General features: G+C 67.3%; 53 protein-coding genes (2 of these 53 running past the window's edge). 32 read left to right on the forward strand and 21 right to left on the reverse strand.

Going from position 1 to position 55,942, the window contains the following annotated elements; genetic code table 11:
- Positions 1-982, forward strand: the 3' portion of a protein-coding gene (locus EV672_RS04860; RefSeq protein WP_133606842.1) for a YgiQ family radical SAM protein. 1,577 nt of this gene lie to the left of the window's left edge; only the last 982 of its 2,559 coding nucleotides appear in the window; its start codon lies off the left edge, out of view; it ends in the stop codon at positions 980-982.
- Between the two features lie 23 nt (positions 983-1,005).
- Here EV672_RS04860 and EV672_RS04865 read toward each other — a convergent pair whose 3' ends face one another.
- Together EV672_RS04865 and EV672_RS04870 are read right to left on the reverse strand one after the other, a co-directional pair.
- On the reverse strand, positions 1,006-2,889 hold the full coding sequence (locus tag EV672_RS04865) for an ATP-binding protein (protein ID WP_166643454.1): 1,884 nt from the start codon (positions 2,887-2,889) through the stop codon (positions 1,006-1,008).
- A 168-nt stretch (positions 2,890-3,057) separates the two neighbouring features.
- Positions 3,058-4,299, reverse strand: a complete 1,242-nt coding sequence (locus tag EV672_RS04870) for an MgtC/SapB family protein (protein ID WP_133606845.1) — start codon at positions 4,297-4,299, stop codon at positions 3,058-3,060.
- 167 nt (positions 4,300-4,466) lie between these two features.
- On the opposite strand from EV672_RS04870, the gene minC reads away from it, so the two are divergent.
- The 6 genes from minC to EV672_RS04900 all read left to right on the forward strand — a co-directional run bounded on the left by minC (position 4,467) and on the right by EV672_RS04900 (position 10,353).
- Positions 4,467-5,222 carry a septum site-determining protein MinC gene (gene minC / locus EV672_RS04875; RefSeq protein ID WP_133606847.1) on the forward strand — a complete coding sequence of 252 codons (756 nt, stop codon included), beginning with the start codon at positions 4,467-4,469 and terminating at the stop codon, positions 5,220-5,222.
- A 42-nt stretch (positions 5,223-5,264) separates the two neighbouring features.
- Complete coding sequence (gene minD, locus EV672_RS04880) at positions 5,265-6,080, forward strand: septum site-determining protein MinD (RefSeq protein WP_133606848.1); 816 nt, start codon at positions 5,265-5,267, stop codon at positions 6,078-6,080.
- Between the two features lie 5 nt (positions 6,081-6,085).
- Positions 6,086-6,355, forward strand: coding sequence for a cell division topological specificity factor MinE (gene minE, locus EV672_RS04885; protein WP_133606850.1), 270 nt, complete (start codon positions 6,086-6,088; stop codon positions 6,353-6,355).
- Positions 6,356-6,425: 70 nt separating this feature from the next.
- Positions 6,426-7,190, forward strand: a complete 765-nt coding sequence (locus tag EV672_RS04890; RefSeq protein ID WP_133606852.1) for a ParA family protein — start codon at positions 6,426-6,428, stop codon at positions 7,188-7,190.
- 242 nt (positions 7,191-7,432) lie between these two features.
- Complete coding sequence (locus EV672_RS04895; RefSeq protein ID WP_133606853.1) at positions 7,433-8,179, forward strand: N-acyl amino acid synthase FeeM domain-containing protein; 747 nt, start codon at positions 7,433-7,435, stop codon at positions 8,177-8,179.
- A 290-nt stretch (positions 8,180-8,469) separates the two neighbouring features.
- Positions 8,470-10,353 carry an ATP-binding protein gene (locus tag EV672_RS04900; RefSeq protein WP_166643455.1) on the forward strand — a complete coding sequence of 628 codons (1,884 nt, stop codon included), beginning with the start codon at positions 8,470-8,472 and terminating at the stop codon, positions 10,351-10,353.
- Positions 10,354-10,370: 17 nt separating this feature from the next.
- Here EV672_RS04900 and EV672_RS04905 read toward each other — a convergent pair whose 3' ends face one another.
- Positions 10,371-11,318 carry a DUF808 domain-containing protein gene (locus tag EV672_RS04905; protein WP_133606857.1) on the reverse strand — a complete coding sequence of 316 codons (948 nt, stop codon included), beginning with the start codon at positions 11,316-11,318 and terminating at the stop codon, positions 10,371-10,373.
- Between the two features lie 67 nt (positions 11,319-11,385).
- Positions 11,386-12,267, reverse strand: coding sequence for an HDOD domain-containing protein (locus EV672_RS04910; protein ID WP_133606859.1), 882 nt, complete (start codon positions 12,265-12,267; stop codon positions 11,386-11,388).
- A 157-nt stretch (positions 12,268-12,424) separates the two neighbouring features.
- On the opposite strand from EV672_RS04910, the gene EV672_RS04915 reads away from it, so the two are divergent.
- Together EV672_RS04915 and ylqF are read left to right on the forward strand one after the other, a co-directional pair.
- The gene (locus EV672_RS04915) at positions 12,425-13,456 is read left to right on the forward strand and encodes a tRNA dihydrouridine synthase (RefSeq protein WP_133606861.1); all 1,032 of its coding nucleotides are present in this window, start codon (positions 12,425-12,427) and stop codon (positions 13,454-13,456) included.
- Between the two features lie 35 nt (positions 13,457-13,491).
- Positions 13,492-14,481, forward strand: coding sequence for a ribosome biogenesis GTPase YlqF (ylqF, locus tag EV672_RS04920; RefSeq protein ID WP_133606863.1), 990 nt, complete (start codon positions 13,492-13,494; stop codon positions 14,479-14,481).
- 2 nt (positions 14,482-14,483) lie between these two features.
- Here the strand turns inward: ylqF and EV672_RS04925 are convergent, their stop codons facing one another.
- Positions 14,484-15,059, reverse strand: a complete 576-nt coding sequence (locus EV672_RS04925; protein WP_133606865.1) for a TMEM175 family protein — start codon at positions 15,057-15,059, stop codon at positions 14,484-14,486.
- Positions 15,060-15,184: 125 nt separating this feature from the next.
- Between EV672_RS04925 and EV672_RS04930 the strand changes: the two genes are divergently transcribed.
- On the forward strand, positions 15,185-16,669 hold the full coding sequence (locus EV672_RS04930) for an NYN domain-containing protein (RefSeq protein WP_166643456.1): 1,485 nt from the start codon (positions 15,185-15,187) through the stop codon (positions 16,667-16,669).
- 11 nt (positions 16,670-16,680) lie between these two features.
- Here the strand turns inward: EV672_RS04930 and EV672_RS04935 are convergent, their stop codons facing one another.
- The 3 genes from EV672_RS04935 to EV672_RS04945 are packed head-to-tail and all read right to left on the reverse strand — an operon-like array spanning position 16,681 to position 20,474.
- The gene (locus tag EV672_RS04935) at positions 16,681-17,745 is read right to left on the reverse strand and encodes an XdhC family protein (protein ID WP_133606866.1); all 1,065 of its coding nucleotides are present in this window, start codon (positions 17,743-17,745) and stop codon (positions 16,681-16,683) included.
- A gap of 3 nt (positions 17,746-17,748) precedes the next feature.
- Complete coding sequence (locus tag EV672_RS04940) at positions 17,749-19,974, reverse strand: xanthine dehydrogenase family protein molybdopterin-binding subunit (protein WP_133607358.1); 2,226 nt, start codon at positions 19,972-19,974, stop codon at positions 17,749-17,751.
- A 32-nt stretch (positions 19,975-20,006) separates the two neighbouring features.
- The gene (locus tag EV672_RS04945) at positions 20,007-20,474 is read right to left on the reverse strand and encodes a (2Fe-2S)-binding protein (RefSeq protein WP_133606868.1); all 468 of its coding nucleotides are present in this window, start codon (positions 20,472-20,474) and stop codon (positions 20,007-20,009) included.
- Between the two features lie 100 nt (positions 20,475-20,574).
- On the opposite strand from EV672_RS04945, the gene EV672_RS04950 reads away from it, so the two are divergent.
- The 3 genes from EV672_RS04950 to EV672_RS04960 all read left to right on the forward strand — a co-directional run bounded on the left by EV672_RS04950 (position 20,575) and on the right by EV672_RS04960 (position 24,467).
- A complete protein-coding gene (locus EV672_RS04950) occupies positions 20,575-20,967 on the forward strand; it encodes a DUF2946 domain-containing protein (protein ID WP_133606869.1) in 393 nt (130 codons plus the stop codon).
- 135 nt (positions 20,968-21,102) lie between these two features.
- Positions 21,103-23,457, forward strand: coding sequence for a TonB-dependent receptor (locus EV672_RS04955; RefSeq protein ID WP_133606871.1), 2,355 nt, complete (start codon positions 21,103-21,105; stop codon positions 23,455-23,457).
- A 23-nt stretch (positions 23,458-23,480) separates the two neighbouring features.
- Positions 23,481-24,467 carry a copper chaperone PCu(A)C domain-containing protein gene (locus EV672_RS04960; protein ID WP_243738528.1) on the forward strand — a complete coding sequence of 329 codons (987 nt, stop codon included), beginning with the start codon at positions 23,481-23,483 and terminating at the stop codon, positions 24,465-24,467.
- Between the two features lie 7 nt (positions 24,468-24,474).
- Here EV672_RS04960 and EV672_RS04965 read toward each other — a convergent pair whose 3' ends face one another.
- Complete coding sequence (locus EV672_RS04965; RefSeq protein WP_133606872.1) at positions 24,475-25,269, reverse strand: alpha/beta fold hydrolase; 795 nt, start codon at positions 25,267-25,269, stop codon at positions 24,475-24,477.
- Positions 25,270-25,352: 83 nt separating this feature from the next.
- Between EV672_RS04965 and EV672_RS04970 the strand changes: the two genes are divergently transcribed.
- Both EV672_RS04970 and EV672_RS04975 read left to right on the forward strand, forming a co-directional pair.
- Entirely contained in the window at positions 25,353-25,877 is a 525-nt protein-coding gene (locus EV672_RS04970) for a winged helix-turn-helix transcriptional regulator (protein WP_133606874.1), read from the forward strand.
- A gap of 48 nt (positions 25,878-25,925) precedes the next feature.
- Positions 25,926-27,005, forward strand: coding sequence for a metallophosphoesterase (locus EV672_RS04975; protein ID WP_133606875.1), 1,080 nt, complete (start codon positions 25,926-25,928; stop codon positions 27,003-27,005).
- A gap of 2 nt (positions 27,006-27,007) precedes the next feature.
- Here the strand turns inward: EV672_RS04975 and EV672_RS04980 are convergent, their stop codons facing one another.
- Both EV672_RS04980 and EV672_RS04985 read right to left on the reverse strand, forming a co-directional pair.
- Positions 27,008-27,664, reverse strand: coding sequence for a DUF1294 domain-containing protein (locus EV672_RS04980; RefSeq protein ID WP_133606877.1), 657 nt, complete (start codon positions 27,662-27,664; stop codon positions 27,008-27,010).
- Positions 27,665-27,705: 41 nt separating this feature from the next.
- Complete coding sequence (locus EV672_RS04985) at positions 27,706-29,523, reverse strand: glutamine--tRNA ligase/YqeY domain fusion protein (RefSeq protein WP_133606879.1); 1,818 nt, start codon at positions 29,521-29,523, stop codon at positions 27,706-27,708.
- Between the two features lie 101 nt (positions 29,524-29,624).
- On the opposite strand from EV672_RS04985, the gene ppk2 reads away from it, so the two are divergent.
- Together ppk2 and EV672_RS04995 are read left to right on the forward strand one after the other, a co-directional pair.
- Positions 29,625-30,506, forward strand: coding sequence for a polyphosphate kinase 2 (gene ppk2 / locus EV672_RS04990; RefSeq protein WP_133606881.1), 882 nt, complete (start codon positions 29,625-29,627; stop codon positions 30,504-30,506).
- A gap of 144 nt (positions 30,507-30,650) precedes the next feature.
- Positions 30,651-31,421, forward strand: a complete 771-nt coding sequence (locus EV672_RS04995) for a hypothetical protein (RefSeq protein WP_133606883.1) — start codon at positions 30,651-30,653, stop codon at positions 31,419-31,421.
- On the opposite strand, the gene EV672_RS05000 is transcribed toward EV672_RS04995, so the two are convergent.
- Together EV672_RS05000 and EV672_RS05005 are read right to left on the reverse strand one after the other, a co-directional pair.
- Positions 31,403-31,891, reverse strand: a complete 489-nt coding sequence (locus EV672_RS05000) for a DUF3717 domain-containing protein (RefSeq protein ID WP_133607363.1) — start codon at positions 31,889-31,891, stop codon at positions 31,403-31,405. The two genes, EV672_RS04995 and EV672_RS05000, sit on opposite strands and share 19 nt — an antisense overlap.
- A gap of 50 nt (positions 31,892-31,941) precedes the next feature.
- The gene (locus tag EV672_RS05005) at positions 31,942-33,285 is read right to left on the reverse strand and encodes a tryptophan--tRNA ligase (RefSeq protein ID WP_133606885.1); all 1,344 of its coding nucleotides are present in this window, start codon (positions 33,283-33,285) and stop codon (positions 31,942-31,944) included.
- 74 nt (positions 33,286-33,359) lie between these two features.
- Here EV672_RS05005 and purN point away from each other — a divergent pair, with 74 nt between their 5' ends.
- The 3 genes from purN to EV672_RS05020 all read left to right on the forward strand — a co-directional run bounded on the left by purN (position 33,360) and on the right by EV672_RS05020 (position 35,835).
- On the forward strand, positions 33,360-33,992 hold the full coding sequence (purN, locus tag EV672_RS05010; protein ID WP_133606887.1) for a phosphoribosylglycinamide formyltransferase: 633 nt from the start codon (positions 33,360-33,362) through the stop codon (positions 33,990-33,992).
- 88 nt (positions 33,993-34,080) lie between these two features.
- Complete coding sequence (locus EV672_RS05015; protein WP_133606889.1) at positions 34,081-35,097, forward strand: DUF2167 domain-containing protein; 1,017 nt, start codon at positions 34,081-34,083, stop codon at positions 35,095-35,097.
- Between the two features lie 6 nt (positions 35,098-35,103).
- Positions 35,104-35,835, forward strand: coding sequence for a site-2 protease family protein (locus EV672_RS05020; protein ID WP_133606891.1), 732 nt, complete (start codon positions 35,104-35,106; stop codon positions 35,833-35,835).
- Between the two features lie 11 nt (positions 35,836-35,846).
- On the opposite strand, the gene EV672_RS05025 is transcribed toward EV672_RS05020, so the two are convergent.
- The 3 genes from EV672_RS05025 to EV672_RS05035 all read right to left on the reverse strand — a co-directional run bounded on the left by EV672_RS05025 (position 35,847) and on the right by EV672_RS05035 (position 41,496).
- Entirely contained in the window at positions 35,847-37,202 is a 1,356-nt protein-coding gene (locus EV672_RS05025; RefSeq protein WP_133606893.1) for a sensor histidine kinase, read from the reverse strand.
- Positions 37,203-37,331: 129 nt separating this feature from the next.
- Positions 37,332-38,033, reverse strand: coding sequence for a response regulator transcription factor (locus EV672_RS05030; protein ID WP_243738529.1), 702 nt, complete (start codon positions 38,031-38,033; stop codon positions 37,332-37,334).
- Positions 38,017-41,496 carry a hybrid sensor histidine kinase/response regulator gene (locus EV672_RS05035; RefSeq protein ID WP_243738530.1) on the reverse strand — a complete coding sequence of 1,160 codons (3,480 nt, stop codon included), beginning with the start codon at positions 41,494-41,496 and terminating at the stop codon, positions 38,017-38,019. Before EV672_RS05035 ends, EV672_RS05030 begins: the two co-directional genes overlap by 17 nt.
- Before the next feature lie 244 nt (positions 41,497-41,740).
- Here EV672_RS05035 and urtA point away from each other — a divergent pair, with 244 nt between their 5' ends.
- The 7 genes from urtA (at position 41,741) to EV672_RS05070 (ending at position 48,459) form a co-directional block, all read left to right on the forward strand.
- Complete coding sequence (urtA, locus tag EV672_RS05040) at positions 41,741-43,021, forward strand: urea ABC transporter substrate-binding protein (RefSeq protein WP_133606897.1); 1,281 nt, start codon at positions 41,741-41,743, stop codon at positions 43,019-43,021.
- 193 nt (positions 43,022-43,214) lie between these two features.
- Positions 43,215-44,129: an urea ABC transporter permease subunit UrtB gene (urtB, locus tag EV672_RS05045; protein ID WP_133606899.1), complete on the forward strand. Its 915-nt coding sequence runs from the start codon at positions 43,215-43,217 to the stop codon at positions 44,127-44,129.
- 29 nt (positions 44,130-44,158) lie between these two features.
- Positions 44,159-45,358: an urea ABC transporter permease subunit UrtC gene (urtC, locus tag EV672_RS05050; protein WP_133606901.1), complete on the forward strand. Its 1,200-nt coding sequence runs from the start codon at positions 44,159-44,161 to the stop codon at positions 45,356-45,358.
- A 12-nt stretch (positions 45,359-45,370) separates the two neighbouring features.
- Positions 45,371-46,126 (forward strand): urea ABC transporter ATP-binding protein UrtD, encoded by a 756-nt coding sequence (gene urtD, locus EV672_RS05055; protein WP_133606902.1) that lies wholly within the window; start codon positions 45,371-45,373, stop codon positions 46,124-46,126.
- Positions 46,127-46,152: 26 nt separating this feature from the next.
- The gene (urtE, locus tag EV672_RS05060) at positions 46,153-46,842 is read left to right on the forward strand and encodes an urea ABC transporter ATP-binding subunit UrtE (protein ID WP_133606904.1); all 690 of its coding nucleotides are present in this window, start codon (positions 46,153-46,155) and stop codon (positions 46,840-46,842) included.
- A 12-nt stretch (positions 46,843-46,854) separates the two neighbouring features.
- Positions 46,855-48,084, forward strand: a complete 1,230-nt coding sequence (gene fmdA, locus EV672_RS05065; RefSeq protein WP_133606905.1) for a formamidase — start codon at positions 46,855-46,857, stop codon at positions 48,082-48,084.
- 21 nt (positions 48,085-48,105) lie between these two features.
- A complete protein-coding gene (locus EV672_RS05070) occupies positions 48,106-48,459 on the forward strand; it encodes an FmdB family zinc ribbon protein (RefSeq protein WP_133606907.1) in 354 nt (117 codons plus the stop codon).
- An 8-nt stretch (positions 48,460-48,467) separates the two neighbouring features.
- On the opposite strand, the gene EV672_RS05075 is transcribed toward EV672_RS05070, so the two are convergent.
- Positions 48,468-48,935 carry a M15 family metallopeptidase gene (locus EV672_RS05075; protein ID WP_133606908.1) on the reverse strand — a complete coding sequence of 156 codons (468 nt, stop codon included), beginning with the start codon at positions 48,933-48,935 and terminating at the stop codon, positions 48,468-48,470.
- Positions 48,936-49,050: 115 nt separating this feature from the next.
- Positions 49,051-49,710 (reverse strand): TetR/AcrR family transcriptional regulator, encoded by a 660-nt coding sequence (locus EV672_RS05080; protein ID WP_133606910.1) that lies wholly within the window; start codon positions 49,708-49,710, stop codon positions 49,051-49,053.
- Between the two features lie 87 nt (positions 49,711-49,797).
- Here EV672_RS05080 and EV672_RS05085 point away from each other — a divergent pair, with 87 nt between their 5' ends.
- From EV672_RS05085 to EV672_RS05100, 4 genes are read left to right on the forward strand one after another with little or no spacing between them, the layout of a single operon-like run.
- Positions 49,798-51,255, forward strand: coding sequence for a flavin-containing monooxygenase (locus EV672_RS05085; protein ID WP_133606911.1), 1,458 nt, complete (start codon positions 49,798-49,800; stop codon positions 51,253-51,255).
- Positions 51,256-51,266: 11 nt separating this feature from the next.
- Positions 51,267-52,121 (forward strand): SDR family NAD(P)-dependent oxidoreductase, encoded by an 855-nt coding sequence (locus EV672_RS05090; RefSeq protein WP_133606913.1) that lies wholly within the window; start codon positions 51,267-51,269, stop codon positions 52,119-52,121.
- A gap of 6 nt (positions 52,122-52,127) precedes the next feature.
- Entirely contained in the window at positions 52,128-53,093 is a 966-nt protein-coding gene (locus EV672_RS05095) for an alpha/beta fold hydrolase (RefSeq protein ID WP_133606914.1), read from the forward strand.
- On the forward strand, positions 53,090-53,884 hold the full coding sequence (locus EV672_RS05100) for an SDR family oxidoreductase (protein ID WP_133606916.1): 795 nt from the start codon (positions 53,090-53,092) through the stop codon (positions 53,882-53,884). Before EV672_RS05095 ends, EV672_RS05100 begins: the two co-directional genes overlap by 4 nt.
- On the opposite strand, the gene EV672_RS05105 is transcribed toward EV672_RS05100, so the two are convergent.
- Positions 53,878-54,276, reverse strand: coding sequence for an MAPEG family protein (locus EV672_RS05105; RefSeq protein WP_133606917.1), 399 nt, complete (start codon positions 54,274-54,276; stop codon positions 53,878-53,880). The genes EV672_RS05100 and EV672_RS05105 overlap by 7 nt on opposite strands.
- Before the next feature lie 234 nt (positions 54,277-54,510).
- Between EV672_RS05105 and EV672_RS05110 the strand changes: the two genes are divergently transcribed.
- A complete protein-coding gene (locus EV672_RS05110) occupies positions 54,511-55,119 on the forward strand; it encodes a hypothetical protein (RefSeq protein WP_133606919.1) in 609 nt (202 codons plus the stop codon).
- 24 nt (positions 55,120-55,143) lie between these two features.
- Here the strand turns inward: EV672_RS05110 and EV672_RS05115 are convergent, their stop codons facing one another.
- Positions 55,144-55,740: an HD domain-containing protein gene (locus EV672_RS05115; protein ID WP_133606921.1), complete on the reverse strand. Its 597-nt coding sequence runs from the start codon at positions 55,738-55,740 to the stop codon at positions 55,144-55,146.
- A gap of 57 nt (positions 55,741-55,797) precedes the next feature.
- A protein-coding gene (locus EV672_RS05120) for a YidB family protein (protein ID WP_133606923.1) crosses the window boundary here: on the reverse strand, positions 55,798-55,942 show its 3' end. It continues 311 nt past the right edge of the window; only the last 145 of its 456 coding nucleotides appear in the window; its start codon lies off the right edge, out of view; its stop codon occupies positions 55,798-55,800.

The raw sequence follows: 55,942 nt of genomic DNA on the forward strand, positions 1-55,942 counted from the left end.
CGAGGCCGCCTGCCGCAAGCCCTCGTGCGTGTACCCCGACATCTGCCCCAACCTCAACACCGACCACGCCCCCCTGATCCGCATGTACCGGCGCGCCCGCGCCCTGCCCGGCATCAAGAAGATCCTGATCGGCTCGGGGCTGCGCTACGACCTGGCCGTGCGCTCGCCCGAGTACATCAAGGAGCTGGTGACCCACCACGTCGGCGGCTACCTGAAGATCGCGCCTGAGCACACGGAAACCGGGCCGCTGTCGAAGATGATGAAGCCCGGCATGGGCGCCTACGACCGCTTCAAGGAGCTGTTCGAGAAGTACAGCGCCGAAGCCGGCAAGAAGCAGTACCTCATCCCCTACTTCATCGCGGCCCACCCGGGCACGACCGACGAAGACATGATGAACCTGGCGATCTGGCTCAAACGCAACGGCTTCAAGGCCGACCAGGTGCAAACGTTTTACCCCAGCCCCATGGCCACGGCCACGGCCATGTACCACTCCGGCATGAACACGCTCAAGGGCATCAGCCGCGATGCCCGCAAAGGTGAGCGCGTGGACATCGTCAAGGGCGAGAAGCGCCGTCGCTTGCACAAGGCCTTCCTGCGCTACCACGACCCCAACAACTGGCCGCTGCTGCGCGAAGCGCTCATGGCCATGGGCCGCCGTGACCTGATCGGCAACGGCCCGAACCACCTGATCCCGACCTACCAGCCCGTCACCGACGGCACCTACGAGAGCGCGCGTCGCAAGAATTCGACCCAGGCCGGCACGAAGACGTCGGTGGTGACCGTGGGGCGGGTGCAGCGCAACGAGGGGTCCGAGGCAAGCCCAACGCGCCGTGGCGGCAAAGCCACCGAACACGACCCGCGGGACCTGCCGAAGGTCAGCGCGCGCCGCCCCAAGCCAGGGCAGATGCTGACCCAGCACACGGGGCTGCCACCGCGCGCCGGCGCGGGCTCGAAGCCGCGCAGCGCCAAGAAACCCCGCTGAGTCCCATCAACGAGGCACGCGCATCAGGCCACGGCGGATGCCGGCGTTGGTGACCTCGCCGCGGGATCTCGACGCCCCACCCGCACGCCCAGGTGTCGGCGCAGCACGCGGTTCATGTCGCTCGGCACGAAGGGCTTGCGGATGTGGTCGTTCATGCCCACCTCGAGGCAGTGCCGGTGGTCGTCGATGGGGTCGCCAGCGCTCATGGCCACGATCGGCACGGGTGCCCAGCCCTGCTGCAACTCCAGCTCGCGGATCCGGCGCGTGGCCTCGATGCCGCCCATCAGCGGCATGTGGAAGTCCATCAGCACGAGGTCGGGCTCATGCGCGCGCAGCCACTCCAGCGCACGCCGCCCGTTGTCTGCGACGACGACCTCCAGCCCCAACCGTTCGAGCGTGGCTTGCGCCACCAGCACGTTGACGGGGTTGTCCTCCACGACCAGCACACGCCCGGCGAGGCGCAAGGTGGCGGGCTCGTCACCGAAGGCGTCCTGACGCAACCCCGCCTCGGCGGCATCGGAGGGTGGGCGATTCGTTCGAGGCCAGCTCAAGGTGAACGAGAAGGTCGTGCCGATGCCCACGCGGCTTTCACAGCGCAGCTGACCGCCCATGGCCACGCAAATCTGCTGTGAAATGCTCAGGCCCAGCCCCGTGCCACCGACCAGGTCGCCATCGCGCGCATCGACCTGGTGGAAGGCATCGAAGACCTTGTCGAGGTGCGCCTCGGGGATGCCCCGGCCCGTGTCCTGCACCTCGAAGGTGACGCGGCAATCGCCCTCGGCACCGGCGATGGCCTCGGCGGGCTCCAGCCCCATTCGGACGATGACGTGCCCCTGCGTGGTGAACTTGACGGCGTTGCCCACCAGGTTCGTGAGGACCTGGCGCAAGCGGTCCGGGTCGAGGATGAGCCACAGGTCATCGGGCAGGCTGGAGCGCAACATCACCACCAGCCCCTTGTCCTGCGCCGTGACCTGGGAGAGCTCGCACACGTGGCGCGCCAGCTCGTTGATCAGCACCGGCCTGGGGTTCAGCCGCAAACCATGGTCCTTGAGCCGCGAGAAGTCCAGCACGTCGTTGATGACGCCCAGCAGGTGCTCGCCCGCGTTGTGAAGCAGGCCGATCTGGGACAGATCCTCAGGCCGGTGCATGCGGGACAGCAACATGCGCGACAGCCCGAGGATGCCGTGCAGCGGCGTGCGCATCTCATGGCTCATGGTGGCCAGGAAACGCCCCTTGGCGGCGCTCAGGGACTCGGCCTCGTGCAGGGCCTGGGCACGGGCCTGCGCCAGCGCCTCGCTCTCGAAACGCAGACGCAGCATCTCGCCGATGCGGTGGTGGGCCCGGTCGGCTTCCAGCCAGAGGATCACCAGGAACCCCATGATGCTGATGAAGCCAAACCACCCGAGCGGCCCGCCGGTGTTCGCGCAATACAGGGCGGAAGACACCAGGATGGGCACGGTCCAGGCGCGCACGTTGGCCCGGTCGCTGCTGATCTGCGCGGCGCCCGTGGCCGCCATGCCGATCATCACGCCGATGATCGCGGTCGCCAGTTGCTGGTCGTTGCGCACGGGCAGTGCCCATGGCAGGGCGCTCCAGCACAGGCCGAACACCAGGGTCAGCCAGTAATAGCTGTGCTGCCAGAACGGCGCGAGGCGATCGGCCGCGCGGAAATATGACTGGGCATGCAAGGCACGCGTGACGGCCAGCACCAGCGCGACCAGCAGCCAGGCCTGCGTGGGCCAGGTGGATGGTGTGGGCAGCGTGAAGTGGATCAGGCCACCGATCACGATGGTGAAGCCGCACAGCGTCCATGCGGTGACCGGCATGTGGCCGTACAGCATCCTTGTACGCGCATGGCTGACGCGTGCCGCCAGGACGTCGGCCAGCACACCATCGGCCTGGGCCATTCGTGCCATTCGTGCCGCTGGGGCGCTGAGGTGAAGGTCGTCCATTGGGTGGCGAAAAACTGTGGGGTGACGCGAACTGGCCATCCTTTATCGGACGCCGTTCAGCAGGACTTGAATGCGAGCGCGCCTCCAAGCCCTCCCGCCACACCCTGACATCACGCTGTCCAGTCACCCCCAATGCCACGCCCAGACCAGGGCCACGTTCACCCCCAAGGCGGCGGCCACCACCAGGCCATAGACGCGACCGCCCGAGACCCAGGCGGCCACGCTGCGGGTCGCGCTGTTGACGGTGATGGCCAGCAAAACACCGGACATCGCCGCGTCGTGCCCGATCAGCCCCGTGCCGCTCATCGACATCAAGGCCACCATCGGGGCATGGGCGTCGGCCAGGGCCGCGATGCCAGTGCCCAGCATCAAGCCGAGGTCACCGCGCTGGTGGGCCAGGTTGACCACCACCGCACCAGCGATCAGCAAGGCCCCCACGGTCGCGGCCTCCCGCAGGCGCAAGACCCGTCGCCCCGGCGGCAGCCCCCCAGGGGCGGTGGCTGACGCCCTGCGCCACAGGAGCACACCGATCACCAAAGGCGCAGCCACACCCACCAGCACCATCGGCAGCCACTCCAGCAAGCCCCCGGGCACCACCACCGAGGCCATCAGCGCCACCTGCATCCAGGTGGCAGCAGAAGACAGCACTGCCGCGCTGCAGGCCAGCTGAAGAGGTGTCTGGCCGCTGCGCACACGCCCGCCCATCGCCGTGATGGTGGCGGTGCTGGAGACGAAACCACCGAGCAGGCCCGACACCGGCAAACCGAGTCGGCTGCCCAGCAAGCGCTGCGCGACATGGCTGAGCGCCTGCATGGCCAGGATGACCACCAGCAGGGTCAGCATCCGGCGGGGCGACAGACCACCCAGCCACGTCAGCGACTGCGCGGGCAGGAGCGGCAACAAGATCAGCAAGAGCGCCGCCAGCAGCAGGCCGTCGTGCAACTCGTCTTCGCTCAACCAGTGCGTGGCGAAGTGGTGCAAGCGCTCGCGGGCGGCCAGCAAGCTGGCCAGCAGCACCGCCGCAGCCGCGGCCAGTTCGGGTTGCGGCACAGCCAACATGCCGATGAGGGCGGTGGTGACCAAGGCCAGTTCGGTGGTCAGGCCGGGGTCGTCGGAGCGGGAGCGCAGGTAGGACAGCGCCGCCAGGACGGTCACGCCCAACAGCGCCACCGCGGCCAGCGCGACCGACACGATCTGCGCACACACGCCCAGCAGCGCCGCCACCATGAAGGTGCGCAGGCCCGCCGATTGGCGCTGCGGCCCTTCGCCCTTGCGGCGCTCGCGCTCCAGGCCGATCAGCATGCCCGCGCCCAAGGCCACCACCACGCCCACCTGCTCGGCCGACAAGGCCCCGATCTGCAACATCTCGACTCTGCCCCTTCTTGCCTGCACAACTCGCCGTGCGAGCCAGTATCGCGCCGATCAGGCACAGGCCCGCACGCGCCCGAGCACCAGCGAAACGAAACTCCCCGCGTGGCCTGCATGCCCCTTGCGCTGCCTTAAACTTCACGCTTTACCAGCACCGCATCTCCATGCCTGCACCCACCGCCGCACCGGCCTTGTTCGATGTCAAAAGCGCCTCACTGACGCTGGAAGCCTTCGTGCTCAAGACAGGCAACCTGACGGCCCTGGCCCAGGCGCTGGACGAGCGCTTCGGCGCCACGCCCGACCTCTTCAACGGCGAGCCCGTCGTCATCGACCTGACCCACCTGGCCAGCCTGGACGTCGCCGTCGATTTCCCTGCACTCATCGGCCTGCTGCAGAAATACAAGCTCAAGCCCGTGGCCGTGCGCGGCACGACGCGCAAACAAAGCGATGCCGCACAGGCGGCGGGCCTGGTCGAAGCGCCTGACAGCCACGCGGCACCGGCCCGCGTCGAAACCGTCGAGGTCGTGCGCGAGGTGGTGCGTGAAGTCGTCCGCGAAGTGCCGGTCGAGGTGGAAGTGCCCGTGGCCGCCACCACCCTGATCATCGACAAGCCCTTGCGCTCTGGTCAGCAGGTCTATGCCAAGGGCGGCGACCTCATCGTCACGGCGGTGGTCAACCACGGCGCCGAAGTCATCGCCGACGGCAGCATCCACGTCTATGCACCGCTGCGCGGCAAGGCGATTGCCGGCGCCAAGGGCAACACCCAGGCGCGCATCTTTGCCACCGTCATGGAGCCCGAGTTGCTGTCGATCGCCGGCACCTACCGCACCACCGACAACCCGCTGCCCGACAGCGTGCGCGGCAAGCCAGCGCAGATCCGCCTCGACGGCGAGCGCCTGGTGTTCGAACCGATTTCCTGAACCTCTCTCTTTGCACAGATCCACTGAAAGGACCGCCCTCCCATGGCCAAGATCATCGTCGTGACTTCCGGCAAAGGCGGCGTCGGCAAGACGACCACCAGCGCCTCCTTCGCATCGGGCCTGGCCCTGCGCGGCCACAAGACGGCCGTCATCGACTTCGACGTCGGCCTGCGCAACCTCGACCTGATCATGGGTTGCGAGCGCCGCGTGGTCTATGACCTCATCAACGTGATCCACGGCGAGGCCAACCTCAACCAGGCCCTCATCAAGGACAAGCAGTGCGACAACCTCTACGTGCTGGCCGCCTCGCAAACGCGTGACAAGGATGCGCTGACGCAAGACGGTGTCGAGAAGGTGCTCAAGGACCTCGGCGAGATGGGCTTCGAGTACGTCGTGTGCGACTCGCCCGCCGGCATCGAGACCGGTGCGCTCATGGCCATGCACTTTGCCGACGAAGCCATCGTGGTGACCAACCCCGAAGTCTCGTCCGTGCGCGACTCCGACCGCATCCTGGGCATGCTGCAGAGCAAGACCCAACGCGCCCAGAACGGCGGCGAGCCCATCAAAGAGCACCTGCTGATCACGCGCTACAACCCCAACCGCGTTGAAGGCGGCCAGATGCTCTCGCTGGAAGACATCCACGAGATCCTGCGCGTCAAGCTGATCGGCGTCATCCCCGAATCGGAGACGGTGCTGAACGCCTCCAACCAGGGCATCCCGGCCATCCACATGACCGGCACCGACGTCTCCGAGGCCTACAAGGACGTCATCGCGCGTTTCCTGGGCGAAGACAAACCCATGCGCTTCATCGACGCCGAAAAGCCCGGCTTCTTCAAGCGCCTGTTCGGAGGCAAGTGAACGCCATGGGATTCCTCTCCTTCTTCCTCGGTGAAAAGAAGCAGACCGCCACGGTCGCCAAGGAGCGCCTGCAGCTCATCCTGGCGCACGAGCGCAATGGCCGCAGCCACAGCCCCAACTACCTGCCCGACCTGCAGCGCGAGCTGGTGGCGGTGATTTCGAAGTACGTCTCCATCAACCCGGACGACATCAAGGTGTCCATGGAGCGCCAGGGCGACCTCGAAGTGCTGGAAGTCAAGATCGAACTGCCAGAGACGGGCGCCGGCGCGCGCTGAGCCGTCATCAGCGGCTCCCGTGTTGCGGTGCACAATGCGTGCATTCAGCCTCACGGGAGCCCGCTGCACCATGCGATACGTCGTCTTCAATCAAAAAGGTGGGGTCGGCAAATCCACCATCACCTGCAACCTCGCCGCCATCAGCGCCGCGCAAGGTCTCAAAACCCTCGTGGTCGATCTGGACCCGCAGGGCAACTCCACGCAATACCTGCTGGGCGAGCCTCCGGAAGACGCCAAGCAGCACGCCGCGGCATTCTTCGAGCAAACCCTGAGGTTCAGCGCCCGCCCGCAGGACATCGCCGATCACATCGTCGAAACCCCCTGGGAGAACCTGCACCTGATGCCCTCGCACCCTAGCCTGGACGAATTGCACGCCAAACTGGAATCGCGCTACAAAATCTACAAGCTCAGGGATGCCCTGGAGGAAATCGGCCAAACGTACGACCGAATTTACGTCGACACGCCCCCGGCCTTGAATTTCTACACCCGCTCGGCATTGATTGCCGCCCAGGGTTGCCTGATTCCCTTTGACTGCGACGATTTCTCGCGCCGCGCGCTCTATACCCTGCTGGACAACGTGCAGGAAATACGCGCGGACCACAACGAGGATCTGGCCGTGAGCGGCATCATCGTCAACCAGTTCCAACCCCGAGCCACTTTGCCGCAAAAGCTGGTGCAGGAACTGATTGACGAGGGCTTGCCCGTGTTGCAGCCCTACCTGAGCAGTTCGGTGAAGATCAAGGAATCTCACCAATTGGCGCGCCCCATGGTTCACCTGGACCCGCGCCACAAACTCACCCAGGAGTTCGTGGCCCTGCACGACATCCTGCGTTGAACGCGAACAGAGCGACCGAACACCCTTTCACGTCTTTACAACAAGCAGATTCGGGATAACCGCACACTTTGCAGATATTTGTCATGAACGGCCGGCATGCTGTAAGAATGTGTCAAGCAAGTAAGCACCTTCATCGGTGACGGCGGCCTGCGGTCGGCCACCCACTTGCTTTTTCCGTGCGGTCGCCTGCCCTGGCGCAGGTGACCGATCGTTTTTCATCACGGATCACCAAAGGTGTGTTCATGTCCAGACCGACTGTGAGACTTGGCCGTCCTTACACGCGGCCCGCCCTGGAAACTCAGCCCTTGCCGTTCCGCATGCGGATCGCCAAAAGCCCCGAGGACATCCAGCGGGTTTGCCGGCACCGGGGCGAGGCTTATGCCCGCCACCAACCCGACCTGGTCCAACGCCTGTCCCTGTACGAGCCCGAAGCCGACGACCTGCGCGACGATGTGGTGCTGGTGATGGCCGAATCGCACGAAGATGGCAGCATCCTGGGTTCGCTGCGCCTGAGCACCAACATCAACACGCCGCTGCGTTTCGAGAAGGAATTCGAACTGCCGCAGCGGTTCCACCAACGGGCGCTCGCAGAAGCTGGCCGCATGGTGACCCAAAATGGTCCTGGGGGACGCATGGTGGTGCCTGCGCTGGTCAAGGTGGCCTACGAGGCTTGCTTTCGCTCCGGCATCGATGCCCTGCTGCTCATCGCCCGACAGCCCATCGACCGCATGTACAAGGCCATGCAATTTGAAGACATTTTTGGCGAGAGGGTCATCACCTCAGCGCAACCTGGCGTGCCCGTCACGTTGTTCTTCATGGACACCCTGAGATTCGAGCACCGCCTGCGTGACGCCAACTGCCAGATATACCCTTTCCTGGTGGAAACCGATCACCCCGATATCGACATCGATCCCGATTTTGTGCGCGAGCGATTCAACGTTCCGCAAACGCTGCGCCGGGAGCGCTGCTCCGACATGCACCCTGCCTGAGGCGGGCTTCGCCTTCTCGCTGCGTCAAGGGGAGATGCGCCGACAGCATGCTTCGATAAGCGACCCAGCTCGGTATCAGTCAGGAAATTCAAGGGCTTCGTGCTGATGAATAATCCGTGAACAGATCATCTTCCTTTCACCCGTTGAAAAAAGGGAGAAATCTGAGAAACTGCACATCGCGCCCCGCGCCCTGGAACATGGTTTCAGAGGCGAGTGCAGTTTGCCCATGAGCGACAGAATAGGCTGCGCTCATCACGCACGGAGGCGACATGAGGTCTGACAAGGCAGCCATGCATCAATTTTTTCGCACCTTCGGCAACCGAGGCTTTGCCAACCATGCGTTGGAAACAGAGTTCAGGGCCGCCTACAACTCGCACGGTGCGAAATTCATCTTCATTTGTGCCATCGTGTCGGCACTGTATTTCCTGGTGTTCTGGGCCTCAGACCTGTTTTTCCGGGGTCTTTCGGTCTCGGATCCGGCCCAAATCAGCCGCGCAGCCCTTGTCTCCGGGCTGCTGGTTTGCGCGGTGATCAACCGCCAATACCGCCATTTCTTCGTTCAGCACTATCCCGCCTGTTTCATCACGATGGTGGTGGCGGCGTGTGCGATGAGCAACATCACCATCGTCTCGCGTCACGCACACGATTCGTCCGTCAGCCTGCTGTGGGGCCTCACGTCGGCCGCGGTGTTCGCCACCTTCGTCGTGTTCGGTTTCGCACGCCTGCGGGCAGGCACCACCACCCTGCTGTCGGTGACCGTGAGTTGCATGGCCATCTACAGTGCCCTGCGCCAACCCCAACTGGACACCACCGCCTTCCAACGCATGGCCGTGCACCTGACGGCGGCCAACCTGCTGGGCTACAGCTTCTACCGCTTCTCGCTGCTGCGCGAGCGCAAGCTCTTCCTGCAGTCCAAGCGCAAGAACCGCATCGCCGAGTTGCGCCGCATGAAGGAAATGGCAGAAACCGCCAACCGCGCCAAAACCGCTTTCCTGGCCAACATGAGCCACGAAATCAGAACGCCCATGAACGGGGTCATCGGTGCGCTCAGCATGCTCAGCGACCAGAACATGACCGAGCGCGACCGGCTGTTCGTGCGCTCGGCACGCGACTCGGCGCGCAACCTGCTGCACATCCTCAACGAGATCCTGGACTTCGCCAAGCTCGACGCCCAGAAGATCCGCTTGACGCCCGCGCCGTTCGACCCGCGCGACCTGATCTTCAGCGTGTGCCAGGCTTTCCAGGCCACGGCCGAGCAGAAAAGCATCCGCATCCGCCACGACTGCAAGCAGGTGCCACCCCAGGTGCGCAGCCTCATCGCCGACGAGGGCAAGCTGCGCCAGGTGCTGCTCAACCTCGTGAGCAATGCCGTGAAGTTCACGCAATCGGGTGAGGTGGTGGTCAGCCTGTCGGTGCACTGTCAGAGCACCGAGATGGCGCAGGTCAAGCTCGATGTGTCCGACACCGGCGTGGGCATCCCGCACGAGTCCCTGGACCAGCTCTTCCAGCCCTTTTTCCAGGTGGAGACGGGCGCCAACCGCAGCTACGGCGGCACGGGCCTGGGCCTGGCCATCTGCAAGCAGATCATCGACGAGATGGGCGGGCTGATCGGGGTGCGCAGCGTGTTGGGCATCGGCACCACCTTCGAAGTGGTGCTGGAGTTGCCCTACAGCATCATGACGGCCACCACGCAGGGCAAGCTGGCCACCGACGACGGCTTCCCCGACACCCTGCCGCCCGAGCACGCCGACCTGAACCTGCAAGGCGAGGTGCTGCTGGTGGAGGACAACGAGGTCAATGCCTTCATCGCCACGATGACGCTGGAGAGCCTGGGCATCGTCAGTCGCCACGCCAAGAACGGCGAGGTGGCCGTGGCCATGTTCCAGGAGCAGGCCTTCGACGTCATCCTGATGGACTGCGAGATGCCCGTGATGGACGGCTACGAGGCCGCGCGCCGCATCCGCGCACTGGAAGGCGCCGACACGGCGCGTGAGCGCACGCCCATCATCGCGCTGACGGCGCATGCGCTCAGCGGTGACCGCGAGGTCTGCTTGGCGCAGGGCATGGACGACTACCTCACCAAGCCCTTCGACCGCCAGGCGCTGGCCAGCCTGCTGTCGCGCTGGCTGCCACTGTCAACGCCGCTGTCCACATCCTCTGGCGCTGGCGCCTGAACGGCACAACCCGCCGCTCAGCGCTTGAACAAGCCGCGCACCCGCTGCACCACAGTCACAGCGGCCAGGGCCAGCACCCCACCCACGACGCCGGTCAAGGCGTCGAGCAGCAAGGGCACGACCGCCCCCACCACGCTGGCACCCGGCACCAGCGCCTCGGCGTGGGTCACGACCTCGTGCACCAGGTCATGGGCACCCGGCAGGCCGTGCAGCAAGATGCCGCCACCGACCAGGAACATCGCGGCCGTGCCAGCCACGGACAGCACCCGCATCAACAGGGGCGCAGCGTGCAGCAGGCCACGCCCGAGCGCCTGGACCAGCGCACCGCGGCGCTGGCTGAGGTAGAGGCCTGCATCGTCCATCTTGACGATGGCGCCCACCAGACCGTACACGCCCACGGTGATGGCCAGCGCCACCCCGCTGAGCACCGCCACCTGCTGCATCAAGGGCGCATCGGCCACGGTGCCCAGGGTGATGGCGACGATTTCTGCTGACAGGATGAAATCGGTGCGCACAGCGCCTTGCACCTTGTCGCGCTCGAAGGCGACCATGTCCACGTGGGTGTCGGCCAGGGCCTCGCGCAAGGCCTGGTGCTCGGCAGCGGCCTCGGCCTCATCGGCATCGCCGTGGTGCAGGAAGGGGTGGGCCAGCTTCTCGACGCCCTCGAAGCAGAGATAGGCGCCGCCCACCATCAGCAAAGGCGTCACCGCCCAGGGCGCCAGCGCGCTGATGGCCAGCGCGGCGGGCACCAGGATGACCTTGTTGCGCAACGAGCCTTTCGCCACGGCCCAGACGACCGGCAACTCGCGCTCGGCGCGGATGCCCGACACCTGCTGCGCGTTGAGCGCCAGGTCGTCGCCGAGCACGCCGGCGGTTTTCTTGGCCGCGACCTTGGACATCGCCGCGACATCGTCCAGCACCGTGGCGATGTCGTCGATCAGCACCAACAGGCTGGATGCCGCCATCTGAAACTCTCCCTTGGATGATCACGTCGGCGCCGATCTTACGCGGCGCGCGTGTCACCTCGGCGGTTCAGAGCGCGTCCAGGGACTCGCGCAATTCGTCGTGCCAGGTGCCCAGGTCGGCGTCCGAGACGTGCAACCAGGCCATCGCGGCCTCGCCATGCCCGTGCCAGTCCACGTCGGGCTCCAGGCCTTCGTGGCGGCGCATGAGGTGCTCGGCCAGCAGGCCCATGGCGACCAGGGTGTGCACGTCCGGGTCCACGCTGCGCTCGCCGATGGCATCGAGGTCGTGGTGCAGGCGCACAGCGGCCGTCACGGCAGGGGCCAGGCGCCACAAACGGGACACCAGCGCGCCCACGACGGCGTGGTCGGTGCGGTGGTTGGCGTTTTCGGTGGCCACGAAAGAGCGGTCGATGCGCGCCTGCGCCTCGACCAAGGTGCTCAGGTAGCCCTTCACGCTTTGCGCCATCACCGGCAAGCCCACGTGGCAAAACAGGCCGTAGGTGTAGGCCACGTCGGCCGAGACACCAGGCAGGCGCTCGGCCATGAAGGACATGGCCTGGGCGCGCTTGGCGGCACGTTCCCAGAAGCGCTTGAGCTGTGGCGAATTGACGCGCATGGCGCCGCGTGCCAAAAATGCGGTCATCACCTGCGCCGTTTGCGCCAGGCCCAGGCGGTTCATGGCCTGACCCAAGGTCTGGACGGGTTGCCCAGCGCCGTACAAGGGGCTGTTGGCGGCGCGCAGCAGCGTGGCCGACATGGCGACGTCGCTGGTGGCGATGCGTGCCACCTCGTTGAGGTCGGGCTCCGCCTGTGCCATCGCCTGCTGCAAGCGCGTGAGCAGCTCGGGGCACGGCGGGATGACGATGTGCTGCAAGGGGCCGCGCTTGCGGGCCTGGTCCAACTCGCTGAGGACGTCGTCAACGCTGGTGGACTCGGTGGCTGTGGTCATGGATGCAGGGTGGTTTTCTTTCCGGTTCGTTGTCTTCGACCACCGGCCCCAGAACTTGAGGGCTTCTGCGATGGAAATGCATCCATGCGTCACGGCTTCAGGCAAGGCCAGGGTGCGTACACTGGCAGCCCCCGAAACCCGCTGCGCCCACCGCCCGATGACCCTGCTGCTGGCCCCCATGGAAGGGCTGCTCGACGCCCCCCTGCGCGATGTGCTGACCCGCACAGGCGGCATCGACCGCTGCGTGTCGGAATTCATCCGCGTCACCGGCACGCTTTTGCCCGAACGCGCCTTTCGCCGGGTCATGCCCGAGCTCAACAACGGCGGGCGCACCTGGGTCGGCGTGCCCGTGCGCGGGCAGCTGCTGGGCTCGGACCCCGCCTGCCTGGCCGACAACGCCGCGCGCCTGGTCGAGTTGGGCTCGCCCGGGGTGGACCTGAACTTCGGCTGCCCGGCGCGTGTGGTCAACCGCCACGGCGGCGGCGCGGCCCTGCTCCAAGACCCGGACCTGCTGCACCGCATCGTCAGCACCGTGCGCCAGGCCGTGCCCGCCCATGTGCCGGTGACGGCCAAAATGCGGCTGGGCTTCCACGACGATGCCGATGCCGAGACCTGCGCCCAGGCCCTGGAGGCCGGCGGCGCCAGCGAGCTCGTGGTGCACGGCCGCACCAAGGCCCACGGCTACCGCCCGCCCGCCTACTGGGATCGCATCGCCGACGTGCGCCAGGCCGTGCGCATCCCGGTGGTGGCCAATGGCGAGATCTGGAACGTGGCCGACGCGCGGCGCTGCGTCGAAGAAAGCGGCTGTGACGCCCTGATGCTGGGGCGCGGCATGGTGGCCGACCCGGGCCTGGCGCTGGCCGTGCGCACCGAGCTGGCCTGGGATGGCGCGGGCGCATCTGGCGTGCCGTGGGCCACGCTGGAGCCGCTGCTGCACGTCTACTGGGCGCTGATCGCCCCGCGCGTGGTGCCCCGCCACCGCCCGGGCCGCCTCAAGCAATGGTTGAACTTCCTGCGCCGCCGTCACCCCGAGGCCGAAGTCGCCTACCAGGCCGTGCGCACGCTCAACGACCCGCGCCAGATCGACGCCTGGCTGCACGCCCACGTGCCCGCGCCGGCCGATCAGGGCCCAGCCGACCACACCAGCCCAGGCACTTGCGGCGACAATGCGGCCGTCACCGCCTGCTGACGCCCTCCCCTCCTGTCCACGAAAGACCTTGCCCGATGGCGATCCAGTGGTTCCCCGGTCACATGAACGTGACCAAGAAAGCCATCCTTGAGCGCATCAAGGACATCGACGTGGTCATCGAACTGCTCGACGCCCGCCTGCCCGGCTCCAGCGCCAACCCCATGCTGGCCGAGATGACCGGCACGCGCCGCAAGCTCAAGGTGCTCAACAAGCAGGACCTGGCCGACCCCGAACGCACCGAGGCCTGGCTGGCCTGGTACAGCGCGCAAAGCGACACCGCGGCCATCGCCCTCGACGCTGGCGACACCGCCCCGGCCCAGCGCCTCATCAAGGCCTGCCGCGAACTTGCCCCGAACCGCGGCGGCATGGACAAGCCCCTGCGCGTGCTGATCTGCGGCATCCCCAACGTGGGCAAGTCCACGCTGCTCAACACCCTGGTCGGCAAGAAGGCCGCCAAAACGGGCGACGAGGCCGGCGTGACGCGCATCGAGCAGCGCATCAACCTGGCCAGCGACTTCTACCTCTTCGACACGCCCGGCATGCTGTGGCCCAAGATCCTCGTCGAGCAAAGCGGCTACCACCTGGCCGGCAGCGGCGCCGTGGGCCGCAACGCTTATGACGAAGAGGAAGTGGCGCTGGAACTGCTGCACCGCCTCAAGGGCCCGTACGCGCAGTTGCTGGCCGCGCGCTACAAGCTCACCTTCCCGCTGGCCGACATCCCGGGCGCGCACGACGACGCCCTGCTGGAAGAAATCGGCCGACGGCGCGGTGCCGTGATGGCCGGAGGCCGCGTCAACCTGCAAAAGGCCGCCGAGATCGTCATCAACGACTTCCGCAGCGCCATCCTGGGCCGCATCACCCTGGAGACCCCGCCCGAGTTCGAGGCCTGGGTGGCCGAGGCGCAAGTGCGCGAAGAAAAGCTGCAGGCCGAGCGTGCCGCGCGCAACCAGAAGCGCAAGAGCGACCGCAGCCCGCGCGTCCTGGGCGCCGCGCCTGCGGACGACAGCGACGACCTGGAAGACTGAGCTCAGGCCTGCAGCACCTGCTCGATGCGGCGGTCCGGCACCAGCCAGACCAGGGCCACCGCGACATAGACCAGCTGGGCGGCCAGCGGGTGCACAAAGGCCAGGCCCACGCCAACGGCGTACAGCCCCATCGACCAACGCCCCTTGCGATCACGGCCCACCGCCTTCGCCAAGGCCCCATCGCGCCCCTCCAGCGCGATCAGCGTGCGCTGCAGGATCACATAGGCCACCGCGGCCATGAGCAGCACCACGCCATACGCGGCGCTCGGCACGGCCTCGAAGTGGTTCTCGCCCATCCAGGCGGTGGCGAAGGGGAACAGCGACAGCCAGAACAGCAGGTGCAGGTTGGCCCACAGCACCGGGCCATTGACGTGGTGCACGGCGTGCAGCATGTGGTGGTGGTTGTTCCAGTAAATGCCCACGTAGATGAAGCTCAGCACGTAGCTCAGGAACACCGGCGCCAGGTCGCGCAAGGCGTCCAGGCCACCGCCGTGCGGCGCCTTCATCTCCAGCACCATGATGGTGATGGCGATGGCCAGCACGCCATCGCTGAAGGCTTCGAGTCGGTTCTTGGTCACGTGGGGCTCCCGGGAGGTCGAGGGGCTTGCCCTGGCGGGCCAGCGGGTGCAGCATAGCGCCACCGCACGCCCGAAGCAGTCCGTTCCCGTGGGATGATGCCGACCTTCACAGAACCGGATTTTCCATGGCCCAAGACAACATCAGCATGGCGCTGTTTTGCGACTTCGAGAACGTTGCCCTCGGCGTGCGCGATGCCAACTACGACAAGTTCGACATCAAGCGCGTGCTGGAGCGGCTGCTGCTCAAGGGCAGCATCGTGGTCAAGAAAGCCTACTGCGACTGGGAGCGCTACAAGGGCTTCAAGGCCGCCATGCACGAGGCCAACTTCGAACTCATCGAGATCCCGCACGTGCGCCAGTCGGGCAAGAACTCGGCCGACATCCGCCTGGTGGTTGACGCGCTCGACCTCTGCTACACCAAGGCCCACGTCAACACCTTCGTCATCATCTCGGGCGACTCGGACTTCTCGCCCTTGGTGTCCAAGCTGCGCGAAAACGCCAAGCACGTCATCGGCGTGGGTGTGAAGCAGTCCACCTCCGACCTGCTGATCGCCAACTGCGACGAATTCATCTTCTACGACGACCTGGTGCGCGAAAGCCAGCGCCAGGCCGCGCGCCGCAGCAGCGCACCAGGCAACGGGCGCGACGCCGCACCGCAGCCGCGCCGCAGCCCCGAAGAAGAACGCCGCCGCCGCGAAGAAATGGACGCGCGCCGCCTCAAGGCCGTGGAGATGGCCGCCGAGACCTACGAAGCGCTGGTCACCGACCGCGACGACGGTGGCCGCATCTGGGCCTCGGTGCTCAAGGAAGCCATCAAGCGCCGCAACCCCGGCTTCAGCGAGTCTTATTACGGCTTTCGCACCTTCGGCAACCTGCTGGAAGAAGCGCAAGGCCGCGGCCTGCTGGACTTCGGCCGCGACGAGAAGTCGGGCACCTGGGTGGCGCGTGGCACGGGCGTGCCAAGTGCGGGCGCCCTGGTGCGTGGCGATGGCGGCACCGCGATGGCCGACGCAGGCCACAAGGACGACGATCTGCGCCAGGACGTGCGCCAGGACATGCGTGACGAGCCAGCGGACGAAGTGGACGTCAACGGCGCGGTGTTCACGAGCGTGACCGTCATGCCGGCGCCAGGCGCCGAGGCCGTGGAAGACGATGCCGACGCCCCGGCGCAGCCCGGACAAGCGCACGACGAGGGCGGTGCCCGGCGACGCAGCCGTGGCGGCCGCGGTCGCACGCGGGCGGGCCGCGAGGGTGGACGCGAAAGTGTGCGCGAAAGTGGCCGCGAGGCGGGTCAAGGTGAGCGCAGTCAGGCGGGACGCCAGCGCCCCACCCAGACGGGGTCGGAACGCGCGGCGGCCGAGCCGGTCCGCGTGGCCGAGCCTGCGCCCGCCGCAGCACCGGCACCGGCACCTGCCTCGGTGGACGCGCCCTCGGCCCCGGCCCGCAAGCGGGCCCCGCGCAAGGCAAGCAACGCAGCCGGCAACGCCGCCCCTGCGGACAAGCCCACTGCGGCCGCGCCCGCGGCAGCCAAGGACGCCAAGCCGGCGGCCAAGAAGGCGACTGCGCGCTCCCGCGCCAAGCCCAAGGCCGCCGCGAAGAACGAAGGCTGAAGCTTCAGCCCTCAGCCACCGACCGCGCAGCCCGGCGAGCGCCGCGTGGCACCACCAGCACCGCCAGCCTCGTCGGACGAATCGGCCACGTCTGACGAGGCTGACGCGTCTGACGCAGGGCGCGGCCGCGACGCGTCCACGCCGTTCTTCACCGCCGTGACCTCGGCCAGGATGGACAGCGCGATCTCCGGCGGGGTGTGGCTGCCGATGTGCAGGCCCGCAGGCCCGTGCAAACGCGCCACCTCCTCGTCCGAGAGGTCGAAGTGCCGGCGCAAGCGCTCGCGCCGCGCCGCGTTGTTCACGCGGGAGCCCAGCGCTCCCACGTAAAACGCGGGCGATTTGAGCGCCTCCAGCAAGGCCATGTCGTCGAGCTTGGGGTCGTGCGTGAGCGCCACGATGGCCGTGTGCGGATCGGGCTGGAACGCCACCACCACGTCATCGGGCATGCCGGGCAACAGGGGCGCACCGGCCACATCCCACTCGGTGGCGTATGCCTCGCGCGGGTCGCACACGCTCACGGCATGGTCCAGCGCGATGGCCATGGGCGCGAGGTAACGCGCGATCTGACCCGCCCCGATGATGAGCAGGCGCCAGCGCGGCCCGTGCACCGTGGACAGGCGCTGCCCATCCCACTGCAAGGCGTCGCCGCGGCAGGCATCGTTCAGGCTGACCGCGCCCGTGGTCACGTCCACCGTGCGGCGCACCAGGCGCCCTTCGTGCAAACGCTCTGACAACGCACACAAGCTGGCCGCATTGGGCGAGGGCTCGATCAGCAGTTCCAGCGTGCCGCCACAGGGCAGGCCGAAACGCGCGGCCTCGTCCTGCGTCACGCCATAGCGTTGCAGCACCGGTGTGCCGGTGAACTCGCCGGCACACATGCGCGCCACGAGGTCGTCCTCGATGCAGCCGCCCGAGACCGAGCCCTGCACGAGCCCGTCGTCGCGCAACGCCATCCAGGCACCGGGCGGGCGTGGCGCCGAACCCCAGGTCCGCACCACCGTGACCAGCGCCGCACCATGGCCCTCGGCCGCCCAGCGCTGCAAGGCGTCGAGCACCTGCCCGTCCTGGCTGTGCATGGCTCAGGCCTTGAACTGCGCGGTTTGCAGCGGCAGGCGCCAGGCACGCTTGCCGGTGGCCGCGGCCAGGGCATTGGCCACGGCCGGTGCCACGGGCGGCACGGCCGGCTCGCCGATGCCCGAAGGCTTGTTCGCCGAAGGCACGATGTGCACCTCCACCTTGGGCATCTCCTGGATGCGGATGGGCGCGTAGTCGCCGAAGTTGGACTGCTCGACCACGCCGTCCTTGAGCGTGATCTCGCCGTGCAGGGCCGCCGACAGCGCGAAGCCCACCGAGCCCTCGACCTGGGCGCGGACGTTGTCCGGGTTGATGGCCACGCCGCAGTCCACCGCGGTCACGACGCGGTCCACGTGGAAGCTGCCGTCGCGCGACACGGTGACCTCGGCCACCTGGGCCACCACCGTGCCGAAGGACTCGTGCAGGGCCACGCCACGGCCACGGCGCTCGCCCTTTTTGCCCTTCGCCAGCGGCTTGCCCCAAGCGGCCTTGTCGGCCACCAGGGCCAGCACGGCGGCGTGGCGCGGGTGCTTGTCCAGCATCTTCAGGCGCCAGGCCACCGGGTCCTGCTGGGCCTCGGTGGCCAGCGCGTCCAGGAAGGTTTCCGTGGCGTAGGCGGTGTGGGTCGAACCCACCGAGCGCCACCACAGCACGGGCACGCCGATGTCCTGGGGCGTGTGCAACTCGACCTGCAGGTTCGGGATGGCGTAAGGCAGCGTGGACGCGCCCTCCACCGACAAGGCATCGACGCCGTTCTTGACCATCACCGACTCGAAAGGCGAGCCCGCCGCGATGGACTGCCCCACCAGGCGGTGACGCCACGCCGAGATCTCACCCTGCGGCGACAAGGTGGCCTCGAGGCGGTGGTGGAACATGGGGCGGTACTGGCCGCCCTTCATGTCGTCCTCGCGCAGCCACACCATCTTCACAGGCGCCTTGGTGCCCGAAGCCTGGACGATGCTGGCGACCTCACGGACGTAGTCGGCGTCCTTGCTGGCGCGGCGACCGAAGCTGCCGCCCGCGTACAGGGTGTGGATGGTGACCTGCTCGGGCGCGATGCCGAAGAGCTTGGCCAGGGCGAACTGGTCGCCCGTGTGCATCTGCTCGCCGTTCCAGACGGTGCAACCGGCCTCGGTGCGCTGCACCACGCAGTTGATGGGCTCCATCGCGGCGTGCGCCAGGTAGGGGAAGTCCAGGCTGGCGCTGATGACGCGACCTGCGCCTGCCTTCGGGGCCTGGGCCAGCGCGGCATCGGCCTGGCCATCCTGGCGGGCGATCAGGCCGGGGGTGGCGGCGAGCTCGCGGTAGCGCCGGCGCTGGGTGTCGCTGCTCAGCTGGAAGGCGGCGCTGTCGTCCCACGTGACCACCAGGGCATCGCGGCCCTTCTTGGCACTCCAGGTGTCGCGGGCCAGCACGGCCACGCCGCTCGGGATGGCCACGACATCGACCACGCCCTTGACGGCCTTGGCCTGGCTCGCATCGAAGGCTCTGACTTTGCCGCCGAAGCGCGGCGGGTGCGCCACCACGGCCAGCAGCATGCCGGGCAGGTGCAGGTCTTGCGTGAACTGGGCGCGGCCATTGACCTTGTCGGCGGCGTCCTTGCGCGGCGCGGTCTTGCCGATGAGGCGGAAGTCCTTCGGGTCCTTCAGCACCACGGACGCGGGCACGGCCTCGGCACCCGCGGCTTCGGCCAGCTCACCGAAGGTGGCCTGGCGCTTGGAGTCGGCGTGCAGCACCACGCCCTCGCGCACCGTGATGTCGGCAACCGGCACCGACCAGCGGCGTGCCGCGGCCGACACCAGCATGGCGCGGGCCGAAGCGCCAGCCTGGCGCATCTGTTCCCAGGAGTTGGCCATGGCGGTGCTGCCGCCCGTGCCCTGTGCCGGGCCCCACAGCAGGTTGTTGTAGCGGCGGGCGTCGGCCGGCGCGCTTTCCACGCGCACCTGCGCCCAGGCGGCATCGAGCTCTTCGGCGGCCAGCGTGGCCAGGCCGGTGTAGGTGCCCTGCCCCATCTCCAGGTGCTTGGAGATGACGGTGACGGTGTTGTCTGTGCCGATGCGCAGGAAGGCGTTGGGCTCAAAAACGGGAGCGGGGGCGGCGGTTGCGGCGGTGGCTTGGGGCGATGCGGCTTGCGCCTCACCCAGGCTGAATCCCAAGGTCAGGCCCAGGGTCAGGCCGGCCGAGCTGCCCAGGAACTGGCGCCGGCTGAGGTTGTCGATGGCGGTGGTCATGGCGATCGTCATGGCGTTTTTTCCTGCGGCGCTCAGGCCAAGGCCTTGGCGGCTTCGTGGATGGCCGCGCGGATGCGGACGTAGGTGGCGCAGCGGCAGATGTTGCCGCCCATGGCCGCGTCGATGTCGGCGTCCGTGGGCTTGCGGTTGCGGCTCAGCAAGGTCACCGCGCTCATGATCTGGCCGGACTGGCAGTAGCCGCATTGGGCGACGTCCAGCTTCACCCAGGCGGCTTGCACGGCCTGGCCGACGCGGGCGGACTGCCCCTGGTCCACCGCCTCGATGGTGGTGACCTTGCGCGCACCCACCGCCGACACCGGCGTCAGGCACGAGCGCGTGGCCTGGCCGTCGATGTGGACGGTGCAGGCGCCACACAGGCCGGCGCCACAGCCGTACTTGGTGCCGGTCAGTTGCAGTTCGTCGCGCAGCACCCACAGCAACGGGGTGTCGGGGTCGGCATCGACCTGGCGCTGAACGCCGTTGATGGAGATCTGGGTCATGGGGAGCTTCCTCGTGAACGGGCCGACCGCATCATGTCAGACCAGCGCCGACTTTGCACAAGGCGCGCCGATGCCCGACCGGCGTGATTAGAATGAGGCGATGTTGCTGCCCCGTGTCCGCCTCCAGCGTGCCGCCTGGATCGCCTTGCTGGCGATGTGGATGGCCGCCTTGGCACCCGCGTTGTCGCAACTGCTGCAGCGCGGCAGCAGCACCGCCTGGGTGGAGATCTGCCGGGCCGGTGGCGGCACCGCCTGGGTGGCGGTGGGCGACCTGCAAACCACGCAGACGCCGTCCAAGGGCCAGCCCCACCTGCTGGACCACTGCCCGTACTGCAGCCTGCAAGCACACGCGCTGCCCTCCGTGCCGGCCCTGCCCACGGTGGCCGCGGCGCCCCTGCCCGATTTCCGCGAACCCGCCGCCTTCCTGCATGCGCCGCACACCGCGCACGCCTGGCGGCCTGCGCAATCACGCGCACCACCGAGCTGGGCCTGACAACGCCGTCCTGCCACGCCTGATGCCAGGCGCTGGCCACCGTTGACACGGTCCGTCGGGCTTGCCCCTCGGACCCGCGCATGCCGCTCTCCGTCCTTGACGGCTCTCGGCAGCGCTCACCAGCCCCATCTCGTCATGCACCACCGACACCTCGCGGCCGCCATCGCGCTGGCCTGGCCTTTCGCCGCGCACACGCAAACTGCGCCAAGCGCCCCGCCCCCAGACACCGACACCCTGTCCACCAAAGAGCTGGGCATGGTGAGCGTCTCGGGCGCTCGCCCCACCTCCCTGCCCACACAGATCCCGACCACGATGCACAGCATCACGCGGGACGACATCGCCACCACCATCAACGCCACCGACAGCGAAGACGCGCTGAAGTACTTCCCCAGCCTGCTGGTGCGCAAGCGCTACATCGGTGACCACAACCACGCCATCCTCTCCAGCCGGGCCTCGGGCACGGGCAACAGCGCGCGCTCGGCCGTCTATGCCGACGGCATCCTGCTGTCCAACTACCTGGGCAATGGCGTGGGCGGCCTGTCCTTCCCGCCACGCTGGGGCCTGGTCACGCCCGAAGAAATCGACCGTGTCGATGTGATGTACGGGCCCTTCTCGGCCATCTACCCGGGCAACTCGGTGGGCGCGGTGGTGGACTATGTCACCCGCATGCCCAAGAAACTCGAAGCGCACGTCAAGGTGGGATACGTTTCGCAGCCCTTTGACCTGTACGGCACGCACAGCACCTACCGCGCCTGGCAGAGCAGCGCATCGCTGGGCAGCCGCGAAGGGGGCTGGTCGTGGTGGCTCAACGTCAACCACACCGACAGCCAGGGCCAGCCCCTGACCTTCCCGACACGCCTGCTCAGCAACGGCGTGGCCAGCAACAGCGGCACGACCGTGACCGGCGCAGCCCTGGACGCCAACAACGCCAACCAGCCCTGGTATGTCCTGGGTTCGGCCACGCAGTACAACACGAAGCAGGACCACTTGAAAGTCAAGCTGGCCTACGACGTCAACGCCACGCTGCGTGCCAGCTATGTGCTGGGGCTGTGGCAGAACGAGTCGGAAGGCAACTCGGCGTCTTACCTGCGCAATGCAGCAGGGCAACCGGTGACCAGCGGTGCCATCAACATCAACGGGCGGTCATTCACAGGCAACCAGGCGCTCACCGGCGGAGACTTCCCCGTCACCCGCGAAAAGCTGCTGCACGCCATGCACGGCTTCTCGCTGAAGCAGAACACGCGCGGCAGCTTCGACTGGGAAGTGGCCGCCAGCCTCTACGACTACGTGCGCGACGACAAACGCCAGAACGCCAGCAGCAACACGCAGCCCAACGCCCTCACGGGCGGTGCAGGCACCCTGGCCGATGGCAGTGGCACCGGCTGGCACAACCTGGCGCTCAAGGGCACCTGGCGGCCCGACCCCTTGCTCAACACACACGTCGTTGATTTCGGCTACCAACTTGACGACCACAAGCTGCGCTACCAGACCACCACCTTGACGCGCAATTACCTGCAAGACCAGGGCGGCACCCTGGCCAGCAACGTGAGCGGCAACACCCGCATGCACAGCCTCTACGCGCAGGACACCTGGAAACTCGCGCCCCGCTGGAAGACCGTGCTGGGCCTGCGCGCCGAGCAATGGGAGGCCAGCGATGGCCGCACCGATTTTTCGGCCAGCAGCGTCATCCACCACCCGACGCGGCGCGGCGTCTGGTACTCACCGAAGGGCGCACTGTCCTGGCAATGGCTCGATGACACCGTGCTCAAGGCCTCGGTGGGCCGTGCGGTGCGCATGCCCACGGTCAATGAGCTCTACGGTGCCACATCGACCACCAACTCGCAGTTCATCAACGACCCGAACCTGCGCCCGGAGCGCTCGCGCACCACAGAGCTGTCGGCCGAGAAAGACATGGGCCAGGTGCGCACCCGCCTGACCTGGTTCACCGAGCAGACCCGCGACGCGCTGTACTCACAGACCGTCTATGACGCCACCGCGAACCGCAACATCGGCCGCGTGCAAAACATCGACCACATCGCCACCTCGGGCCTGGAGATGGCAGCCTCCAGCGAAGACGCGCTGCTCAAGGGCTTGCAACTGCAGGGCAGCGTGACCTGCACCGACTCCAAGATCAAGTCCAACCGCGGCTTTGTCAACGCGCCGACCGACACCGACGGCCGCTGGCAGCCCAACATCCCGCGCTGGCGCGCCACGGTGGTGGGCACCTACCGCGTCAACGACCGCTGGAGCGGCACCCTGGGCGTGCGCTACAGCGGCCGGCAATACCGCACCTTGAACAACACCGATGCGAACGGCTCGACCTACATGGGTGTCAGCCAGTTCGTCTCCGCCGATGTGCGCATCCGCCATCGCTTCGACCAGCAATGGAGCGCGGCCATCGGCATCGACAACCTCAACAACAAGAAGTACTGGAACTTCCACCCCTACCCGCAACGCAGCTACACGGCCGAGCTGTCGTTCGACCTGTGATTTCGACACCGAAGGACATCCCCATGACACGTTTCTCCTCCCGCTCGCTGACCGCCCTGATGCCAGTCTTGATGGGCACCCTGGGCCTGCTGCCTGCCTTGGCACACGCCCACATCACCCTGCCACCCGGCGGCGCCCGCGTGGGCACCGCCTACACGGCCGCCTTCCGCGTGGGCCACGCTTGTGCCGGCGCGCAAGCCACCACGGGCATCACCCTGAGGGCACCTGCGGGCTTTCGCATCACCGATGTGCCCCCACGCCAGGGCTGGACGGTGCAACGCCAGGACCAGCAGGTGCGCTGGACGCCCAACACGCCCGCCAACGCCTTGCCCGCGGGTGAACGCACCACCTTCACCGTCACGGGGCGCCTGCCAGACCAGCCGGGCACGCTGTGGTTCAAAGTGCTGCAGCAATGCGGTGAAACTGCCGCCGACTGGGCCACCGTGCCGGGCGTGGATGGCGCCCCCGCCAAACCGGACTTCCCCGCTGCGCGCCTCGATGTGCTGGCCGCAGGCGTGGCCGCGGTCGAGGCCAAACAGCCCTGGATGCGTCCCGCCGTGGCGGGGCAAGGTGCCACGGGCATGTTCGTGACGCTGTCGGCCCCCGCAGGCGCCCGCCTGGTCGGTGGCAGCACGCCGGCAGCCGAATCGGTCGAGGTGCACACCATGCGCATGGACAACAACATCATGCGGATGCGCGCATTGCCCGACGGCCTGGCATTGCCCGCCGGCCAGGCCGTGTCACTGGCACCTGGCGGTCATCACCTGATGCTGATGCGCCCGCGTCAGGCCCTGCCTGCAGGCAGCACCGTGCCCATGACGCTGACCTTCCGCGACCCGGACGGCCAGACCTCGCGCATGACGCTGCAAGTGCCTGTGCAGGTCACCGCACCGGAAGCACCCGCGCCACTGCACGGCAAACCGGCTGCGGCCAGCACACCGGCTGAGGCCATGCCCGGCATGTCACATGGCAAAGGGCAAGACCACGGCATGGGCCACGCGGGACACTGAGCAGCGCTCAAGCGGCCGAGGCCTGCCCAGCCACCACCCGTGCCCAATGCGCTTGCAACGTGGGCAGCACCGCATCCGGCGCACCGACCACGGCCATGTGGCCCTGGCCCTTGAGCTCGGTGACGTCGGCATGCGGGTTGACGGTGGCCAGGCGACGCACCATCTCGGCGGCCGGCGGCTGGGTGTGCTCGCCATACACCAGCGTGGTGGGCACGCTCAGGCGGTAATGCGCGAAGGGCTCGGGCTCTTGCGAGACCATGCGCACCTCGTGGTACATCTTCCAGCCCACGGCGCGCGCCATCAGCTTGGCCTTGTCGGGCATCGACGCCCACATGCCGGGGAAGTTCCAGTAGTCCACGAAGCGCTCCAGCCAGGCGTCGTTGCCGCCGGTCTCTTCGTTGAGCAGGAACTCGCGGTCGGTGAACAAGGCGCGCACCTGCTCGGCCACCTCACCTTGCAGCGTGTCGGCCTCGGCGTTGAGCGAGCCGAACAGCACGGGCTCGTACAACCACAGGGAACGCACCGGCACGGCCGGGTCCATGGCCAGGCTCAAGGCCACCAGGCCGCCGTAAGAATGGCCGCCGAGGTGGACGCCCGTCGTGCCTTCGGGGATCTGTGCCTTGAGATGCGCCACCTCGTCCTGCAAGGAAAACGGCGTGCCGCGCGCCAGCAGGTCGCTGGGGCTGTAGCCGCGGTTGGTCGGCGTCAGCGGGGCGATGCCCTCCGGCAAGCCGACCAGCAGCTTGTTCCACATGAAAGGCCCCACGCCGGTGGAGTGAACGAAGAGGGCAACATCGGCCATGGCAAAACCTCATCTACTTGCATGAAAGAAGTATCTCAAGCCTACTCGCTTTACTTTCATGATGCAAGTATCATGGCCTGACCATGCGCCGCACCTCCTTCTCTGACATGAACTGCTCCATCGCCCGCACGCTGGAGCAGGTCGGCGATTGGTGGACGCTGTTGATCGTGCGCGAAGCCTTCTGGGGCACGCGGCGGTTCGGCGAGTTCCAGGCCAACCTGGGCATCGCGCCCAATGTGCTCACGCAGCGCCTGCACGATCTGGTGGCGCACTGCATCCTGGAAATCACGGCCACCAGCGACAACGGCCGCGCCCTGGACTACCGCTTGAGCGACAAGGGCCGCGACCTGCTGCCCGTCATCGTGGCCCTGGCGCAATGGGGCGACCGCCATGCGCCTGCCCCCGATGGCCCGCCCGTGCGCATCGTGGAACGCCGCAACGGGCGCGAGGTGGCGCCCCTGGTGTTGCGTTCATCGACCACCGGGCGTGCACTGAGCTCGAAAGATGTGACCGTGACCGAAGGCCCCGGTGCAGGGCTTGCCGAGCAGGCGCGCTTCGACGCCATCCGGGCCAAGCTCGGACACAAGGCTGGCACACAAGCCCGATAGCGTGGTGGGTTTGCGGGCAGGTGGTCTGCCCCTCACCCAGGAGTTGCCATGCATCCCGTGATCCGTCAATTGACCCTCGTGGCCCTCGTGGGCCTGGCCCTGCCCGCCTGCGCCGACCGCGGTGACACCGCCACCGAACGCCATGAGCGCGGCCAGGAAGCCAGCCATGCACACGCCATGCCCCAGCAGGGCTCCTTCGCCCTGATCGGCGACGTGCCTTACGGCGTTACCACCGAACCGCAGTTCGACCGCGTCATCGACGCCATCAATGCCCACCCTCACGTGCGCTTCGTGCTGCACACCGGCGACATCAAGGCCGGCAGCGAGCGCTGTGACGACGACCTGATCCTGCGCCGCTTCCAGCAACTGCAGCGCTTCGACATGCCGCTGGTGTACACGCCCGGCGACAACGAGTGGACCGACTGCCACCGCAGCAACAACGGCAACTACCTGCCCACCGAGCGCCTGTCGCACCTGCGCCAGGTCTTCTTCCCCGAGCCCGGCGTGACCACCGGCGGCCGCAAGGCCCGCGTGACGACGCAAGCCCGCGATGCCGGCTTCGAGACCTACGTCGAGAACACCCTGTGGCGCTTCGGTGGCGCCGTGATGGGCACCGTGCACGTGGTGGGCAGCAACAACAACCTGGCGCCCTGGAACCAGATCGACCCCAGCGACACCGCCACCACGCCGCGCGCCGACCGCATGGCCGAAGTGAACGCCCGTGAAGCGGCCGCCCTGGCCTGGATCGACCGCATCTTCGACGAGGCCGTGCGCACCGATGCCGCCGGCGTGCTGCTGGCCATGCAGGCCAACCCGGCCTTCGAGCTGGCCGCGACCAGCGCCGAGCGCAAGGGCTTCAACGCCATCATCGCCAAGATCACGCAGCGCGCCATCGCCTTCGCCAAGCCCGTGGTCATCGCCCATGGCGACAGCCACTACTTCCGCGCGGACAAACCTCTCAGCGCCGCGACCGCCAGCAATGGCGTGCAGATGCTGGAGAACGTGACCCGCATCGAGAACTTCGGTGCCCAGTACGTACACTGGGTGGAAGTGACCGTGAACGCCAAGGACGAGAACGTCTTCGGCTTCAAGCAGCACCTCGTCAAGGCGAACCAGTTCGCACGCTGACCTCAGATCAGCACGACCCAGGCCATGACCGCCGCCACGTGCACGGTGGCGGTCAACCAGTAAGCACGCTGGAAACTGGCTTTGATGGACTTGTGCCGCAGCACCTGCTGCGCGATGCGGGCCATGGGCCAGCCGCCCAGCAAGCTCCACAGGTGCAGGGTGTTTTCCGGTGTGCGCCAGTGGCCGCGCTGCGCCGCCCATTTGTCGCGCCAATAGACGGCGAAGGTCCACAGGTTCAGGGCCAGCCACGCGGGCAGCACCCACTTCGGCAGGTGCCCTGACGCCATGGCCCAGCCCAGGCCCATTGCCCAGACCACCGCCACCCACAGCACTGGCCGCAACCAGGGGTCGCGTGGTGCAACCGCCTTGGGCCGCGTGCTGGCAGGGCGCCCGCCGCGCTGAGCGGGCGCCAAGGTTCGAGGGGCCACGTCCGGCTGTGCGTGCTTGCGCGCAGGCTCACACGCCGACACGGCCATCGCCCTCGGCCCCTTGCCGCCCACGTGGATTTCCTCGTAGCGCACGGCCATGCCCGGCTGCGGCGTGCCCGGCCCCCGGAAGTCACGGACGTGGAAGAACACGTCCGCATCGGTTTGCGGGCTGCGGATGAAACCGAAGCCCCGGTCCGCCTCCCAGCGCACCACGGTCCCTGTTTTTTGCATGGGGTGTCCTGAGGGGCGGGCCTCGCCCACCCCGGTTCAACTCACTTCCAGTTGCCGTCCTTCAGCCCCGTGATCTTGTTGAACACGGGCTTGCCCGGCGCGTGGTCGAGGCGGTCGGCCACGAAGTAGCCAAAGCGCTCGAACTGGAACTTCTGGTCGGGCAACGCGGCTGCCAGCGAGGGCTCCACATACGCCGTCACCACCTGCTTGCTGTCGGGGTTCAAGCAGGCCTTGAAGTCCTTGCCGCCGGCATCGGGTTGCGGGTCGGTGAAGAGCCGGTCGAAGAGGCGCACTTCGGCGGCCACGCCGTCGGCGGCGCCCACCCAGGTGATGGCGGCCTTGACCTTGACGCTGTCGGCGCCCGGGGTGCCGCTCTTGGTGTCGGGCACGACGGTGGCGAGCACTTCGCTCAGGCGGCCATCGGCGTCTTTGGTGCAACCGGTGCACTCGATGACGTAGCCGCCCTTCAGGCGCACCTTGTTACCCGGGAAGAGGCGCTTGTAGCCCTTGGGCGGCACCTCTTCGAAGTCCTCGCGCTCGATCCAGACCTCGCGGCCCAGCGTGAGGTGGCGCACGGGCGACTCGGTGCCCTCCGGGGGATGCGGCAAGGCCGGCAGCGCGCAAGGCTCCAGGTGGCTGGCGCCGCCCTGATCGGCGAACACCTCGGCCCAGTTGCTCAGCACCAGCTTGACCGGGTCGAGCACGGCCATGCCACGGTGGGCCTTGCCCTCCAGGTCCTCGCGCAGGCAGCCATCCAGCGTGCTGTAGTCGATCCAGCTGTCGGACTTGGTCACGCCGATGCGCTCGCAGAACAGCTGGAGGGCCTCGGGTGTGTAGCCGCGCCGGCGCAGGCCGACGATGGTGGGCATGCGCGGGTCGTCCCAGCCCTCGACCACGCCCTCATCGACCAGGGCCTTGAGCTTGCGCTTGGAGGTGATGACGTAGGTCAGATTCAGGCGGGCGAACTCGTACTGCTTGGGCGTGGGTTGGGCCAGCAGGCCGAGTTCGGCCAGGCGGTCGAGCAACCAGTCGTAAAAAGGGCGCTGGTCTTCGAATTCGAGCGTGCAGATGGAGTGGGTGATCTGCTCCAGCGCGTCTTCGATGGGGTGGGCGAAGGTGTACATCGGGTAGATGCACCAGGTGTCGCCCGTGTTGTGGTGGGTGGCGCGGCGGATGCGGTAAATGGCCGGGTCCCGCAGGTTGATGTTCGGGCTGGCCATGTCGATCTTGGCGCGCAGCACCATCGCACCGTCCGGGTGCTGGCCGTCGCGCATCTCGCGAAAACGGGCGAGGTTCTCGTCAGGGGTGCGGCTGCGGAACGGGCTGTCGGTGCCGGGCGTGGTGAAGTCGCCGCGCCTGGCGCGCATTTCTTCGGGCGTTTGCTCATCGACATAGGCCAGGCCCGCCGTGACCAGCGCCTCGGCCGCGCGGTACATGAAATCGAAGTAGTTGCTGGCGTAGTACAGGTGGCTCTCGGGCACGCCGTTGAAGTTCGACTCCCAGCCGAAGCCCAGCCATTGCACCGCGTCCAGGATGGCGTCAACGTACTCCTGCTCTTCCTTCTCGGGGTTGGTGTCGTCGAAGCGCATGTGGCAGACGCCGCCGTGATCGCGCGCCAGGCCGAAGTTCAGGCAGATGCTTTTGGCATGGCCCACGTGCAGGTAGCCGTTGGGCTCGGGCGGGAAGCGGGTGCGGATCTTGGCCGGGTCGGGCTCACCGGCGGCATGGTGGGCGGCGTCGCCGGGCGAGCCGGCCCAGCGGCGGCTGGCGTAGGTGCCTTGCGCCAGGTCGCGGTCGATGATGCCGCGCAGGAAGTTGGAGGGCTTGGCGGGGGAGTTCGGATCGGTGGCGTCGGTCATGTGCCGATTCTATCGAGGCCCTTGGCCCGGTTCACCCGTTTTGGCGCCTGTGTTCGCGGTAAGGTGGCATCCACGTTGAAGGTTTTTCGATGGAGGCCGGCATGGGCAAGCAAGACAGCAAGATCAGCAGCAAAAACGGCGGCAAGGCCAAGGGCAACCAGGGCGCCCCCCGCCTGGGCCGCAAGGATTACGAGGCCGCGCTGGCGCCCATGCTGCTGGAGTTGATGCAGGTCTCGCGCTGGCTGGCGCACACGAACAAGCGCCTGCTGGTGATCTTCGAAGGCCGCGACACGGCGGGCAAGAGCGGCGTCATCCACGCCATTGCCAGCGCGCTGGACCCGCGCCGCTGCGAGGTCGTGGCGCTGTCCAAGCCTTCGGACACCGAGATGACGCAGTGGTACTTCCAGCGCTACGTGCCCCACCTGCCGGCGGGCGGCCACGTCGCCTTGTTCGACCGCAGCTGGTACAACCGCGCCGGGGTCGAGAAGGTCATGGGCTTTTGCTCGGACGAGGAACACGAGCGCTTCCTGCGCGAGGCCCCACTGTTCGAGCTGTCCCTGGTCAACGACGGGATGCTGATCTTCAAATACTGGCTGACGGTGGACCAGGCCGAGCAGGAAGCCCGCTTCGCCGAGCGCCTGGCCGACCCGCTCAAGCGCTGGAAGCTCTCCCCGGTGGACGTGGTGGCCCGCACCAAATACGCCGAGTACGGCAAGGCGCGCAACGCCATGCTCAAGGCCACGCACACGGCCCACGCCCCCTGGACGCTGGTGGACTTCAACGACCAGCGCCTGGGCCGCCTGACCCTGATCCGCCACCTGCTGGACCACCTGCCCGACCAGGCCGTGCCCGAGCAGCGCTTCGAGATGCCGCCGCTCAAAGGCAAGCCGGCGCGCGAGTCCTTCAGCGACGCGCACCGCCCGATTTCGGCCTTCACCTCACCCCTATTTTCACCCCTTGACATCGCCAATTCAAACGATTGAATGATTTATCTCCATAGGAAACAAACCACCGTTTCAAACACCCCCTGATTGAGCGTATATCGGTCACCGTTCAGGTTTTCCCTGTTCGGCAGCCCCCTGGCGGGACGGAAGATGCACCCCAACGCGACTTCCGAGCCCTCCGCCATGCTGTACACCACCTACCAGAAAATCCACACCCTCACCGTGGAAGAGGTGCACCGCATGCACGCGCTGTTCGAGGCCCACTACGCCTGCAGCCCGCTGGCCACCTTCCTCGACGACCTCGGCCGCAAGGAAGGCGCGTTCGTGGTGCGCCACAAGAAAACGCACCAGATCGTCGGTTTCTCGACGCTCGGCGTTTACAAATTCCAACTGGGTGGCAAAACCGTCAAGGGCCTCTTCAGCGGCGACACCATCATCGAGCGGGCGCACTGGGGTTCGCGCTCGCTGCAGACGGCCTTCGCGTGGAAGCTGTTCCTGGAGGCGCTGAAGTCGCCGTTTTCGCGCCAGTACTGGCTGCTGATCTCCAAGGGCTACAAGACCTACCTGCTGCTGGCGCGCAACTTCCCCGAGTTCCACCCGCAACGCGGCGTGCCCCAGCCTGAGCTGGAATCCCTCGTGATCGACTACTGCGAGGCGCTCTTCCCCGGCAAGCTCAACCGCCAGACCATGGTGCTGGAGTTCGGCGAGGACGCCAACCGCCTGAAGGCCGACGTGGCCGTCATCACCGACGAGATGCGCGCGCGTGACGCCGACATCCGCTTCTTCGAAAGCCGCAACCCGAGCTGGCAGCAAGGCACGGAGCTGCCGTGCATCGCCCGGGCCGATCTGGCGGCGTTCTCGCGGGCCATCGTGCCCTTCCTGTGGAAGGTGCTCAAGCAACGCGTGGCAGGCAAGCCGGCCGCCGCGCAGGTGGCTCAGCCGCGCTCGGCCTGATCTGTCGGGGCACTGGGGGCGATGGCGGCGCTGGGCACGATGGCGTCTGGCGCAGGCTGGCCGCGGCGTTCGGCCGCGCGCTCCGCGTAGCGGTTGAAACGCCAGGCGCTGGACTCGATGGTGATGCGGCGCCAGGTGGCGCGTTTCTCGCCAGGCGTCATCTCGGGCCACAGCTGCACCTCGTCGAAGGTGCGGCCACAGCCTTTGCAGAGGTTGTCGCCCTGGCTGGTCGAGCAGATCGCGATGCAAGGCGTGTCGGGCGTGGTGTCGTACCAGGCCAGCCAGGCCTGGCGGGCGGCGGCGGGCATGGTGTCTTCGTCGCACTCGGTCTCGCGGAAATAGACCATCAGCGCGTAGATTTCGGCGAGCTTTTTCACCTCGGTGGCCAGGCTGATGCCATCGGGCGAAGGCGACCGAACGCGCCACCAGTTGATGGCGGATTCGATGTCGGTGATGTGGATGCCGGCCATGTCGGTGGTGGAGGACGCGGAGCTTGAGGACGCGGGGTGGGACGACGGCATCAGGGCTGTGCCGCCTTGGTGGGCTTCTCGGCCTCGGCCACCCGCGTGGCCTCGACCAGCGCCGCCAGGGCTGCCGACACGGCTTCGGCGCTGACGCCGTCCGCGCGCGACACGGGGGCCTCGGCCAGGGCCGCATCGCCTTCGGTCTTCAAGCGCTTGACCCAGTGCCCGGCCTCGCGGCCATCGGCCAGACCCGTGCTTTGCAGCAGCAGGTGCTGGTGGGCGTCGGTGAGCTTGAAATAGAACAGGCCGTCGGCCTCGCGGTATTGCTTGATGAGCGGCAGGGCGACCTTCTCTGTCGCGGCCTTCGCGTTGGGCTGGGCCACCGCCACCATGGCACGCAAGCCCACGGCCTGGCGCAGCTCCTGGATGAAGGGCGTGGCCGTCTGGCGGGCCTTGGCCGCGCCGGCCTGCAGCACGGCTTCGATGCGCTCCGGGTGGGCCATCAGCTCGGCATAGGCCGCGCGCATGGGCCCGACGTGCGCTTCGATCAAATCCACCACGCGCTGTTTGGCATCGCCCCAGCCCAGGCCGGCGACGAGGTCGCGGCGGAAGACCTCGCGGGTGGCGGCGTCCGCGAACGCATCGTGCAGGGTGACGAGGTGGGCGCTGTCCGGGTCTTTCGGCTCGCCGGGCAGGCGGGAGTCGGTCACCACACGGGCGATGGCGTCCCTCAGGCCCTTGGCACCGCCTTCGAACAAGGGCACGGTGTTGTCGTAGCTCTTGCTCATCTTGCGGCCGTCCAGGCCAGGCAAGGTGGCCACGCTTTCTTCGATTTCGGCCTCGGGCAGCACGAACAGCTCACGCCCTGCGCCAAACTGGTGGTTGAAGCGCTGGGCCACGTCGCGCGCCATCTCGATGTGCTGCACCTGGTCGCGGCCCACGGGCACGCGGTGGGCGTTGAACATCAGGATGTCGGCCGCCATCAGGATGGGGTAGCAGAACAGGCCCATGGTGACGCCATCGTCGGGCTCGACGCCCTTGGCCTCGTTGGCGTCAACGGAGGCCTTGTAGGCGTGGGCACGGTTCATCTGGCCCTTGGCCGTCACGCAGGTCAGCAGCCAGTTGAGCTCGGTGATTTCCGGGATGTCGCTTTGCGCATAGAACGTGACGCGGCCGGTGTCCAGACCAGCGGCCAGCCAGGTGGCGGCGATTTCCAGGCGCGAGCGGGCGATGCGCGCCGGGTCGTCGCACTTGATGAGGGCGTGGTAGTCGGCCAGGAAGAAGAAGCTCTCGACGCCGGGTTCGCGGCTGGCCGCGATGGCGGGGCGGATGGCGCCGACGTAGTTGCCGAGGTGGGGGGTGCCGGTGGTGGTGATGCCGGTGAGGACGCGCTGGTTCATGCCGTGGATTTTAGGCGCTCCCCCTGGTCTGCGCTGGCGCACCGGGCGGCGGGGCCACTACACTCTCGGCTCGCATGAAATCCATCGTCATCCTGATCAGCGGACGGGGCTCCAACATGGAGGCCATCGTCCACGCCTGCCAGCAAGAAGGCTGGCCCGCCCGCATCGCGGCCGTCGTGAGCAACAAGGCCTCGGCTGAAGGTCTGCAGTTCGCCGCCGCGCGGGGCATTGCCACGGCCGTGGTGGACCACAAGGCTTTCGACAGCCGCGAGGCCTTCGACGCCGAACTGGCCCGGGTGCTCGATGGCTTTGCGCCCGATGTGGTGGTGCTGGCCGGCTTCATGCGCATCCTCACCGCAGGCTTCGTGCGCCATTTCGAGGGCCGCATGCTCAATGTGCACCCGTCCCTGCTGCCGGCCTTCCCCGGCTTGCACACGCACCAGCGCGCCATCGAGGCCGGCTGCAAGCTGGCCGGCGCCACGGTGCACTTCGTCACGCCCGAGCTGGACCACGGCCCCATCGTGGCCCAGGCCGCCGTGCCCGTGCTGCCCGGTGACACGCCCCAGGCCCTGGCCGAGCGTGTGCTGGCGCAGGAGCACCGCCTCTACCCGCAGGCCGTGCGCTGGTTGGTAGAGGACTGCCTGGCGCTGGACGCCGGTGTGGTGCAGCACCGCGACGGCACGCCTCAGGTGACCTGGGGCGGCTGAAGCTGGGGTGCTAGGCTGTCGCACCCACATCCAAATCAGCAGCGCGGCCCCCGGCCACGGGAAAGCCGCCACCTCAGGGAGCTTCGCCATGACCCACCGCACACAGCGCCGATCACGCCACCCGCGCGCAGGCCTCGCCGCCATCGCTTTGGCCACCGCCGTGGTCATTGCCTTCTTGGGCACCGCCGGCCTGGGCGCCCTGGCGCCGCAACACGCCTGGGCCCAGGCGGCGCCTGCCACACCCGCCACAACGGCCACATCGGCCACCTCCCAACGCGAGGCCGAGGCCGAAGCCGCCCTGCGTGCCGTCAAGGCCAGCCAGATCGCCGGCCCCACCGACATCGCACTGCGCGACCAGGCCACGCTCAAGCTGCCCGCCGGCTACCTGTGGGTGCCCGAGCCCGCCGCCAGCCAGCTGATGCGCGCCATGGGCAACCACCCGGACGAGCGCCTGCTCGGCCTGGTCTTCCCTCAGTCCGATGAACAAGGCTGGATGGCCGTGGCGCGCTACGAACCCTCGGGCCACATCCCCGAAGACGATGCCGAGCACTGGGATATCGATGGGCTCTACAAGGGCCTCCAGGAAGGCACGGAAGCCACCAACGAGGAGCGCCGCCAAAAGGGCTTCGCGGAGCTGGCCATCGGTGACTGGGTGGAAAAGCCCACCTACGACGCCGCCACGCACCGCCTGGTCTGGTCGCTGTCGGTGCGGCACAAGGGCGCGGCGACCGACGCGCCCACCAGCATCAACTACAACACCTACGCGCTGGGCCGCGAGGGCTACGTGACGCTCAACCTCATCACCGACCTGAAGGACATCGCCCAGGACAAGCGCCACGCCCAGGCGCTGCTGTCGGCGCTGAGCTTTGGCGAGGGCAAGCGCTACGCCGACTTCAACGCCTCGACCGACAAGGTCGCCGAGTACGGCCTGGCCGCGCTGGTGGGCGGGCTGGCGGCCAAGAAGATCGGTCTGTTCGCGCTGGCCGCCGGCTTCCTGGCCAAGTTCGCCAAGGTGATCGCCGTGGCGGCCTTTGGCGGCTGGGCCGTTTTCAAGCGCTTTTTCAAGCGCGACAAACCTCAGGGTCCGCAAGGACCGCAGGCCTGAAGCCCCATGCTCAAACTGCTTTTCCTGCTGTTCAGCGGCTTCAAGTTCAGCAAATTGCTGCTGACGGGCGGCAGCATGCTGGTGTCGCTGGTGGTCTATGGCTTCATCTTCGGGTGGCGCTACGCGGCGGGTTTCATCGCGCTGCTGTTCGTGCACGAGATGGGCCACTACATCGCTGCCCGGCAGCGCGGCCTGAACGTGGGCGCGCCCACCTTCATCCCGTTTGTGGGCGCCTGGATCGAGCTCAAGGATCTGCCGCACGACGCCGAGACCGAGGCCTACGTCGGCCTGGGCGGCCCGCTGGTGGGCACGCTGGGCGCGCTGGCCTGCTATTTCGTCGCGCGCGACATGGGCGCGGACGGCCGCTGGCTGCTGGCCGTGTCCTACAGCGGCTTCTTCCTCAACCTCTTCAACCTGATCCCGCTGTCGCCGCTGGACGGTGGCCGCATCACGGCCGTGCTGTCACCGCGGCTGTGGTTGCTGGGCGTACCGGTGCTGCTGGGCCTGTTCTGGCTGAACCCCAGCCCCATGCTGATCTTGATCGCCGTGCTGGCCGCGCCGCAGGTGATGAAGGCCTGGCGCTTCAAGGCCGATGACCCGGCCAACGCAGGCTACTACCGCGCCTCGGCCGAAACGCGCTTGACCTACGCCACCGCTTACCTGGGCCTGCTGGGCTTCCTGGCCGTGATGACGCACGATGTGCACGAGATGCTGGGGGCGGCCACGCGCATGCAGTGAGCCCTTGAGCTTCAATCGACAACCCTGAGCGGCACCTCGAACCAGAAGCAGCTGCCCTGCCCCGGCTGGCTCATGACGCCGATCTGGCCCTGCATGACATCGACCAGGCGCTTGCAGATGGCCAGGCCCAGGCCGGTGCCACCGTACTGGCGGATGGTCTTCTCGCTCACCGGGCTGAACGGCTGGAAGAGCTGACCGACCGCGTCCGGCGCAATGCCGATGCCGGAGTCCTGCACCTCGACGTGCAGCGTGTCTTGCCCCGCAGCGGTTGGCACGGTCGAGCAGCGCACCGTGACCTGGCCTTGGTCGGTGAACTTCAGGGCATTGCCCAGGAAGTTGAGCAGCACCTGCTGGATGCGCAAGGCATCGCCCACCGCCGCCGTCGGTGCCTGGCACTCCACCACGATGGGCAGGCCCTTTTGCTGAGCCACCGAAGACAGCATCTCCACCACCTCGCGCACCACCTGCTGGGGGTCGAAGGGTTTGGCCTCCAGCGTCGCCGGGTTGACCTCCAGGCGCGAGAAATCCAGCATGTCGCTGATGATTTTGTGGATGGTCGCGCCGCAGCGGCTGACCTGCTCCACGTGGCTGAACTGCACCTCGTTGAGCGGCGACTGCCGCAGCAACTGCGTGAAACCGAGCAGGCCGTTGAGCGGGTTGCGCACCTCGTGGCTGATCTGCGCGAACAGGCGGGTGCGGTCAAGGTTGGCCTGCTGCAAGGCCGCCAAGGTGCTTTCCAGCGATGCCGCACGGGCGGCCAGGGCTTCGTTCTGCAAGCCGATGGTGCGCTGCTGGTCGGCGCCGTCGGCCGCATACCGGTCGTGCGCGCGGCGGGCCACGGCGCCAAAGGCCACGCCCAGCGCCAGGAAGCCAACTTGCATCAGCATCACGGGGTTGTCTTGCGCGCGCATCAGCGGCGTCACCCAGCCCATGCTGTCGTTGGCCCAGTGCAGGGCACCGGCCAGCAGGGTCAGCGCCAGCCAGGCCAGGCCATCGTTGGCCCCCACCACCAGCGCCACGAACAAGGGCCACCACACCAACCACCAGACGCAGGTGTCTGCGCCCAAACCCATCCACATCAAGGCCAGGTTGACGCCGCAGAAGTTCAGCAGGATGCCCAGGTGGCTGACCGGGCGGAACCAGCGTTCGGCCAGCGGGCTTTTGACCAGCGGGAAGAGGGCAAACACCAGCGTGGCCGGCCCCGCCAGGGCCAGCGCGATGGCGCCCTGCCCCAGCCAGAGGCCGTACGCCAAGGCAAAGCCGTAGTGCCCGGCGACGGACACGAAGATCAATTCGCTGAAGCGCTGGTAGGGGACGGTCCCGGCAGGCAGGGGGCCCTGCCAGGCTGCCGAGTGCGCTGACGCCATGTACTGCTCCTGTGGCTGTCTCAAAATCTGGGTGTTTCACCCGAACGCGAAGCCTATCGCATCCTGCAGCCACGACCGCTCACCGCCCATCGGGGTTTACGGAAAGAACCCTCTGTTGTGGTGTGCGGATCACGCCTGGATGGCCTGGCTGGCCAGGGCCGCTGCAGCGGCGCGGGTCTCCACCCCCAGCTTCTCGAAGATGTGCTCGAGGTGCTTGTTGACGGTGCGGTGGCTCATGCCCAGGATGTCGGCGATGTCGCGGTTGGTCTTGCCGCGTGCCAGCCAGGTCAGCACCTCGGTCTCGCGCGGCGTGAGGGCCGCGTGGCTGAGCCGCTCGGCCGATGCGGCAGAGGCCGCCGCAGCCGCCACGGAAAACGCCGACGAGGCGTCGCTGGCACGTTGCACGGCCTCACGGGCCTCGCGGGCCGCGCGGGCGTTGCGCACGTGGGTGTTCAGCCGGGCCAGCACCTCTTCGATGCGCAAGGGCTTGACGACGTAGTCCACACCACCGGCGTCGAAGCCCGCCACGATGTCGGCCGTCTCGGACAGCCCGGTCATGAAGATGACGGGCACGGCCTCGCCTTGCGGGTGGGCCTTGATGCGCTGGCAGGTCTCGAAGCCACTGAGCCCCGGCATGACGCCGTCGAGCAAGATGGCATCGGGCACCACGACGTCCAGCCGGTCCAGGGCCTGCAGGCCGTCGCGCGCGACCAGCACGGTGTAGCCCTCCTGGGCCAATGCGTCGCACAGCATGCGCAGGGTGTCGGGTGCGTCGTCCACCACCAGCACGGTGCCCTGGTGGACGGGTTGGCGGTCAGGGGCGTGGTTCATCGGCGATGTCCTCGGTGATGTCATCGGTGATGTCCTCAACAAGATGGGGGGCCAGGCGCGCCACCAGCGCGTCCAGGTCGAAATCGTCCACGAGCTGCGCAAGCTGGTGCCACTGTGCGGCGTGCTCAGGGGCGGCCACCTGCCATTCGCCAAGGGCCTGGCGCAAGGCCTGCACATGGCCCTTGCGCGCGAGGCGGTGGAGCTCCCAGACCGCATCGGCTGGCAGATGGCTTTCAGTGGCGGAGGTGGCAGGGGTGCCGTGCGCGTGGGCGGTGTGGGCCTCGCGCAGGGCGAGGGCCTGTGGTTCGGTCAGCCAGTGAAGGCCGAGGTGCTCGCCCAGGGCGGCCAGCAGTTCGGACTCCCGCACCGGCTTGGCCACGAAGGCCTGGCACTGGGCCGCCGCGAGGTTCTCCGGCCGGTTCTCGAACACATTGGCGGACACCAGGATGATGGGCACCGTGACGAAGCCCACCTCGCGCAGGGTGCGGGCGGTGTGCCAGCCGTCCATGTCGTCCATGCTGATGTCGAGCAGCACGGCGTCGGGACACACTTCGCGCACGCTTTCCAGGGCCTCGTGGCCGCTGGCGGCTTCGCGCACCTGGAAGCCCAGCGGCAGCAGCAGGCCGGCCAGCAACTGGCGTTGCAAGGGCTGGTCGTCCACCACCAGCAGGGTGCGCCGCGTACCGACGTAGCCTGTGACGGGTCGCAGGCCACGGGTGAGGCCCTGGGCCGCCAGCGGTGCGCCTGCAGGTGCCATGGCCGGCGCACTGAGCGGTGCGCTGATCTCGCGCAAATACAAGCGCACGCTGAAGGTGCTGCCCTCGCCCATCACGCTTTGCACGGTCAGCTCACCGCCCATCAGCTCGCTGAGCAGGTGCGTGATGGTCAGGCCCAAGCCCGTGCCCGGTTCGCTGCTGCGCCGTCCGCCGCTGCCGCGCTCGAAGGGCAGGAAGATGCGCTCCATGTCCTGCGGCGCGATGCCGATGCCGGTGTCGATCACCTCGAAGCGCAGCACCTCGCGGCGCGCGTCCAGGCGCAGCGTGATCTGGCCGCGTTCGGTGAAGCGCACCGCGTTGCTGCACAGGTTGAGCAGGATCTGGCGCAGGCGGCGCGCATCGGACTGCACCCAGGCGGGCACGCGGCCGCGGGTCTCCAGGCGGAAGTCCAGGCCCTTGGCCTCGGCCTGCGGCTGCACCATGCGCACGACCTCGTCGAGGAAGTCGTGCAGGGGCAGCGGGGCGGCGTCCAGGCGCAAACGGCCTGCCTCGATGCGGGCCAGGTCGAGCAGGCCATCGATCAGGCCGATGAGGTGTTCGCCGCTGCGCTGGATGGTGGTCAGAGGGCGCCGTCGGGCGCCATCGGCCGGCTCGTCCTTGAGCAGGATCTGGGCATAGCCCATGATGCTGTTGAGCGGCGTGCGCAATTCGTGCGTCATGCCGGCCACGTAGCGCGTCTTGGCCTGGTTGGCGGCCTCGGCCAGCTCCTTGGCCTGCTGCAGGGCGGCGTCGGTGCGGCGGTGAGCGTCGATTTCCTGCTGCAGCAGCTGGTTCTGGCGGTTGGAGTCGTCCTGCGCCATGCGGCGGCTCTCGGAGGCCAGCACGATCCACCAGGCGCACACGGCGGCGGCCAGCAGCAGCAAGGCGTAGGCCTTGACGAAGGGCCCATCGAGCACCGCGGCGGGCTCATGGCCTTCCTGGTAATAGACGGCCCCCAGCACGAAGGCCATCAAGGTCGCCATCGACAGGAAGACGATGAGGTAGTGCCCGACGCGGAAGTTGATGCGCCGCGACAGCCGCGCAGGCAGCACCGAGGTCAGCACGTCAGACACCTGCTCGGCCGCGCGCGAGCGGCTCTTGCAGCGGTCGTGGCAGCGCGACTCCAGCGTGCAGCACAGCGAGCAAATCGGCGCCTCGTAGGCCGGGCAGGTGGCCATGTCTTCGGACTCGAAGCTGTTGTCGCAGACCGAGCAGCGCACCATCTGCCCGGGCGCCCAGTGCGAGTGCGGCTGGCGCGCCAGGTAGTAGCGCCCGCCCGTGGCCCAGGCCAGCAGGGGCGACGCCGTCAGCGCCAGCCCCAGGGCGATGAAGGGCGCCCACGGCACCCAGGCCTCGCCGAACACGCCAGCGTGGACCATCACGGCCACCACCGCGGCCAGCAGCGTGGCGCCCAGGCCCACGGGGTTGAGGTCGTGCAGGTGCGCGCGCTTGAACTCGATGCCCTTGGGCGACCAGCCCAGCGGCTTGTTGATGGCCAGGTCGGCCACCAGCGCCCCCACCCAGGCGATGGCCACGTTGCTGTAGAGGCCCAGCACGTGCTCCAGCGCGCCGAACACGCCCAGCGTCATCAGCAGCACGGCGATCAGCACGTTGAACACCAGCCACACCACCCGCCCCGGGTGGCTGTGCGTGAGGCGCGCGAAGAAATTGGACCAGGCCAGCGAGCCGGCGTAGGCATTGGTCACGTTGATCTTCACCTGGGACAGCACGACGAACAGCACCGTCACGCCCAGCGCCCAGCCGTGGGACGAAAACACCTCGCTGAAGCCGGCCAGGTACATCTGCGTGGGCTCCATGGCGCGGTCCACCGGCACCTCGCGCTGCAGGGCCAGGAAGGCCAGGAAGGCGCCGGCCAGCATCTTCAGCATGCCGGGCACCACCCAGCCGGGCCCGGCCACCAGCACCGCCGTCCACCAGCGCACGCGGTTGGCATGGGTTTTCTCGGGCAGGAAGCGCAGGAAGTCCACCTGCTCGCCCACCTGCAGGATGAGCGAGAACGCCACCGTGGCCGCCATGCCGAAGGCCGCCCACGAGAAGCTGCTGTCCCCCGACATGCGCCCGGCCAGCGAGGTGAATTCCACATAGGCCTGTGGCTTGTGCCACCACACCGCCACGAAAGGCGCCAGCCACAGCAGCAACCACAGCGGTTGCGTCCACATCTGCAGGCGCGAGATCAGCGTGATGCCGTGCGTGGCCAACGGGATGACGAGCAGGGACGACACCACGTAGCACAGCGGCATCGACCAGCCGAACAGCATCTGCAGGGCCAGCGCCATGATGGCCGCCTCCACCGCGAAGAAGATGAAGGTGAAGCTGGCGTAGATCAGCGAGGTCAGCGTGGAGCCCAGGTAGCCAAAGCCCGCCCCACGGGTGAGCAGGTCCATGTCCACGCCATGGCGAGCCGCGTAGATGCTGATGGGCAGGCTGGTCAGGAAGGTGATGAGGCCCACGACCAGGATGGCCCACAGCGCATTGCCGAAACCCTGGTTGAGTGCGATGGCGCCGCCAATGGCCTCCAGCGCCAGGAAGGACAGCGCCCCGAAGGCCGTGTTGGCCACGCGCATCTCGCTCCATTTGCGGAAGGAGCGCGGCGTGTAGCGCAGGGCGTAGTCCTCCAGGGTCTCGTTGGCCACCCAGGCGTTGTACTCGCGGCGGATGTGGAAGATTTTCTGCCGGGCAACGGGCACGGGCGGGCTCCAGGACACACAGGCCCCTGAAGAGCGCAAGAAGCGGTCCAGCCTCAAGCGCATGCGCCCTGCGCACAACGCCTACGTCAATTGACGTATTCATGGAATACCCGGGGCTCCGTACTGTGTGAGCCAAGGCCGCGTCACCCGGTGCAGGCAGCGTCAAACGGCATGCACCAAGACAAGGCAGACCACGCCCTGAAATCTTCCGTCGATCCCCACTGTTGTGCAAGGAGTCCTGTCCATGTCGAACCACTCTGACGATCTGTCCAAAAACCGCCGCCGCCTGCTGCAAGGCATGGGCGCCCTCCCCCTCGCCGGCATGGCGGGTGTGGCGGGCCTGGGCAGCCTGCCCGGCCTGAGCCGCGCCGCCGCACCGGCCACCTCGGCCATCAACACCACCAAGCTGGCCGTGACCGACACGGAAGTGATCGTGGGCCAGCTGCACTCGGCCACCGGCACCATGGCCATCTCGGAGACCGGCTCCATCCAGGCCGAACAGCTCGCCATCGACCAGATCAACGCCATGGGCGGCGTGCTGGGCCGCAAGATCAAGGTCATCAAGGAAGACGGCGCCTCCGACTGGCCGACCTTCGCCGAGAAGTCCAAGAAGCTGCTGGTCAACGACAAAGTCGCCTGCGTCTTCGGCTGCTGGACGTCTGCTTCGCGCAAGGCCGTGCTGCCCATCTTCGAGAAAGAAAACGGCCTGCTGTACTACCCGACCTTCTACGAAGGCCTGGAGCAGTCCAAGAACGTGATCTACACCGGCCAGGAAGCCACGCAACAGATCATCTACAGCCTGGACTGGGGCTCGAAAGAGAAGAAGGCCAAGACCTTCTTCCTGGTCGGCTCCGACTACATCTGGCCGCGCACCTCGATGAAGATCGCGCGCAAGCACATCGAGTCGGTGGGCAAGCTGGGTTCCGTCGTCGGTGAGGAGTACTACCCGCTGGGCCACACCAACTTCAACTCCCTGATCAACAAGATCAAGGTGGCCAAGCCCGACTGCATCTTCGCCGCCGTGGTCGGTGGCTCCAACGTGGCCTTCTACAAGCAGCTCAAGGCCGCTGGCATCACGGGTGCCAAGCAGTTCCTGCTGACCCTGTCGGTGACCGAGGACGAAATGCTGGGTGTGGGCGGCGAGAACTTCGCTGGCTTCTACAGCTCGATGAAGTACTTCCAGTCGCTGGACAACGCCAACAACAAGGCCTTCGTGGCCGCCTTCCGCAAGGCCTATGGCCCCAAGGCCGTGATCGGTGACGTGACCCAGGCCGGCTACCTCGGCCCCTGGTTGTGGAAGGCCGCGGTCGAGAAGGCCGGCAGCTTCGATGTGGACAAGGTCGTGGCGGCCTCGCCCGGCATCGAGCTGAAGACGGCGCCGGAAGGTTACGTGAAGCTGCACGCCAACCACCACCTGTGGAGCAAGTCGCGCATCGCCCAAGGCCAGACCGACGGCACCTTCAAGGTGGTGTCCGAGTCGCCCGAGCTGATCGAGCCGAACCCCTTCCCCAAGGGCTATCAATAACCCCCCTGCGGCCTGCGGCCGCCCCCCAGGGGGCCACACCAGCAGCCCGGCAAAGCCGGTTCTGCGGTGTGCGCTGGGTCGAACGTTTTGAGCGTGCGGCTGGCGGGAACCAGCCGCCTTCCTGCAGCGGCCCGACCTTCGCACGGCCGGGCCGCGCAGGCTTTTTCGAGATGCCGGACCAACGAGGTGGACGATGACATTCACAGACATGCTCAACATCGGGCTCATGCAAGGCTTCGCCGGGCTGAGCCTGTTTTCCGTGCTGCTGCTCATGGGCCTGGGCCTGGCGGTGATCTTCGGCCAGATGGGCGTGATCAACATGGCCCACGGTGAGTTCATGACGATCGGCGCCTACACCATCTACCTGGGCTCGACGCTGACCGAGAAGTACGCGCCCGGTCTGGTGCAGATGTACTTCCCCGTGGCCATCGTCGCGGCCTTCTTCATCGCCTTCGCGGCCGGCTGGCTGACCGAGTGGGCGCTGATCCGCCACCTCTACAAACGCCCGCTGGACACCTTGCTGGCCACCTGGGGCCTGAGCCTGGGCCTGCAGCAGGTGTTCCGCTCCACCTTCGGTCCCAAGGAAGTCAGCCCCACCCTGCCCGACTGGCTGATGGGCTCGTGGGCACCGGCCGAAGGCCTGGACATCCCCATCAACGGCCTGTTCGTGATGGGCCTGACCGCCGTGGTCACCGCCTTCCTGCTGCTGGCCCTCTACAAGGCACGCTGGGGCCTGCGGGTGCGCGCCACGGTGAGCAACCGCGTGATGGCCAACGCCATCGGCATCAACACCAAGCAGACCGACCGGCTGACGTTTGCCATCGGCTGCGGCATCGCCGGTGTGGCGGGTGCGGCCTTCACCACGATCGGTTCCACCGGCCCGACCAGTGGCTCGCTCTACATCGTGGACAGCTTCCTGGTCGTGACCTTCGGCGGCGCCGGCAGCTTGCTGGGCACCGTGGCCTCGGCCTTCGGCATCGCGCAGACGCAGTCCATCTCCGAGTTCTTCATGAGCGGCTCCAACGCCAAGGTGCTGACGCTGATGACCGTCATCACGATCCTGATGCTGCGCCCGCAAGGCCTGTTCGCCTCCAAGGTGCGCCGCTGACGCCTTCCCGGAACCCTAGGAGCAATCGCATGACAAAAATCCAAGACTGGCTCAAACAGCAACAGCTCGGCAGCTTCCTGCTGCTGGCCGTGGTGCTGCTGGTGGTGTTCCCGCTCGGGCTGGACACCTTCCGACTCAACCTCGTGGGCAAGTACCTGACCTATGCCTTCGTGGCGCTCGGCCTGGTGATGCTGTGGGGCCATGCCGGCATCCTCAGCCTCGGCCAAGGCGTGTTCTTCGGCCTGGGCGGCTACATGATGGCCATGTTCCTCAAGCTGGAAGCGTCTGACCCCATCAGCACCAAGATCCAGTCCACGCCGGGCATCCCCGACTTCATGGACTGGAACCAGCTCACCGAGTTGCCGATGTGGTGGGTGCCCTTCAAGAGCCTGCCGTTTGCCATCGCGGCCGTGGTCATCGTGCCCATGCTGCTGGCCTTCATCGTGAGCTTCGCGATGTTCAAGCGGCGTGTGGGCGGCGTGTACTTCGCCATCATCACGCAGGCCGTGGCCCTGGTGCTGACGGTGCTGATCATCGGCCAGCAGGGCTACACCGGCGGTGTCAACGGCATCACCGACCTGAAGACGATGCTGGGCTGGGACATCCGCACCGACGAGCACCGCCTGGTTCTGTACTACGTGTGCTGTGCGCTGCTGCTGGGCTCGGTGCTCCTGTGCCTCTGGGTGCAGAAGTCCAAGCTGGGCACCCTGCTGCTGGCCATGCGCGACAAGGAAGACCGCGTGCGCTTCTCGGGCTATGACGTCGCCATGTTCAAGGTCTTCGCCTTCTGCCTGGCGGCGGGCCTGTCGGCCATCGGTGGTGCCATGTTCACGCTGCAGGTGGGCTTCATGTCGCCGTCCTTCGTGGGCATCGTGCCCTCCATCGAGATGGTGATCTTCGCCGCGGTCGGTGGCCGCATGAGCCTGGTGGGCGCCATCTACGGCGCGCTGCTGGTGAACTTCGGCAAGACCTACTTTTCCGAGTCCGCACCCGACCTGTGGCTGTTCCTGATGGCCGCGCTGTTCATCGGCGTGACCATGGCCTTCCCTGACGGCCTGGCCGGTTTGTGGGAGCAAAAGATCAAGCCCTGGTGGGCGCAACGCCAGGCCGACCGGAAGGCCCAGGCCGAGCGCATCCAGGCGGCCCACGCCATCTACCCGGCCGTGCTGCCTCCCGCACAAGGCCATGGCAACCAGATGCCTGGCGACATCAGCGGTCAACAAGCCTGACAGGAGACCTCCATGAACGCCACCGCCACCAGCAAAGAGTTCGTTCTCTATGTCGAAGACCTCACCGTGTCCTTCGACGGCTTCAAGGCCATCGACAGCCTCAACCTCTACGTGGACAAGAACGAGCTGCGCGTGATCATCGGCCCCAACGGCGCCGGCAAGACCACCCTGCTCGACCTCATCTGCGGCAAGACCAAGGCCTCCGCCGGCAGCATCCAGTTCAAGGACCAGGAGCTGACCAAGAAGTCCGAGCACGCCATCGTGCGCTCGGGCGTGGGCCGCAAGTTCCAGACGCCGTCCATCTACGAAAACCTCAGCGTCTTCCAGAACCTGGAGGTGTCCTATCCAGAGGGCCGCTCGGTCTTCGGCGCCCTGGCCTTCAAGTGCACCGACGAGGTCAAGGCCCGCGTGCAGGTCGTGGCCGAAGAGATCGGCCTGGCCGACAAGCTCGGCACCGAAGCCGGCCTGCTCAGCCACGGCCAGAAGCAGTGGTTGGAGATCGGCATGCTGCTGATGCAGGACCCCGAGCTGCTGATGCTCGACGAGCCGATCGCCGGCATGAGCGCCCGGGAGCGCGAGCTCACCGCCGACCTGCTCAAGCGCATCTGCAAGAACCGCTCGATGATCGTGATCGAACACGACATGGCCTTCGTCGCCCAGATCGCGTCGAAGGTGACGGTGATGCACCAGGGAAAGATCCTCGCCGAAGGGACCATGGACCAGGTCCAGAGCGACCCCAAGGTCATCGACGTTTACCTGGGCCATTGAGCCCGGTCACCGCAAAGGACACCACCATGTTGCAAGTCAAGGACCTGTACGTCAGCTACGGCCAGAGCGAGGCGCTGCACGGCATCTCGTTCGAGGCCCACCAGAACGAAACCGTGGCCATCATGGGCCGCAACGGCATGGGCAAGACCACGCTGTTCAAAAGCCTCATGGGCGTGCTGCCCACCAAGTCCGGTGACATCCACGTGGCCGGCAGCAGCGTCGTGAAGGACGAGAGCTACCGCCGCGTCGCCAAAGGCATCGCCTACGTGCCCCAGGGCCGGATGATCTTCCCCACGCTGACGGTGGAAGAGAACATCCAGACTGGCCTGGAAAACAGCAAGACCAAGAAGATCCCGGACGACATCTACGCGCTCTTCCCCGTGCTCTTCGACATGAAGCACCGCAAGGGCGGCAACCTCTCGGGCGGCCAGCAGCAACAGCTCGCCATCGCGCGGGCCCTGGTCACCGACCCCAAGGTGCTGCTGCTCGACGAGCCCACCGAGGGCATCCAGCCGTCCATCATCAAAGACATCGCCAAGGCGCTCAACGAGATCCGCAAGCTGCGCGAGATCACCATCGTCGTGAGCGAGCAGGTGCTGAGCTTCGCGATGGACGTGGCCGACCGCCTCTTCGTGATCGAGGGCGGACGGCTGGTGCACGAGACCACCCGCGCCGACACCGATGCCGAGCGCATCAAAGCCTACCTGTCTGTTTAAAGGAGCAATGCCATGGCCGACACCCTGATCAAAGTGGACCTGACCCAATCGCCCACCCTCAACGAGAACATCCACAACCGCTGGCACCCGGACATCCCGATGGCCTGCTGGGTCAACCCCGGTGACGAGTTCATCCTGGAAACGTTCGACTGGACCGGCGGTTTCATCCAGAACAACGATTCGGCCGATGACGTCCGCGACATCGACCTGAGCACCGTGCACTACCTCAGCGGCCCCGTGGGCGTGAAGGGCGCCGAGCCGGGCGACCTGCTGGTGGTGGACCTGCTGGACATCGGCGCCAAGCAAGACAGCCTGTGGGGCTTCAACGGCTTCTTCAGCAAGAAGAACGGTGGCGGCTTCCTGACCGAACACTACCCGCTGGCGCAGAAGTCCATCTGGGACATCCACGGCATGTTCACCAAGAGCCGCCACGTGCCCGGCGTGAGCTACGCCGGCCTGATCCACCCCGGCCTGATCGGCTGCCTGCCCGACCACAAGATGCTGGAGATGTGGAACACGCGCGAGCAAGAGCTGATCGACTCCGACCCGAGCAACACCGGCCTGGCCAACCCACCCTTTGCCGCCACCGCCCACATGGGCCGCCTCACCGGCGAAGCCAAAGACAAGGCCGCCGCCACCGCGGCACGCACTGTGCCCCCGCGCGAACACGGCGGCAACTGCGACATCAAGGACCTGTCGCGCGGCTCCAAGGTGTTCTTCCCCGTGTACGTGGATGGCGCTGGACTGAGCGTGGGCGACCTGCACTTCAGCCAGGGCGACGGCGAAATCACCTTCTGCGGCGCCATCGAGATGGCCGGCTGGGTGCACATGAAGGTCACGCTCATCAAGGGCGGCATGGCCAAGTACGGCATCAAGAACCCGATCTTCAAGCCCAGCCCGATCAAGCCGGTTTACAACGACTACCTGATCTTCGAAGGCATCTCGGTGGACGAGCAAGGCAAGCAGCTCTACCTGGACGTGAACGTGGCCTACCGCCAGGCCTGCCTCAACGCCATCGAGTACCTCAAGAAGTTCGGCTACAGCGGCGCCCAGGCTTACTCCATCCTGGGGACGGCACCGGTGCAAGGTCACATCAGCGGCGTGGTGGACGTGCCTAACGCCTGCGCCACCTTGTGGCTGCCCACGGAGATCTTCGAGTTCGACATCAACCCGACGGCGGCAGGCCCGACGAAGTTCCTCGACGGCAGCGTCCAGATGCCGATTTCTCCGGACGTGAAGTAAGCAAAAGCGGGAGCCCCCAGCATGCCGACCTACGACTATGCATGTCCGGACTGCGGGGGCTTCGACGCCTTGCGCAGCCTCTCCGCCCGCAACGACCCGGCCGCCTGCCCCGACTGCGGCATCGCCTCCCCGCGGGTGTTCGTGAGCGCACCGCGCCTGGCCTGCGTGAGCAGCGAGACGCGCTTCGCCATGGACACCAACGAGCGCGCCCGGCACGAGCCGCGCACCTCCAAGAGCGTCGATGGCAGCTACGGCCGCCTCAAGCACCCCTCGGGATGCGGTTGTTGCTCAAGCGCCAAAAAGGCGAGCACGGTGCGCACGCCCGATGGCTCGAAAACCTTCCCCAGCAAGCGCCCCTGGATGATCAGCCACTGACGCACCCTTCAAGGGTAGCGGGCCTTGGGCAGCTCGAAGTGCGGCCCGTCGATGAAGGCGCGCAAGCCGGCGGCCTTGCGGCGGGCCACGTACTGCGCCACCAGGTCCTCGGGGGATTCGCTGCTGGTCGTGAAGTCCACGTCCCAGGCGCCACCCCAGCGGATGGGCGTGCCCAGCTCCTGGGCGGCCATGCGCACCGCGTCGGCGATCATGTAGATCGGGTCCCACTCCCAGCGCAGCTTGCCGTTGATGTAGGGCACCAGGTCCACCGCGTGGCCGGTGATGTGGCGGGAGTCCAGCGTTTGCGACGCCCCCGAGGCCACCAGCTTCTTTTGCTCGGCCAGGGTGCGGATGCCGTCATGCACGGAAAAATCCTGCACCGTGAGCTCGATGGCGCGCTGCACCACGGCCACCAGATCGGGGTGAACGCCCTGCAGCTCCTTCTTCGACGCCGGGCCCAGTTTGTACTTGCTCATCGTGCTTCCTCAAGGTGTGCTGTGTCGTTGCGGTGCAGCCACCTGGCCACACCTGAGCGCACTGTGCAGGAGGCGCGCACGCACGGCCATCCCTAAGCGACCACCTCCGCCGCGCTCAGGCCGCCTCTTGGCGCAAGCCGTCGATCACGCCGCGGAACACCCGCGAGGTGGCGGCCACCATCGTGGCCCGGTCTTCGCGGTAGCCCCCCAGCAGCCAGTGGGTCACCGGCTGGCTGACCGCGCCGATCAGGGCGATGCCCAACATGCGCGATTCGGCCTCATCGACATCGACCGCATCGAAACGCTGCCTGGCGAAGGCCACGACCAGGGCCGCAAAACGCTCGATGGTGCGGGTGTACACCCCGTCCACCCGCGCGCTCACGCCCAGCACCTCCAACCAGCAGACCCGGGCCACGCGGGGCTCGGAGGCCATCTCGAACAAGGCGTTCAGGGCGACCTCGATCGGCGCCGTGGGGTCCTGTTGCGCGGCCTCGCCCATCAGCGCGACCAGCACCACGTGCTGCAGGTGGTCGAACTCGCGCTCATAGACGGCCACCAGCAAATCCTCGGTGGACGCGAAGGATTCGTAAAAGTAGCGGTCGGTCAGGCCGGCCTGCCTGCACAACTGGCGCACCGTGGCCGTGCGGTAGCCCGAGGTGCCAAACACTTCCAGGCCGGCGTCCAGGAACTGCTGGCGCCGCCGGGCGGTGCGTTCGCTCAGGCTTTCGCCTGCGTAGGTGCGGCCGACACCCAGGTCGGGGGAGGATCGGGTCATCCCCCTATTTGACGACAATCATCGTCACTTGTAAACTGACGACAATCATCTTCACTTGAATTCGGCAGCCGCACCTTGAGGAGTTCCATGCAGCAGCACACCGCGATCATCATCGGCAGTGGTTTCGGCGGTCAGGCCGCGGCCATCAACCTGCGCCGCATCGGCATCGAGGACTTCCTCATCCTGGAGCGCCGCGCCTGGATGGGCGGCACCTGGAGCCAGAACAGCTACCCCGGCGCCGCGGTGGACGTGCAATCGCCGCTGTACTCGCTGTCCTTCGAGCCCTACCAGTGGTCGCAGATGTTCGCCGAGCAGGACGAACTGGTCGAGTACACCAACCACGTGCTGGCCAAGCACGGCCTGCGCGAGAAAACCAAGCTCCACGCCAACGTCACGAAGGTGCAGTGGGACGAGGCCTCGCAGACCTGGCAGGTGCAGCTCGAAGGCGGCGAGGTGCTCGGCGCCAAATACCTGATCAACGCCTCCGGCCCGCTGAGCACGCCCGTCATCCCCCACTTCAAGGGGCGTGACACCTTCCAGGGCAAGACCTTCCACACCAACAACTGGCAGCACGGCTACGACCACAAGGGCAAGCGCGTGGCCATCATCGGCAGTGGCGCCAGCGCGGCCCAGGTCATCCCGGCCATCGCACCCGAGGTCCAGACGCTGCACGTCTTCCAGCGCACGCCGCACTGGGTGCTGCCCCGCCCGGACCGCGTGTTCTCGAAGTTCGAGCGCGCGCTGCTGGGCAACAAGCTCATCTACAAGGCTTTGCGCACGGCCATCTACTGGGGCCTGGAGAGCCGCGTGATCGGCTTCAAGTACTCCAAGAAGATGCTGAACGTCGTGGCCCAGCAAGCCGCGCTCAAGCACATCGCCAAGCAGATCAGCGACCCGGCCCTCCGCCAGGCCGTGACGCCCGACTACACCATCGGTTGCAAGCGCATCATCCTGTCCAGCACGCTGTACCCGGCGCTGTGCCGCCCCAACGTCAAGCTGCACCCCAAGGACGATGGCATTGCCGAGATCAATGCGCGCGGCATCCTGACCACCCAAGGCCAGCAGATCGACCTGGACCTGATCGTCTATTCGACCGGCTACGACGCCACCGACGGCGTGATCTCCTACCCCGTGGTCGGCAAGGGTGGCCAATCGGTGCAGGACGTCTGGGCCGAGTTCCCCCGCGCCTACCTGGGCACCACGCTGCCGGGCTTTCCCAACTTCTTCGTGGTCACGGGGCCCAACACCGGCATCGGCCACACCTCGGCCATCTTCGTGATCGAGGCGCAGATGGAGTACATCCGCCGCGCCATCCAGGCCGTGCAGCGCCAGGGTGCCAAAACCATCGAGGTCAAGCCGCAGGCCGAGGCCGACTACACCACCATGATCCACCGCGAGATGAAGCAGACCGTGTGGCAATCGGGCGGTTGCACCAGCTGGTACAAGAGCAAGAGCGGCCACGTCATCGCCATGTTCCCAGGCTTCAGCTTCACCTTCCGGCAGATGGCCAAGGCCTTCAAACCCGGCGACCACGTCATTGTCTGAGGACCCTCACGATGAAAAACTTCCAAGGCAAAGTCGCCGCCATCACCGGCGCCGCATCCGGCATGGGCCGCACCCTGGCGCTGGAGTTGGCCCGCCGCGGCTGCCACCTCTCGCTGAGCGATGTCAACGAGAAGGGCCTGGCTGAAACGGCCTTGCTGGCGGCCAAAGCCGGCCTGCCGCATGGCGTCAAGGTCACCACCGCCAAGCTCAACGTGGCCGACCGCGAAGCCATGGTGGCCTGGGCCGACCAGACCGCCCGCGAGCACGGCCAGGTCAACCTGATCTTCAACAACGCCGGGGTGGCCCTCGGCGCCTTCGTGGAGACCGTCAAGCCCGAAGATTTCGAATGGATCATGGGCATCAATTTCTGGGGCGTGGTCTGGGGCACGCAAGCCTTCCTGCCGCACCTCAAGCGGGCCGGCGAAGGCCATGTGGTCAACACCTCCAGCCTGTTCGGCCTGCTGGCCTCGCCCACCCAGGGCACCTACAACAGCAGCAAGTTCGCCGTGCGCGGCTTCACCGAAGCCTTGCGCCAGGAACTGGACATGGCCAACTGCGGCGTGAGCGCGACCTGCGTGCACCCCGGCGGCATCCGCACCAACATCGCCCGGGCGGCCAAGATGGACGAGAGCATGAACCATGCGACCGGCGGCCAGGCCGAGGCCGCGCGCTCGCGCTTCGACAAGATGCTCAACGTCACCACCGCCGAAAGCGCCGCGCTGCAGATCCTGCGCGCGGTGGAGCGCAAGCAGCGCCGCGTGCTGGTCGGCCCCGACGCCAAACTGATGGACTTCTTCGTGCGCCTGCTGGGCTCCTGGTACCAGCCGGGCTCGGTGTGGCTGTCGCGCAAACTGATGAAGGGTTGAGGCACCATGTCCCGTGCACGCACCTTGAAGCTGCCCTTGCTGGCAGCCCTGGCGGCCGCCATCGGCTGGTCCGCCTTCACCTACCCGGCCATCGGGCAGCTCACGTACGACCTGGCCTCGGCGGCCGAGTCTCGGCTCTACGGCCTGCACAAGGAGCGCGTCACGGTCGATGGCGTGCCCATGGTGTTGTACCGCTCCCAAGGTCGGAACACAGGCCAGCACACCGGCGACGCCATCCTGATGCTGCACGGCTTCAGCGCCGACAAGGACGTGTGGGCGCGGTTCGCGCGGCACTTCACCGGGAACCACCAGGTCATCGTCCCCGACCTGGCCGGGCACGGTGAGACGGGCTACCAGCCTGACTGGAAGTACAGCATCCCCGCGCAAAGCGAGCGCCTCGTCAAGCTGCTCGACCAGCTCGGCGTGCAACGCGTCCACGTGATCGGCAACTCCATGGGCGGCCACCTCGCGGCCTACTTCGCGCTGCACCACCCAAAGCGCACGCTGTCGGCCGCGATGGTGGACCCGGCCGGCCTGCCCCAGCCGCACCCCAGCGAGATGGAGCGCCTGCGCGCCGAAGGCCACAACCCCTTCCTCTTCGACACCCGCGCCGGCTTCTACCGCTTCTACCCGATGACGATGGCGCAGCCGCCCTTCATGCCAGGTTACGTGCTGGACGCCATTGCCGACCAGTACATCGCTCGCAAGGCCGCGCTCACGCAGATCTTCAACGAGTCGCACCAGCCCACCGACGTCAGCACGCGCCTGGGCCAGCTGCGCGCGCCGGCGCTGATCGTCTGGGGCAAGCAGGACCGCCTGATCGACGTGAGCGCCGCCGCCGTCTGGCAGGCCGCCCTGCCCCAAGCCCAGGTCGTGTTGCTCGATGGCATCGGCCACATGCCCATGGTCGAGGCGCCCGCCGACACGGCCAAGCTGTACGCCGCGTTCATCGGCCAGGCAGGCACACGGTGAACGCCGCACCGCGCCCCGCCATCCTCATCACCGGTGCGGCGGCCGGCATCGGCCTGGCCGTGGCCGAACGTTTCGCGCGTGCGGGCTGGTTCGTCGGGCTCTACGACCTCCACGAGGCCGCCGTGCAAGCCCTGCGCCAGCGCCTGTGCGCCGAGCACGGCATCGCAGGCCGGCTGGACGTGGCTCAGGCCGCCGACTGGACCTCGGCACTGCAGCGCTTTGCCCAGGCCTCGGGCGGTCGGCTCGACGTGCTGTTCAACAACGCGGGCGTGTCCGTCACGCTGCCCTTCGCGCAGGCCGCACTCGCGCGCCACCACCTGGTCGTCGATGTGAACCTCAAGGGCGTCATCAACGGCTGCCATGCGGCGCATGCGCTGCTGCTGGCCACGCCGGGCAGCCGCGTCATCAACATGTGCTCGGCCTCGGCCCTGCACGGTCAGCCCGAGCTGGCCAGCTACTCGGCCACGAAAGCCGCGGTGCGCGGCCTGACCGAAGCGCTGGACATCGAATGGCGCCGCGAGGGCATCCGCGTGGTGGACGTGCTGCCGCTGTTCGTGGACACGGCCATGGTCCGCGACGACGTCAGCCGCATGCGGACCGTGAAGATGCTGGGCGTGCGCCTGAGCGCCGAGGACGTCGCACTGGCGGTGTGGTCCCTGTCACAGCGCGCAGCCCACAAGCTGCCCGTGCACACGCACGTGGGCCTGCAGACGAAGTGCTTCGCGTTGCTCTCGAAGCTCTCACCGGGCTGGATCAACCACTGGGTGACGGCGAAGATGGCGGGTTACTGAGCCAGGCCCGTGCCCAGCAGGTAGAGCGACGAGCCGATCAGGCAGGTGAAGGTCAAGGCCATGCCGGCCACGCGGAACTGGAAGCGCTCGGCCGCCTGGCTGACACCGTAGGCGTGCAGACCACGCCCCAGCAGCAGGCACAGGCACAAGGCGTGCATCAACCACGGCGCCGGAGCGCGTGCCTCGACCAGGGCGAGCATGACCAGGCCCAGCGGCACGTACTCCGCGAAGTTGGCGTGCACGCGCATGGCGCGCTGCATCTCGGGGTGGTCCTTGTCGCCGATGGCGATCTGCAGGCGCCGGCGCGTGCCGATGGTGCGCACACTCAGGTACACGAAGAGCAGGGCCAGCAAGGCGGCGTACGGGGGCAGGATCGTCGGCAGGGTCGTCATGTCGGGCTCCAAGGCTGCTTGGGTTACGTGGTTGGGTTGCGTGGTTGGGTTGTGGCGGGCTGGCCCTGCGGCTGGCGCTTCACCCAAGGCGCACTTGTACACCGTCTGCTTCGGTGTCACGTGAGCCCGGCCTCGGTCAGGGATGGGCTGACATCTGGTTGCAACGGATCACACGTATCTTCAAATGCCATCGCCCAGATGCACACCCCAACAACAAGCAGGGATGACACACCCATGAGCCCATGGCAACGCGCCTTGACCGGCCTGGCCTGCGCCGCCGCCCTCATGCTGAGCACCGGCTGCGCCAAAGTCGCACCGCCTTACACCTACGACGTCAGCAAGCCCGCGCGCGCAACGCAAGCCCGCAAAGCCACCGACATGGCGATCGTGCTCGACACCCGCCTGGAATGGACGTCGAAGCCCTTCGCCCCCGACCAGGTCGAGTACCCACCCTTCCTGGAGTACACGCGCTTCGCCGACGCCTTGCAGGCCGACCTGGCTTCGCGCTGGCCCGACGTGAAATTCACCGTGGGCCACAGCACCCGACCGGAGCCAGACCTCACGCCGTACAGCGGACGCAGCCACGTGGTGGTCATGAGCCTGCGCAGCCTGGTCACCTCCTCCAAGTACGGCAACAGAGGGCGCACGTGGCACCTGACGGTGCTGCAAGCAGAAGGCATGGACAAGCGCCTCTACAGCCCGCTGCTGCGGGCCAAGTTCAACGCCGACTTCGCCGACTGCTACATCAAGCAGTTCGTCCTGTCGGACAACAAGCCGCAGTGCCGTCAGGAGATCCTCGCGCACGTGGCGTCGCTGCTGAAACAGGCCGAGGTGCTGCCTTGAGCGCTTGACGGCTTGAGGATCGCATCAACAGCCGTCCTTGCCCTCACCCGCCATCGCGGCCTTGTACACCGACTGCTTCGGTGCGGCCATCACCCGGCGCAGCAAAGGCTCGAACTCGCTCAGGGGCAGCATCTCGGCCGCAGGGTCGAAGGCCGGGTTGTCATAGCGTTCGATGAACTCGGCCGTGCGCTCGAAGTGCGGGTGGCCGCGGAACTGCTCGCGCATGTCGCGGTCCAGGCCGATGTGGTGGAAGAAGTTGTGGCCCTGGAAGATGCCGTGGTGCTGCACCATCCAGAGGTTGGCCTCGCTCACGAAGGGCTTGAGGATGGCCGCGGCGATGTCCGGGTGGTTGTAGCTGCCCAGGGTGTCGCCGATGTCGTGCAGCAGCGCGCAGACCACGTACTCCTCGTCGCGGCCATCGCGCAAGGCCAGCGTGGCCGACTGGCGGCAGTGGCTGAGCCGGTCGATGGGGAAGCCGCCGAAATCGCCATCCAGCAACTGGAGGTGGGCCAGCACGCGGTCGGGCAGCGTGCGCGCCATCTGCAGGGCCTCGGGGAGGATGACAGCCCAATCTTCGCGGGTGCTGTCTTCCATGCGGGTGAAGGTGGCGCGAGCGTTCAAGGCGGTCTCCAGCGGTGGCGGAAAACCCATGTTAGCGCGGCCCGCAGGCCTGCGAACTCAACCTTGCCCGAGGAACTTCCCCAACAAGCCACCCAGTGCGCCTTGCAAGGCATCGGGCTGCAGCGCGCCAGCTTCAGGCACCTGGCCCTGTGGCGTGAGTTGGTCCACCGCCTGCGGCAGCCACTGGGCCAGCTGCCCGCTC

Source organism: Aquabacterium commune (assembly GCF_004362855.1).
GTDB classification, from domain to species: domain Bacteria; phylum Pseudomonadota; class Gammaproteobacteria; order Burkholderiales; family Burkholderiaceae_C; genus Aquabacterium; species Aquabacterium commune.

Excerpts from the sequence above, each read along its gene's own strand:
- EV672_RS04965 (WP_133606872.1), bottom strand. The coding sequence starts at position 25,269 with ATGGCCGATGTTGCCCTCTTCGTTCACTCCACCGGCGTGGGGCCTTTC.
- purN (WP_133606887.1), top strand. The coding sequence starts at position 33,360 with ATGAAATCCATCGTCATCCTGATCAGCGGACGGGGCTCCAACATGGAG.
- urtC (WP_133606901.1), top strand. The coding sequence starts at position 44,159 with ATGACAAAAATCCAAGACTGGCTCAAACAGCAACAGCTCGGCAGCTTC.
- fmdA (WP_133606905.1), top strand. The coding sequence starts at position 46,855 with ATGGCCGACACCCTGATCAAAGTGGACCTGACCCAATCGCCCACCCTC.
- EV672_RS04915 (WP_133606861.1), top strand. The coding sequence starts at position 12,425 with ATGACCCTGCTGCTGGCCCCCATGGAAGGGCTGCTCGACGCCCCCCTG.
- EV672_RS05085 (WP_133606911.1), top strand. The coding sequence starts at position 49,798 with ATGCAGCAGCACACCGCGATCATCATCGGCAGTGGTTTCGGCGGTCAG.
- EV672_RS05005 (WP_133606885.1), bottom strand. The coding sequence starts at position 33,285 with ATGAACCAGCGCGTCCTCACCGGCATCACCACCACCGGCACCCCCCAC.
- EV672_RS05000 (WP_133607363.1), bottom strand. The coding sequence starts at position 31,891 with ATGGCCGGCATCCACATCACCGACATCGAATCCGCCATCAACTGGTGG.
- EV672_RS05075 (WP_133606908.1), bottom strand. The coding sequence starts at position 48,935 with ATGAGCAAGTACAAACTGGGCCCGGCGTCGAAGAAGGAGCTGCAGGGC.
- EV672_RS05020 (WP_133606891.1), top strand. The coding sequence starts at position 35,104 with ATGCTCAAACTGCTTTTCCTGCTGTTCAGCGGCTTCAAGTTCAGCAAA.
- EV672_RS04910 (WP_133606859.1), bottom strand. The coding sequence starts at position 12,267 with ATGACCACAGCCACCGAGTCCACCAGCGTTGACGACGTCCTCAGCGAG.
- EV672_RS05025 (WP_133606893.1), bottom strand. The coding sequence starts at position 37,202 with ATGGCGTCAGCGCACTCGGCAGCCTGGCAGGGCCCCCTGCCTGCCGGG.
- EV672_RS05110 (WP_133606919.1), top strand. The coding sequence starts at position 54,511 with ATGAGCCCATGGCAACGCGCCTTGACCGGCCTGGCCTGCGCCGCCGCC.
- ylqF (WP_133606863.1), top strand. The coding sequence starts at position 13,492 with ATGGCGATCCAGTGGTTCCCCGGTCACATGAACGTGACCAAGAAAGCC.
- EV672_RS04890 (WP_133606852.1), top strand. The coding sequence starts at position 6,426 with ATGCGATACGTCGTCTTCAATCAAAAAGGTGGGGTCGGCAAATCCACC.
- minD (WP_133606848.1), top strand. The coding sequence starts at position 5,265 with ATGGCCAAGATCATCGTCGTGACTTCCGGCAAAGGCGGCGTCGGCAAG.
- EV672_RS04870 (WP_133606845.1), bottom strand. The coding sequence starts at position 4,299 with ATGTTGCAGATCGGGGCCTTGTCGGCCGAGCAGGTGGGCGTGGTGGTG.
- minE (WP_133606850.1), top strand. The coding sequence starts at position 6,086 with ATGGGATTCCTCTCCTTCTTCCTCGGTGAAAAGAAGCAGACCGCCACG.
- EV672_RS04945 (WP_133606868.1), bottom strand. The coding sequence starts at position 20,474 with ATGACCCAGATCTCCATCAACGGCGTTCAGCGCCAGGTCGATGCCGAC.
- urtA (WP_133606897.1), top strand. The coding sequence starts at position 41,741 with ATGTCGAACCACTCTGACGATCTGTCCAAAAACCGCCGCCGCCTGCTG.
- EV672_RS04935 (WP_133606866.1), bottom strand. The coding sequence starts at position 17,745 with ATGCACAGCCAGGACGGGCAGGTGCTCGACGCCTTGCAGCGCTGGGCG.
- EV672_RS05030 (WP_243738529.1), bottom strand. The coding sequence starts at position 38,033 with ATGAACCACGCCCCTGACCGCCAACCCGTCCACCAGGGCACCGTGCTG.
- urtD (WP_133606902.1), top strand. The coding sequence starts at position 45,371 with ATGAACGCCACCGCCACCAGCAAAGAGTTCGTTCTCTATGTCGAAGAC.
- minC (WP_133606847.1), top strand. The coding sequence starts at position 4,467 with ATGCCTGCACCCACCGCCGCACCGGCCTTGTTCGATGTCAAAAGCGCC.
- EV672_RS04970 (WP_133606874.1), top strand. The coding sequence starts at position 25,353 with ATGCGCCGCACCTCCTTCTCTGACATGAACTGCTCCATCGCCCGCACG.
- EV672_RS04975 (WP_133606875.1), top strand. The coding sequence starts at position 25,926 with ATGCATCCCGTGATCCGTCAATTGACCCTCGTGGCCCTCGTGGGCCTG.
- urtE (WP_133606904.1), top strand. The coding sequence starts at position 46,153 with ATGTTGCAAGTCAAGGACCTGTACGTCAGCTACGGCCAGAGCGAGGCG.
- ppk2 (WP_133606881.1), top strand. The coding sequence starts at position 29,625 with ATGGGCAAGCAAGACAGCAAGATCAGCAGCAAAAACGGCGGCAAGGCC.
- EV672_RS04905 (WP_133606857.1), bottom strand. The coding sequence starts at position 11,318 with ATGGCGGCATCCAGCCTGTTGGTGCTGATCGACGACATCGCCACGGTG.
- EV672_RS05095 (WP_133606914.1), top strand. The coding sequence starts at position 52,128 with ATGTCCCGTGCACGCACCTTGAAGCTGCCCTTGCTGGCAGCCCTGGCG.
- EV672_RS05080 (WP_133606910.1), bottom strand. The coding sequence starts at position 49,710 with ATGACCCGATCCTCCCCCGACCTGGGTGTCGGCCGCACCTACGCAGGC.
- EV672_RS04980 (WP_133606877.1), bottom strand. The coding sequence starts at position 27,664 with ATGCAAAAAACAGGGACCGTGGTGCGCTGGGAGGCGGACCGGGGCTTC.
- EV672_RS04865 (WP_166643454.1), bottom strand. The coding sequence starts at position 2,889 with ATGGCCCAGGCCGATGGTGTGCTGGCCGACGTCCTGGCGGCACGCGTC.
- EV672_RS04960 (WP_243738528.1), top strand. The coding sequence starts at position 23,481 with ATGACACGTTTCTCCTCCCGCTCGCTGACCGCCCTGATGCCAGTCTTG.
- EV672_RS04940 (WP_133607358.1), bottom strand. The coding sequence starts at position 19,974 with ATGACCACCGCCATCGACAACCTCAGCCGGCGCCAGTTCCTGGGCAGC.
- urtB (WP_133606899.1), top strand. The coding sequence starts at position 43,215 with ATGACATTCACAGACATGCTCAACATCGGGCTCATGCAAGGCTTCGCC.
- EV672_RS05015 (WP_133606889.1), top strand. The coding sequence starts at position 34,081 with ATGACCCACCGCACACAGCGCCGATCACGCCACCCGCGCGCAGGCCTC.
- EV672_RS04900 (WP_166643455.1), top strand. The coding sequence starts at position 8,470 with ATGCATCAATTTTTTCGCACCTTCGGCAACCGAGGCTTTGCCAACCAT.
- EV672_RS04985 (WP_133606879.1), bottom strand. The coding sequence starts at position 29,523 with ATGACCGACGCCACCGATCCGAACTCCCCCGCCAAGCCCTCCAACTTC.
- EV672_RS05090 (WP_133606913.1), top strand. The coding sequence starts at position 51,267 with ATGAAAAACTTCCAAGGCAAAGTCGCCGCCATCACCGGCGCCGCATCC.
- EV672_RS04995 (WP_133606883.1), top strand. The coding sequence starts at position 30,651 with ATGCTGTACACCACCTACCAGAAAATCCACACCCTCACCGTGGAAGAG.
- EV672_RS05070 (WP_133606907.1), top strand. The coding sequence starts at position 48,106 with ATGCCGACCTACGACTATGCATGTCCGGACTGCGGGGGCTTCGACGCC.
- EV672_RS04895 (WP_133606853.1), top strand. The coding sequence starts at position 7,433 with ATGTCCAGACCGACTGTGAGACTTGGCCGTCCTTACACGCGGCCCGCC.
- EV672_RS05105 (WP_133606917.1), bottom strand. The coding sequence starts at position 54,276 with ATGACGACCCTGCCGACGATCCTGCCCCCGTACGCCGCCTTGCTGGCC.
- EV672_RS04950 (WP_133606869.1), top strand. The coding sequence starts at position 20,575 with ATGTTGCTGCCCCGTGTCCGCCTCCAGCGTGCCGCCTGGATCGCCTTG.
- EV672_RS04930 (WP_166643456.1), top strand. The coding sequence starts at position 15,185 with ATGGCCCAAGACAACATCAGCATGGCGCTGTTTTGCGACTTCGAGAAC.
- EV672_RS04955 (WP_133606871.1), top strand. The coding sequence starts at position 21,103 with ATGCACCACCGACACCTCGCGGCCGCCATCGCGCTGGCCTGGCCTTTC.